Source organism: Anaeromonas frigoriresistens (assembly GCF_016820655.1).
GTDB lineage: Bacteria > Bacillota > Clostridia > Tissierellales > SIT17 > Anaeromonas > Anaeromonas frigoriresistens.
The window spans coordinates 1-55,353 of record NZ_WSFT01000029.1; the positions used below are offsets into that span (position 1 = coordinate 1).

The window sequence follows — 55,353 nt, forward strand, 5'->3', positions numbered from 1 at the left end:
TTATTAGAAGTACTTAATAATGAAAATCTACCAATCATTGCAGATTTTCATAGTTGTCATAATCGACCAATGGTAATGCCAATAGGATGTTATATTGAAATGGATAGCACTAGCAAGAAAATAACTTTATTAGAAGATTATTTTGGTTAATAAAGAAGTAATATTGAGTCGTGAGCGATTATAGTACATAATAATATGTTCTCGCAATGGGTGCCTAGAGTGAACGTCCAGAGTAGGAGAGTCAGCACCACATTCCCACAGCTAATCAAGTCGGCAGCTTTCTAACCTAATAAAAGAGCTATCTAAGGGTAGAAGGTGGCCTGTAACATTTGAAAACATCGGTAACAAAGGAAGGGTGTTGGTGCTACATTAAACTTTTAAGACCAAATATCAATAATGATCCTGAAAGTGCATTGCATACCGATTTGAAGTCTACGCAACTATAGCTTTTCTATAACATATAAGCAATAAAATAAAAGAATAGGGGATACATATGGAGAAACTAAAAATAAAAAGCTTTACAATTTCCAAACTTCAAGAGCAATTAGAACTGGGAAATGAAGAAGCATTAGAAAAGTTTTGGGAGGGTATATTAGAAAATGGATCACCATTAATAGAAGTGATCCCAAGAGATTCAATCCATCACTTGGTAACATTCGTTTATAAAGAGGACGAAAAGATAGAAAATGTTCTAGTAATACCAGAGATGGGAGACTGCAGGTTCCTGAATTATAGAATGGAAAGATTACTAGACACAAATCTATGGTATATATGTTGCAGTATCAGAAATGATATTCGCTTACAATACAGTTTTTCTGTAGATGATCCATTGGATAATGACTGGGATAGCCGGTTTGAAAACTTACAACATGATGAACTTAATAAGAATTTTTTATATGTGGAAGATGAAGAGGATGGTGAAGATGAAATACTGTCCTATGTTGTAATGCCAAAGGCGGATGAACATGTTTGGATCAAGGAAAATTTTGATATTCCCAAAGGCAAGCTAATGGAATATTGGCTTGAGAGCATAAAATTAGATGAAGCACGTAGGATAAGAGTTTATACACCCCATAGATACAAGGAAGAGGGACAACCATATAGGTTTTTAGTTCTAACTGATGGAGATGAATATCTCAAAATTCTATCTGCTAAAAATGTTCTTGACAATCTTATTGCAGACAATAAGATACCACCTATAGTTGTATTGTTTATCGACTCAACTGATACCAGAGAGGAGGAGTTGAGTTGTAGTGACGTATTTATAGATATTCTTATTAATGAGTTCATGCCTTGGTTTAAAGCAAATTATTATATATCTCATGAAGCTGAAGATGGAATAATAGGAGGTCTGAGTTTAGGTGGACTTACTGCTTCATATATTGGATTCAAGCATTCTGAAGCTTTTGGGAATATACTATCTCAATCTGGAGCGTACTGGTATAAACCTTCTGGTTGGGATGAAGCAGAAAGTGATTGTTGGATTAGCTCGAAATTTGAAAAGATAGAAAAACTACCCCTTAAGTTTTATTTAAATGTAGGAATTCTAGAGGAAAAGGAAAGTATGATTGGAGCAAATAAAAAACTAAGAGATGTGTTGATTACAAAAGGTTATAAAGTTGAGTATGAAGAATTCAAAGGTGGTCATGATTATTTATGTTGGGGAGAAAACTTAGGGAATGGACTCAGGTCGTTGATTGGATATAAACAGTAAACTACTAAAAAATAATTCAAAATACTCATTAGAATACATAAATCTTTTTACAGACTTCGGAACTAGTAATAGAAACAGAGTTTTTCTATTGGTCATGCTTGTATTAGTGGAAATAAACTAAATGAAAGACTTAAATGTAAATTATGGAATAGAGAGTATCAAGAGAAAATTAAATAGTAAGTTGAAATTTATATGTATCATAAATAATTTCTTACTGTACATTATAACAAAGCTCAAATCAGCAATAAAATAAAGTCAAATCAACACGAAAAAATAGCAGTATGAAGCTATGGGTTTTATGGAGTAAATATTGAGGGGCATACAGTAGTAATTATTACAATTATTAATTTACAGTAAAAATAATCTAAAATAAAATATTTCCTTTTCGCATATATTTTATATACGGGAGGGATTTTATTGTTTAAAGGTGGATATAACATTATATTAGCTATCTTTTGTCTACTTACTGTAATAATAGTAGGAAATAAAATAACATATATAATAGGACTTAAATTTATAGGGGACTATCAAGTATATCACCAATATGAAGAGTGGGAAAGAAAACAATTAAGGGATAATCCCGACTATGATAATTTATGGATACTTATCAATATTGATAGTAAACAACTTAAGGTAATAGATTTAGATACTAAAGAGATCATAAAAAAATATACAGTAGCCACTGGAAAAGATGATACACCGACTCCTATAGGGGATTTTAAAATAGTCCAAAAAGCTCAATGGGGTGGTAGCTTTGGATCAAGATGGATGAAGCTAAATGTACCCTGGGGTAATTATGGTATTCATGGTACAAATAAACCTAATTCTATTGGGAGAAGTGCATCCCATGGATGTGTTCGTATGAGAAATAAGGATATAGAAGATTTATATAGTATAGTAAAATACAATACTCCAGTCACTATAGAAGGAGGTCCACATGGAGCATTTAATTATGGATTTAGAGTATTAAATCCTGGTGATAAAGGAGCAGATGTACAGGAAGTTCAAAAGAGACTTAAAATTAAAGATTACTATAATGGTAATATTGACGGAGTATATGGTGAAGCTATGAAATCAGCTGTAATAAATTTCAAGAAGAAGAATGAACTTGCCTTAAACCATTCTATTGACTATGAAATGTACGAGAAGTTAGGGATAACCCTAATGGAATAAATTAACTTAAGGCTTTGTTAATTTTATGTTATACTATTTTAGAGAGTTATTTTATATATTTTTGGGTATATATATTAATAACGTCTTGATAAATTTAAAGGAGGTATATTATGGCATCAGAAAAACTAATAAAAGCATTAAACGATCAACTAAATTTTGAATATGAATCAGCAAATTACTACATAGCGATGGCTGCATATTGTGCAGACCAGGATCTAGAAGGAATTGAAAACTTCTTTATGGTTCAAGCAGAAGAGGAAAGATTTCATGCTAGAAAATTCTATGACTATATCAATGATGTAGATGGTAGAGTTACAATTCAAACAATGGAAGCACCTAAGAATGATTATACATCAATAAAGGATGCTTTTGAAACAGCTTTAGCTCATGAAAAGAAAGTAACTTCAAGAATAAATGATCTTATGAAGTTAGCTCATGAAGAGCATGATTATGCAACAGTAAGCTTCTTAAACTGGTTCGTAGATGAGCAAGTTGAAGAGGAAGCTTCTATGAAGACTATAATAGCTAAAATTGAAAAAATTGCTAATAGTCCTCAAGGATTATACATGTTGGATAATGAATTAGCTAGTAGAACATTCACTCCAGCTGAATAATTATATAATAGCTTAATATTTTTTAAAGAATAAGAATAGGAGTTAGCTCAGAGCAACGATATATACTTGCTTTGGGTTAGTTCTTTTTCATGTTTAAGATAATGAGTGAGTATAATAAATACTATAGTTATATTGTATAAAAATAATAAAACATAAAAAAAGATAGATGATTAATCATCTATCTTTTTTTATGTTTTGCTATTTAATTATCTTTGTCCACCCATGTTTCTTTGAGCTTGCTCAACTAATCTCTTAGTCATGTATCCACCAACATAACCATTATCTCTAGCTGTTAAGTTACCTTTATCCATAGATTCATAGTTAGTCATTCCTAATTCACTAGCTATTTCTGCCTTCATTTGATTAAGAGCTTGACGAGCTTCAGGTACTACTAATTTGTTTGTATTTCTAGCCACGTTGTTTCCCTCACCTTCATTTTAATTTTTTGTTGCAGTAATATTTTGTGTAATATAGCGGTTTTTAAACAAGGAAATTTTAACTAATATTTCATTTAAATTCTATGGGGATTTTTACCTTAAAACAAAATTATGATTTAAAAAAAAATCATTTTTATCCCGAATAATATAAGTATAATTCCACCTAAGAAGTCTGCATATTCTCTAACAAATTTTATTTTAGATATTTTTGTACTAATATTAAAGGATACACTAGTCATAAAAGCTGTAATTAAGCCAATAATTATTGAGTAATTGATTATAATAATTATTGAACTTATATAATTAAATGAAGAAAATCCAACTACAAATGCATCTATACTTACAGAAATACCAATAAAAATCTTTATGATAAATGTGAATTTATCTATTTTTGCTTCTTCAGTGAAACCTTCTTTTATCATAAATATTCCTACAATGGCAATAATTACACCGCCCATTACAGAGGGGAGTTTAAATACATAGAAATTAAATAAACATCCAAAATATCCTCCTAAGAATGCCAGTAGGAATTGAAAGAATCCAAAATTTATAATAAAAAATATTTTATCTCTATCTTTAATTCTTCTATCTATACCTATAGATAATGCTACTCCAGATGCATCAAGAGCTAGAGCTATAGAAATAATTATTATATTTAAAACTGTCAAAAGATTACCCCCTAAAATATGTTATATATTAATCATATTAATGGAGGAGTATTAAATATTAATGATATTAAAATAATATTAATGGGTATTTATTAATAAAATAAAAATAAAGGAATGATTTTATGTTATCACCTAGTTTAGAAGATTATCTAGAAGAAGTATATAGACTATCTTTAAATAAAAAAGAAATAAGAAATAAAGATATTGCTGATGTTTTAAATGTATCTATGCCTTCTGTAGTAAAAGGACTTAAAAAGTTAAAAAGTATGGGTTATATAAAATATGAACCTTATGAAGGAATTGAACTTTTAGAAAAAGGTAAGAGAAAAGGAAAATTTTTAGTAGAGAGAAATAGGATACTTAGACAATTTGTAGATGTTATTGGATCAAATTGTGATGAAAAGGCAGAAGCTGAAGCAATGGAACATTATCTTTGTATAAGTACTATTAAATCAATAGAGAAATTAGTTAGTTTCTTCACTGAGAATCCAGAGATAGATAAGAAATTTAGAGATTATAATATTGAGAGTATATTAGAAGATGATGATATTGAGTATAGATAAAAAGGACAATAGTCTTTTTTTATGTGAGGATTACAGTTATTTTATTTAGGTATATAGATAGAATCAATGGATCGTTATTTAATTATCATATTTTTATATATTTATTATATGAATTATCTAATTATTGTATAATTCAAGTAGATTAAATATATTAGGGGGTAATTAAATGGCTGATTATAGAGAATTGTGGGAATCATTAGATATGGATTTAGAAAAACATGATGAGTTATGTCAAGTATTACCAGAATTTTATGGGGATATATATATGACTCAGGAAAAAAGACCAGAAGGAATGAATTATTTTAATTTTGTTATATCAGAGATTCATGGACTAAGAATTAAAGAATTAAATGAACATAGAAAAAACGGAAAGAAAGTATTTGGTAGTTTTTGTGTTTTTGTTCCTGATGAAGTCATATTAGCAGCAGATGGAATAGGGGTTGGACTATGTGGAGGATCTGAATTTTGGGTACCTGATGGAGAAAAGGTTTTGCCTAGAAACATGTGTCCATTGATAAAGGCATCTGTGGGAGCAAAAATCAGTGGAACCTGTCCATATTTCCAATCTGCAGATATGTTAGTTGGAGAAACTACCTGTGATGGTAAGAAGAAAGCATGGGAGATACTAGAAGATTATATTCCGATGCATGTTATGGATTTACCTCAAATGAAGAGAGAAAAGGATAAAGAAAACTTTAAAGATGAAATAAAAATATTTAAAGAAAAGGTTGAAGAAGTTACGGGAAATAAAGTTAGTGCGGAGAGTTTAAAAGAAACAATAAAATTAGTTAATAATAAAAGGAAAACTCTTCAAAGATTATATAATACTAGAAAGGCAGAAAACCTACCTATAAGTGGTAAAGATGCACTTTTGATAACCCAGGTGGCTTTTTATGATGATACTAATAGATTCATAGATAAAGTTAATGAATTATGTGACGAGTTAGAAAATAGGATAGAAGAAAAAGTTTCTGTATTTAAAGAAGGAACCCCTAGAATTTTACTTACAGGAACACCTATGGCAATTCCTAATTGGAAGATGCATCATCTAATAGAAACTAGCGGAGGAGCAGTAGTATGTGAAGAAGCATGTACTGGAACTAAATATTTTGAAAGACTTGTAGATGAGGATAATGAAGATTTAGACAGTCAATTAAGAGCTCTTTCTGAGAGATATATGGGTATAAACTGTGCTTGTTTTAGTCCTAATGATGGTAGAATAGATGATATTATTAGATTGTATAAAGAGTATAATGCTGATGGTGTAATATATAATTCTCTTCCATTCTGTCATACATATGCAATTGAGTACAAGAAGGTGAAAGATGCCCTTGAAAAGGAAGGCATCCCTGTGATTATGATAGAGACTGATTATAGTCTACAAGATGCAGGTCAAATAAATACAAGATTAGAAGCTTTTTTTGAAATGATAAATATGAATAAAGAATTAGCTATATAGTAGTAGGTGATAGGATTTGAATTCTAATACCTATATTCTCTTTCCATCCCATAGTGACGGATTAGCTTTAGAGAAGAAATTAAAAGAAGAGTCTATAAAATATACTATATCACCCACTCCTAGAAGTTTAAGTGAATGTTGTGGTATATCTATTATGATTAGTCCTGAGATATGTCATACAGTTGAATCAATAATAAAAGAAAATAGGGATATAAGAATTAGTGGTATACACACCATAGAAAGAAAATCTAGAGATTGGTTTAAATAGGGGGGATAATTTGTACAGTATAGGAATAGATGCAGGATCTGTAGCTACAAAGGGAGTATTATTTAATGGAAATATAGTTGATAGTATTATTATCCCTACAGGATGGAGTCCCAAAGGAGCTTCCTTAAAAATCCTCGACAAACTAATAGAGAGAAATAAAATATCAAGAGATGATATTAAGCATATTATAGGAACAGGATATGGAAGAATATCAATGGGTTTTGTTGATAAGACAATAACTGAAATAAGCTGCCATGCTAAGGGAGCCTATCATTTAAATTCTAATATTAGGACAATACTTGATATTGGGGGACAAGATAGTAAGGTAATAAGTCTAGATGATAAGGGCAATGTTATTAATTTTGTTATGAATGATAAATGTGCAGCTGGTACAGGGAAATTTTTAGAAGTAACATTAAATAACCTTGGTATAGATGTAAGAGATATTGATAATTATGCTAAAGGTAGTAAACCAGCTGATATTAGTAGTATGTGTACAGTTTTTGCTGAGTCTGAAATAGTAAGTCTATTAGCAGTAGGTAAAAAAAAGGAAGAAATAGCTTCCGGGGTATTATATTCTATCGCTAATAAATCCTATTCTCTTCTGAATAGAATAAATATAAAAGATAATATTGCATTTACTGGAGGAGTTGCTTCTAGTAAAGAATTAAAAAATATTCTAGAAACTAAATTAAAGAAAAAGATATATACTTCAAGTAACACCCAAATAGTTGGTGCTTTAGGAGCTGCAGTTATAGGATTTAACTTGAAATAAAAAGCCTTGTCATATGACAAGGTTTTTTTATGCCTATAATACTGATTATCATTTATGCAATACTATATCTAAATTACGTGTTAAATAAAGTTATATTGGTAATATTACTAAGTGGATAAGATTTGGGAAAATTTTTAAAAAGAGAAGGTGAATATTTTGACAAAACCACAAACTATCAGTGTAACTAAACCAATAAGTAAAGACTTGCCTAGGGAAAAATTTGATGAACTTGAAGAGTTTATAGATAATATGGAGACAACAAAAGGTGCTTTAATTGGGATTTTACACAAAGCTCAGAATATATTCGGCTATTTACCAAGAGATGTACAGTTATATATAGCAAGAAAACTTGGAATACCAGGGGCAGAAGTGTTTGGAGTAGTAAGTTTTTATTCATATTTCACTACAAAACCTGGAGGCAAACATACAATTAGTGTTTGTATGGGAACAGCTTGTTTTGTTAGAGGAGCAGATAAAGTTATTGAGAGGCTTAAGGAAAAGCTAAATGTTGAATCTAATGAAATAACAGAAGATGGACTTTTCAACTTAAAAGATGTACGTTGTGTGGGAGCATGTGGTCTAGCTCCAGTAGTTATGGTTGATGATAAGGTCTTTGGTAGAGTAAAAGAAGAAGATCTAGATGATATTATCAATACTTATCGGAAATAGGAGGAATAGTAATGAAAGTTAAATCACTAGATGAATTAAAAAAAATAAGAGAAGAATCTTTAGGAAAAGTAAATTTAAGGGATGCAGGAGCGTTAAAGGGAGATAATATTGAAATTCTAGTGGGAATGGCTACATGTGGCATATCCTCTGGAGCAAGGGAAACACTTACTAGTTTTGTAGAAAAGTTAGCCAAAGCTGAAATAAATAATGCCAAGGTGGTACCGGTAGGGTGTATTGGATATTGTCACTCTGAGCCCACAGTACAGGTGAATATCCCTGGGCAAAAGCCTGTACTTTATGGAAAAGTAAAGAAAGACAAAGTGGAGGATATAATTCAAAGTCATATTAAAGATGGAAAAATAGTTGATAGCCTAGTACTGAACATAGATTTTGATAGAGCATAGAAAGGAGGATAAATATGGTAAGAACACGTACGAATATAATGGTCTGCGGAGGAACAGGATGTTTAGCAAGTGAAGGAGAAAAAGTTGCTAAGAATTTAGAATTGATTATTAAAGCAAGAGGTTATGCTGAGGAAGCAAAGGTTATTCAAACAGGATGCTTTGGATTTTGCGAACAAGGACCTATTGTAAAAATAGAACCAGACAATGTTTTTTATGTAAGGGTAGGACCTAAAGATGCCAAGGATATAGTGGATGAACATATTGTAAAGGGAAGAAAGGTAGAAAGACTTTTATTTAAGGACCCTAAAGAAGATAAAAAGGTTGATAAACAGGAAGATATGAGTTTCTATAAGAAGCAGCTTAGAGTTGCATTGAGAAATTGTGGACTCATAAATCCTGAAGATATTTATGAGTATATAGCTATGGGAGGATATGAAGCTTTAGGAAAGTCATTAACTGAAAGCTCTAGGGATGATATTATCAATGAAATTAAAGCTTCAGGTCTTAGAGGTAGAGGTGGTGGTGGTTTTCCTACTGGAGTAAAATGGGAAATCACTAAGCAACAGGAAAGTGATGTTAAATTCATAATTTGTAATGCTGATGAAGGGGATCCAGGAGCTTTTATGGATAGGAGTATTTTAGAGGGAGATCCCCATAGTGTAATAGAAGCAATGGCAATAGGTGGTTATGCAATAGGAGCAGATAAAGGTGTAGTATACATAAGAGCAGAATATCCCTTAGCAATCTCAAGACTTAAGATAGCTCTTAGTCAAGCAAGAGAATTAGGATTACTAGGTGAAAGGATATTTGATACTGACTTTAGTTTTGATATAGATATAAAATTTGGAGCTGGAGCCTTTGTATGTGGTGAAGAAACAGCTCTTATTAATTCCTGTGAAGGTAAACGAGGAGAACCCAATTATAAGCCACCTTATCCAGCTCAAGAGGGATATTGGGGTCATCCAACTAGCGTAAATAATGTTGAAACCTTTGCTAATATTCCTCCAATTATTATGAAAGGCGCTAAATGGTTTTCATCTATAGGAACAGAAAATAGTAAAGGAACTAAAGTTTTTGCTCTAGCAGGAAAGATAAATAATGTAGGGTTAGTAGAAGTTCCTATGGGGAGTACTTTAAGAGAGATTATTTATGATATAGGTGGTGGTATACAAGGAGGACGTAAATTCAAAGCGGTACAAACAGGAGGACCTTCAGGAGGAGTTATAACAGAAGAAGGATTAGATACTCCAATAGACTATGATAGCTTATTAGAAGTAGGCTCAATGATGGGGTCTGGTGGTATGATTGTAATGGATGAGACAGATAATATGGTTAATATTGCTAAATTCTATCTTGAATTTACCATGGATGAGGCCTGTGGAAAATGTGCAGCTGGAAGAATTGGAACTAAGAGACTTTATGAGATTTTAAATAAAATTACCAGTGGAAATGCTACTATGGCAGATATAGATGCATTAAAGCAGTTAGCATATATGGTAAAAGGGAGTTCTTTATGTGGTCTCTGTCAGACAGCCCCTAATCCAATAATTAGTACTTTGGAAAATTTTTGGGATGAATATTTAGCCTTTATTAAAGATATAGATCATCCTCAAGGGGAAGGTAAATACGTAGATAAAAATAAAGATGATTCAATGTTAAAATCCTAAAAGGGGTGAAATGAAATTATGTCTAAAGATACAGCAAATCATGAAAATAAAAGAAAGATTAATATAGAAATTAATGGTGAAAAAATAATTGTGCCTGAAGGTATTACAGTATTAGAAGCATCCCATGAACTAGGGGTAAAAATACCGACTCTTTGTCACTTAGACTTAAAAGATTTGCAATTATATAATAAAACAGCATCCTGTAGAGTTTGTATGGTAGAATCAATAGATCCAAGAAATGATAACAAAAGACTAGTTCCATCCTGTGTCACAAAGGTTTATGAAGGAATGGTTATTAAAACTGATTCAGTAAATGCTATAACAGCCCGTAGGATGGCGGTTGAACTCTTACTTTCAAATCATCCCAATGAGTGTTTTACCTGTCCTAAAAATTTAGAATGTGAGTTACAGGCTTTAGCTGAAGAACTAAATGTTAGGGAGATAAGATGGGAAGGGGAAAGGATGGATTATCCTAAAGATGTATCCAGTGATGCTATTGTTAAGGATGCTAATAAATGTATATATTGTAGACGTTGTGAAACAGGATGTAATGAAGTACAAACTTGTGGGATTCTTTCAGGAATTGGAAGAGGATTTGACGCATTTGTAGGACCTGCATTTAATATGCCTATGGTAGAGACTTCATGTACCTATTGTGGACAGTGTGTACAGGTATGTCCTACAGCTGCTCTTACAGAGATGTTCCATACTGATAAAGTATGGGAAGCACTAAACGATCCAGATAAACACGTTATAGTACAGACTGCACCAGCCATCCGAGTGGCATTAGGAGAATTATTTGGAATGGAAGCAGGAACTATAGTAACAGGGAAAATGGTTTCTGCTTTAAAACGAATGGGATTTGATGGTGTCTTTGATACGGATTTTGGAGCTGATTTAACTATAATGGAGGAAGCCTCTGAGTTAATTTATCGTTTAGAAAATAATAAGACATTACCAATACTTACAAATTGTTGTCCTGCATGGGTTAAGTTTATAGAGCATCAATTTCCAGAATTAATTCATGTTCCATCAACTTGTAAGTCACCTCATATAATGTTTGGAACAATAGCTAAAACTTATTATGCGGAGAAAAATAAGTTAGATCCAGATAATATTGTAGTTGTTTCTATAATGCCATGTATAGCCAAAAAGGCAGAAGCTAAAAGACCAGAATTGACAAAGGATGAGAAGAATAACGTAGATATAGTTGTTACTACTAGAGAACTTGGAGCTATGATTAAGGAAGCGGGTATAAAATTTGATGCTCTACCTGATAGTGAATTTGATAGTCCTTTAGGTGAAACAACAGGGGCTTCAGTAATATTTGGAACAGCAGGAGGAGTTATAGAAGCTGCAGTTCGAACCGCCTATGAGTGGATGACAGGAGAAGAATTGGAAGATGTAGAATTTGAACAACTTAGAGGTATGGATGGATTAAGAAAGGCTAGTGTTCTAATAGGAGATAAGGAGCTAAAGATTGGAATAGCCAGTGGATTAGGAAATGCTCGTATTATTCTAGAAGAGATAAGAGAAGGGATATCTGAATATGATGCTATAGAGATAATGGCTTGTCCAGGAGGATGTATAGGTGGTGGAGGTCAACCTTATCATCATGGAAATAGAGAAGTTATTAAGAAACGTAAGGATGCAATATATGATGAAGATAGAAGAAAGAAAATAAGAAAATCTCATGAGAATCCAGAAATAATTAAGCTCTATGAAGAATATTTAGGTAAGCCCTTTGGAGAAAAAGCTCATAAGTTATTACATACTCACTTTGAGGAACGAGAAAGAATTTAATATGAGTTTCAATTAAAATGACCTTAAGCTTCTGCTTAAGGTCATTTTAATTTAATAGTGCTTTTTCATGTTCATATATTCTTCGACTATTCTCAATGTCTCTCCAAATCTTTGATAGTGAACAACTTCTCTTTCTCTTAGGAATTTTAAAGCATCTATAACTCCAGGGTCATCACTTAACTTAATAAGATGTTCATAGGTAGCTCTAGCTTTTTGCTCTGCTGCCATATCCTCGTGTAAGTCTGCAATAGGATCATCTTTTGAGTTTATAAATGTAGCAGTCCATGGTACGCCTGCTGCATTATGAGGGAATGGACTTTTACCATGATTAGCATAATGAGCTGCAAAAGGAGTACCTTTTATTTTATCGATTGGAGCATCCTTTGTAAGCTTATATACTATTGTACCTATCATTTCCCAATGGGCAAGTTCTTCTGAACGTAAAGGTTATCAGTAACTATTTATTTAATTTTAAATATAATTTCAATTTAAACTCATCAGGGTTATTATGCCATCTTCCATTAACTATTTTAGTATATTCGACCTTCTCCAAAATTTCTTTTAATAGTCTATTTTTATCGGCAGGATCTTTAAGGGTATCATATACCTCTATTATATTTTCTATTTTAGGGATTAATATTTCCTTGTTATTTTCTCTTTTTTTCTCAATTTCTATTTTGCTTAGCAGACCTTGTTTATCATTTTTATAGTTTTTAATCTTGTCTTTAATTAATATACTTCTCTTTATAAAAACATCTTTAGAATAAACTCCTTGCTCTAATAGATCATGTAAATTATTAAGTTGTTTATTTAAGGTTTCTAATTCATTATCTATAATAGAAATAGATTTTTCTATAACTTCTAATTCTATATTCTCGCTTTTATTATTTTCTAATTGTAATTCTAGTTTATATTTTTCTAACCATGTAGAAAGTGCTTGGATTAATTTTTCTTCTACCAAGTATAAATGTGAGCTTATATTATTGCAGGTTGGTCCAATACACATTAATGTATCCGGATAATCTCCTTTATGGGGCCTTCTATTCATTTTTCTACCACATAAACCACAAACTATTATCCCTACTAAAGGGTTTTTTAATTTATGTCTTGTAGGTACTGGAGGGGTAGAATTTTCTTCTAAATATCTTTGGGCTAAATTAAATATTTCTTCATCTACTATACCTGGATGTAATCCATCTACAAGTATTATATTGTTATTTCTAGGTCTAGTTTTCTTTATTTCTCCATCTACTACTTGTTTTTTAATCGGCCTAGTATTCCATTTTATTTTACCGATATAAACTGGATTTCTGATTATTGTTTGTATGGTGGATGTAGTCCAATCTCCACCACGAGAAGTGGGTATATTCATTTCATTTAACCTATTGGCTATCATTTGTACTCCTATACGATTTGAACGAGTGTATAGGTCAAATATTAGCTTTACAATCTTAGCTTGTTCCGAATGGGGTTCTAGTGTATAGCCTTTTTGGCTTTCTAGTTTCTTTCTTTTATATCCATATGGAGCTATGCTGCCTAAATATTTTCCTTCTTTAACAGATTGGATTCTACCTTGCTGTAATCTTCTGTTTATAGTTTTATATTCTCTCCTAGACATGAATAAACCAAACTCAAAGTATTCTTCATCAAACTCATTATTTGGATCATAAGTTTTCATAGGAGTAATAATTTTAGTGTTTGTATATTTAAAAGCTTGAGCAACTAATCCTTGATCCATAGTATCACCACGTGCAAGTCTTTCTACTTCTACTACAAGTACTCCATCCCATTTTCCTTGTTCTACATCTGAAAGCAACTCTTGCATAATAGGTCTAGATCTTATTGTTTCCCCAGATACCACTTCTCTATATATTTTATCTACTACTATGTTCATTTTTTTAGCTAAGTCAAGCAAAATTCTCTCATGTCTTTTTAGAGTTTCACCTTCTCCTCTTGACTCTGCTTCTATATCTTTTCTACTTTTTCTTAGATACATGGCATACATTTTAATTTATCACTCCCAAATTTCTAGAATTGATAAAGGTTCAAAATAAACTATAAAATTATTGACTCTATGTGATAAGCCATACTTCTCCTTATAGTATTTTAAAGCTTCATCTATGTATTCTTCAGTTACATCTAAGTATTTTGATAATTCATATCTATTAGTTACATCATCTTTAAAAGCAGCTATTAATAACTCAATACTAACAAGTTTGGAATAGCCCCAGGCTCTTGCTCTTCGTTCTTGTTTTCTATTTTCCACTTTCGATTGATCTAAAATATCTCCAGAAGAAGTATAATGATGACCTAGTTCTTCAGCTAATATACACTTTTTTTCTTTATCAGTTTCTATATTTTTATTTATTGCAATTACATTATCTGAGTACAAACCTTTGATATTTCCTTTAAAAGGCATTTCAATAATCTCTACTCCCTCATCTTCACTTTCCTTAATTAAGATTTCATACATTTGTCATCCCCCTATTGATTTCGTCTAGACTTAATAAACTCCTTAAAATTTTTTATTTCCTCTAGTTCTTCTTCTGTAAAGTCATCACCATCATGATGAGCAGCTATAGTTGATATATCATCTTGTGTACTCATTCTTTCAAGCTCATCAATAGTAATATCTAATGCTTTACATAGCTTTATTACATTACCAACTGAAGAGTTATCTATTCCTCTTTTTAACATTGAACGCAATGTCGTATATGGTATATCTGCTTTTATAGCAGCAGATCTCACATTCAAATTTTTCTCTTCAATAAGCTTTTCAATAATTTCAGTCTTATCCATTTATAAAAACTCCTTTATATAAAAAATTTAAAAATTCTTTAACTAACTATATTATAACCAAAAAAATAAAAATATGCTATATTTCGTATATTTTTTTATAAAAATGCTTGACTATATATGAAATTTCGTATATAGTTAAATCAAGATATACGAAATTGAGTATAAAAGGTGGTGAGAGAATGTACAAAAATTTAGAAGCTGAACTTGCTCGTTTTAATCTTACTAAAGGTGATATAGCTAAAGATTTAGAGTTAAGCTATGGAACTATTATCAATAAATTCAAAGGTAAGCAAGACTTTACACTTGGAGAGGCTTTCATAATAAAAAATAAGCGATTTTCTAATTTAACAATAGAATATTTATTTGAAAGATCTGAGGAATAGGACAAATTTACTCCAGCATATGTAATACCAGGAGGGAGATAGCATGATAGTAGAAGAGTATAAGCTAGGAAATACTACAATTCAAATTGATGATGAGTTTATAGATGAGAGTAAAACAGAAGAAATCTTAGAAAGGATTAGGCAGATAGCTATTAATTCGGAGAGAAAGGTGAAAATTAATGAAAAACCTAACTACTAAAGTCAAAACAGAAAATTTCACATCAAAACAATTGGCTGATTTTGAAAAAAGAATAACAGGTGAGAAACAAAAGATATATTATCCCTGGGAAAGAAAATCTATCTATAGAGTAATTAAGCAAGACAAAGATGGTTACTTTATCAACTATAAAAATGAAAGATTAAAGGTTATTCCTGAGTTGAATTTTCTAGATGAAGTAAGAGGTATCATGGCCCTACATGGAAGGAGGTGAGTAAGAGAATGGATGAAAGAATAGGGAAACTTATTAGCAAATTGGATACTGCAATCGGAATATTGATAGTACCTGCAGTAAGTAATCAAATCATAAGAGAGGCAAAAACACTAGTTACTGAAATATCTCTAGAATTAGGAAATATCGTAAATGAAGAGGAGTTTCAGGAAACTATAAATGAGGACAAGCTAGAAGAGATGAAAGAATATTTAAAAAACACTCATTGTAGTTATGATAAGGATCAAGTAATTTCAGAGTACATTGCTGGAAATATATCTTATTTAAGTAATTACAGCTTAGATGAATTCTATGTAGAGTGGGATGGAGTTTATTGTACAGACTTAGAAACTTATACAAATGATGTATTCAATAATGTGATTCAACTTGTGTGTAATGTGATTGATAGTTATAAGGCTAATAATGAGGAGGTGAAATAGCAATGAATATAAGTTTTGGAGCTATAGCAGACCAAATGTCTTTAGATACAGCTGTTCAGTATCATGAAAAATTAAATATAGACACTATTATCACAGATGGAAAGGATGTTACTTTTGAAATTGAAGAAGAACCTACCAGCCTGCCAGCAAAATAGGTTCTAGAAAAAATAATACATTTAAATTATACCATAGGAGGAATAAGGATGGCGAATAGAGATGAAATAGAAGATAAAATGTCATTACTTTTAATGGATATAGGAGAGCTTAAGAGAGAAGTAAGGATTGGAGATAAAGCTAAAGTTCAATTAATCCTGAAGAGAAAAGAATTGAATAGCTTAGTAAAACAATTAGGAGGGGAAATTGATGGAGAATTGGAAAGTTCAAAATGATGATGATGCTGAATTTATCATAGAAAAATATAATGAAAAATTATCTGAAACAAATAGATATAAATTAGCTATAGAAACTAAAATCAAGAGTTTAAAAGACAAGCTTAGCAAAGTAAATGATGAGGAGAGAGAAATAATCGAAAGAAGAGATTCATACTTAGCAGAATACTTTGAAACTATAGATGAGAAGTTTAAGAAGAAGAGTAAGACTCAAGAAAAATATAGATTACCTAGTGGATCTATTGTAAAGAAATATCCTAATCCTCAATTTAAGAGAAGTGAGGACAAGCTATTAAATTGGATTAAATCGAATGAACTGAATAATTATGTAGAAATAAAAGAAGCTCCTAAATGGGGAGATCTCAAGAAACTAACTCAAGTAGTTAATGGACAAGTGATATATAAAGAAACCGGAGAAATTATTGAAGGTATAGAGTTAATAGAAAGATCTCCAGTATTAGAATTCAAGGAGGAATAGTATGAGTTTAGATATTAAAAATGCAACAGATATTAAAAAAACCAAAGGTACTTATCTCATATATGGACCTCCTGGTATGGGAAAAACTACAACTTTAAAATTCTTACCAGGTAAAACTTTAGTATTAGATGTAGATAGGACAACCAAGGTACTAAAAGGTGAAAAAAATATAGACATACTTAAGATAGACAATATTAATACTTGGGAAGATTGGCAAAATAAGATATTGGAGCTATATGAAAACTACAAAGGGAAATATGACAATATCTGTGTAGATAATGTATCAGAATTGGAGAGATGTATCTTATCAGATTTAGGTAGCAAAGGTAAAAATAAAGGGGTACCATCCCAAGGAGATTATCAATATATGCAATTTAGAATGGTTAATTCTCTAAGATATATGAAAAATTTAGGATCTAATATAATCTGGACTGCTTGGGAAAGTACTGATCTATATACTACATCTGAAGGACAACAATACAACAGAAGTTATCCTCAAATAAATCAAAAAATAATGAATAATGTTTTAGGTTTATGTGATGTAGTTGCTAAATTAGTAGTTAATTCAGAAGGAAAAAGAGGGTTTATAATGAGTGCTACTAATAGTGTTTATGCTAAGAATCAAATAGATGATAGAAAAGGATGTTTACAAGAGGAGTTATTTTTAGATGAAGCTAAGAGAGTATCAAGCCAATCTGATAAATAAAGTAAGAAAAGCTTATATCGAAGGATATAAAAGTCCTTGCATAGTAAGTCCCTGTGGTTCAGGTAAGTCGGTTATGATTGCAGAAATATCAAAGAAAACTACAGCTAAGAAGAATAGAGTCTTATTCTTAGTTCATAGAAAAGAACTTAAAGACCAAATAAGAGAAACTTTTGAGTGGTGGGGAGTAGATCTAGATTATGTAGAAATAGGTATGGTTCAAACAATAGTTAGAAGATTAGATAAAACTGAACAACCAAGTTTAATAATAACTGATGAAAACCATCACTCTTTAGCAAATAGTTATAAAAAAATATATAAATATTTTCCCAATGCTAGATTAGTAGGTTTTACTGCTACACCTATAAGACTTAATGGTGGAGGTTTAGGAGAAATAAATGACAAATTAATTATAGGTCCTACAGTTACTGAATTAATAGAGTGGGGAAATTTAGCACCATTTAAATATTATGCTCCTGAGGTAATAGATACTTCTAAATTAAAAGTTAGAAGAGGAGAATATGTATCTAAGGATATAGAGGATCTTTTTGAAAATAAAGCTATTTGGGGTGATGTAGTTAAGCATTATAAAAAACTGTCTGATGAAAAACAAGCTATATGTTATTGCTCTAGCATTAAACAGAGTAAAAAAATGGAGCAAGAATTCAATGAAAATGAAATAGTAGCTAAACATATAGATGGTAAAACACCAAAGGCTGAAAGGGATGCAGCTATTGAATATTTTAGACAAGGAAAGATAATGGTCCTTTGTAATGTTGATTTGATATCAGAAGGATTTGATGTTCCAGATTGTAATACTGCAATTCTACTAAGGCCTACACAATCATTAGCTTTATATATACAACAATCAATGAGAGCAATGAGATATAAAGAAGGAAAAACAGCAATAATTATTGACCATGTAGGTAACGTAGGAAGGTTTGGAACCCCTGATCTGGATAGAGAATGGAGTTTAAAACCTAAGAAGGGATCCAACTCAACTATAAAGGAAGAAAATCCAGTTAAGCAATGCCAAGAATGTTTCTACACTGTAGAGAGAAAAGTGAAAATATGTCCTGAATGTGGTTTTGAATTTGGACAAGAAGAGAAAGAAATTGAACAGGTTGAAAGCGAATTAGTTGAAATAGATTCTATTGCAGGGTTTACTACTGATTATAGAAAACCTGAGGACTGTAAAAATATGGCCGAGTTATATAAGTTAGCTAAACATAAAGGATATAAACCAGGGTGGGCCTGGTATCAAGGTAAACTATTAGGGTTTGTAAAGTAGAGGAGGAAGAAATATGGATTTAATACGTGAAAAAACTGATATTTCTAAGAAAGTATTAGAAATAGACATAGATAGTCCAATATTTGAAGACATGCTAGAAAATTTAAATAGAGAAATATTGAGAGTAGTAGAAAAAGTATATGAGGAAGAATTTGAAGCTGGAGAGATAACTGTGAAATTAGCTTTAACTATTCCAACTTCATATAAAGATTATCCAGCTAAGAATGAATTTGGTGAAATGGTTAATAAGACATTTAGTTTTAGAAAACCTCATTTTGAACATAAGATTACAACTAATTTAAAGAAGCAATTCAAGCAAGAGGGTTTATATACCGAGGAAAAGGAAGTTGTTTTTAAAGATGGCAAATTTGTAGCTATGCCAATACAAGAGCCACAAACATCACTATTCGATAATAAAAATCAAGGAGGAATGTAAAATGTCATTTAATTTTGAAGTAGATCATGATGATGTATTTGAGGGAGGATTAATAGAGGAAGGAACTTATGAAGTTGTAGTACACAAAGCTTTTGAAGATGCTGCAAGGAGTGGTACTATGTTTATCAACTTACATTTGATTGTAAGAAATGATATTGAGCAGAAATTTAAAAATAAGTATATATTTGCAAGTATATGGCAGTCAAAACAAACTGGAGAATATCATAAAGGAATGTTAAATGCAGTTGCTAAAGCTTTACAAGTTCCAAATGGTAAGAAATTTAATAGCCTAGAAGAACTTCTTAATGAGTTTAAAGGAAGGACTGCTAGAGTAACTGTAAAGCATGAAGAATATAACGGTAATACGAATGCTAGAGTAAAGTCTTGGGAAGTAAGTAGATTTAAAGATTGTAACCATACTTTTAAAACTAATGATAATGAGATACAAGGGTTTACACCAGTAGATGATGATGATATACCATTTTAGGAGTTGATTAAATGATACCCAACGAATTAAAGCAAGTAGATAATTGGTGTGTTTACAATATAGTTGAAGATAAAGATAGACCAGGAAAAACAAAAAAGATACCTATTAATGCTAAAACCGGTGGGTATGCTCAGAGCAATAATCCATCCACCTGGTGTGATTATGATACAGCTCTAAAAGCAATAGGGACATATGGAGAGGGGTTAGGTTTCTTCTTCTCTCCTCCTTATTTTGGAGTAGATATTGATGATGTAGGTAATGCAATAGATAAGTATAAAAATGGAGATACAGATAATATAATATCTGAATTCATATATAGTTTAGGAAGCTATACTGAGTACTCTGTAAGTGGTAATGGAATTCACATTATATGTAAAGGTAATCTTCCTGAAGGTGGAAGAAGAAAAGCTAATGTTGAGATGTATCAAGAAGGTAGATATTTTATTATGACTGGAAATATAGCCAGTGAATACACTGAGATAGTTGATTGTACTGAGAATATTAAATATCTACATGCTAAATATATTGGTGGAATAACTGATAAACAAACTGTAAGAGTTGAAAATCAAGTTCCTTTAGATATTGATGAACAAAAACTAATAGATATAGCTCTAAAATCAAAACAAGGACAAGCTTTCAATACTCTCTACAGAGGTTTTTGGGATGGTCTATATCCAAGTCAATCAGAAGCAGATTTAGCTTTTTGTAATATGTTAGCTTTTTGGACCGGAAGAGATAAGTTTAAAATGGATTCAATATTTAGGAAGAGTGGATTATATAGACCTAAATGGGATAGTAAAAGAGGTCAATCTACTTATGGAAATTATATGTTAGATAGAGCTATAGCTGATTGTAGAGAAGTATTTACTCCTGGAGATGGAGTAGAAGATTATGGGATTATTATACTTGATAAAAATATTAAAAGATATGCATATGATGATACAGGAAATGCAGATAGATTTGTAAGTAAATTTCATGATGTAGCTAGGTATAGTTATATTGATAGAGGTTGGTATTATTATAATGGTCGGAAATGGAAGTTTGATAACTCAGGATATATAAAGGGACTAACTGAAAAAGTTATTAAGGATATGAAAATGGAGTTAGCATATTGTGAAGATGAAGAACAGGAAAAACAGTTTTTAAAACATCTTAAGTACACAAGAAATAACAGAGGTAAGACAAACATGATCAAAGAGTCAGAACATAGATTATCAATTTTACCTAAAGAATTTGATAAAAAGAAAGATATATTTAATGTAATGAACGGAGTTATTTCATTGAGAGATGGAAGTATTTCAGAACATGATCACAGCCAGCATCTATCAAAAATTTCATATGTAGAATATACAGATACAATAGATGCTCCTATGTGGACTGAGTTTTTAAACCAGATATTCGATAATGATCAGGAGCTTATAGAGTATATTCAAAAAGCTATAGGTTATTCAATATCAGGAAGCACTAAAGAACAATGTGTATTCTTTTGTTATGGGAATGGTAGGAATGGAAAGTCTACCTTTTTAGATATAATTGCAGCAATAATGGGAGATTATGCAACTAATATTCAACCAGAAACAATAATGGTAAAAAATCAGCAAGGTAGTGCTAATAGTGATATTGCAAGACTAAAAGGAGCTAGATTTGTAACAACTGTAGAACCTAATGAAGGAGCTAGAATTAATGAGGGTTTATTAAAGCAGCTTACTGGTGGAGATACAGTTACAGCTAGACATCTATATGGTAAAGAGTTTGAATTTGAACCAGAGTTTAAATTATGGATGAGTACTAATCATAAACCTATAATTCGTGGTAGAGATTTAGGTATCTGGAGAAGAATGCACCTAATACCATTCACAGTACAGATCCCAGATGAGAAAGTAGATAAGAACTTAAAATATAAGCTTAAGAAAGAACTAACTGGAATATTAAACTGGGCAGTTGAAGGGTGTATGAAATGGCAGAGAGAGGGACTGAAGATGCCTGAAGCTGTTCAAGATGCAGTCAAAGAGTATAAGTCAGAAATGGATGTTATTTCTGCTTTCTTAGAGGATTGTACAGAGAGAGGTCCAGGAGCTGTAAAAGCAAGTGAATTATATAAATCTTATATTAATTGGGCTGATGAAAACAATGAATATAAGATGAGTAATACAAAGTTTGGTAAGGAAATATCATTGAGATTTAATAAAGTGAAAAAAAGACAAGGAATTTTTTATGAAGGAGTTAGATTACATGATGATAGTAAACCATACTCTATAAATTGGTAAAAGTGTGTAGGGTTGTGTAGGGTTTAAACCATTTTCATATAACTTTTTATATTTTAATTTCTCTATAGGGACTTTATAGAAAACCCCTTCAACTATACACAACTATACACAAGTAAGTTAAATACAATATTAGAGAGGTTTTTACATCTTTAGAAAATAGTATAAAAATTAAAATAATGTATTATTATGGAAGGTGAAATTGAAAAATGAGAGAAAAAGATATACAAAATGAGATTAGATTAGCTCTTAGAGATATAGCAGTAGTTTTTAGAATAAACGTTGGTACTTTTATGAGTGATACTGGAAAAATGGTATCAACTGGTGTACCTAAAGGTTTTTCAGATTTATTTGGTGTAAGAAAATTAGATGGTAAAGCATTTTTTATAGAAGTTAAGAATGAAAAAGGTAGGACAAGTAAATACCAAGATAATTTCCTTAAAAAAATGAAAGAATCTGGAGCTATAGTGGGGGTGGCCAGAAGTGGATCAGAAGCAATTAAAATTATTAAAGAAGAAATATAACGAAGCTTTAATTAGATTTAATAAGATGGAAGCTTGGTGCAAGACTGCTACTCCTGAAGAACAAAAAAAACATTATGGAAATGTTATTAAAGTTATTAATGATTGCAGCAACTTACTTAATGAAATTAAAAAATATGATAAGTTCGTATGTGCGAATGAAGTGATATACGGATTTAAGGAGGTTTAGATAGTGAAAGAATATGCATTGTATAAAGGTGAGGATTTATTAGCTATGGGAACTATACCAGAATTAGCTAAAAGAATGGGAGTTCAAAAAGATAGTATGGCATATTACAGAACGAAGGCCTATCAAAATAGACTTAAAAGAAGAAATGCAATGAATGGAAATGTAAGAATGTTGGTTGAGTTAGATGAGGAGGAATAATAGATGGTAGGTAGGCAATGTAACCAATGTTGTTTTTATAAGAAAAAAATATTCAGGTTTTTATTTAAAGGCTGGAATAAAGGTAAATGTACAAGGATAGGTATTAAAGGCAAAAAAGGTGTATGTTGGATGGAAAAATGCGAGGGTGAATATTAAGAGGAGGTCTATGAAGAATGAATATAAATAAGCTAAGTCTAGAAGCACATTTAAATGCAAAGAATAAAGGATTCCACGATATGGAGTTAAGAATACTTAGGAAAATGAAAGAAATTTTTGATGAAGAAGAAATAGCTGCAGTAAAGGATGCATTCAGAAGTCAAAGAATAGCATTAATAGCAAGTGAAGTATTAGAATCACTTCAAGAACTGAGAAAAGATAACTATGATAATCATTTAACTGAATTAGGAGATACAGTAATTAGAATTGGTGATTACTTTGGAAGAGAGGATATAAATTTAGAATCAGTTATAGAAGAAAAGATGGAATTTAATAAAACTAGGGACAAGCTTCATGGAAAGAGATTCTAATGATAGCTGAACTTATTCCTTATAAATCATTTAAGGAAAAGATTAAGATAGTAAGAGAAGAACAAAAGAAAAACAGGTACATTGAAATTTGGGAAAATAGTATATATTCAGCAACTAAATTTTCAGAAATGGGGGTAGAGGATGAAGAATATAAAGGACAAATATTATAAAGCAACTGAGAAAGCATTATATAATTATTCACATTTTAAAATAAATATTATCAATATGAAGGAAGAGTTAGAGAGTTTAAAAGATGATGATGGAGTAGGAGCAATAAGCTATGAAGGTGAAAAGACAAGTGAAACTTTTAAGATTAATCGTCAAGTAGAAGATCAATCGATAAGAAATATTAATAAAGAAAAATATCTTAGAATGAAGATCAAATTAACTGAAAATGAAATAAGAAAAATAGATAGAGCATTAGAAGGTCTGACGGAAAAAGAAAGAAAGATAATAGAATTAAGATATATGAAAGGCTATCAATGGTTTAATATAGCATATGAAGTTCAATATAATGAAAGATACTGCAGAACAATAAAAAGATGTGCTATTGAAAATGTAGCAAAATCATTATATGGAATGACAGCCGTTTTTGAGCCGGATTTTCCATAATAAATGTGTTATTGTATTAATAGAGATACCAAGACAAAATCTCTTCTTCAATACAGAGAAACCGATCCAGAAGTGGATCGGTTTTTTATTATACTGAGAAGGTGAAATTATGAAATATACAAATAAAAAATTTGATGAAAGTAAGTGTAACGGTTGCACTTGGTTAAAATATATTAATGAAACAACTTCTTATTGTTTATGGCCAAAGTGTATAAAACATAAATAATTTGGAGGAAAATTCCTTTCTATAGAGAATAAACAAAATAGGAGGAGAGAGTAATGAATAAAGAAAGGTTTAATAAATATTACAAGAATGAATCAGAATTCATATATACAGTATCAAAGGAACACCTTTATAACTTGAAAGAACTTATTTCTATACTCAATGATAATTATAAAAATAATAAGTGTTTGGGGATAGATAACTTATCAAATGATATCTTTCAATGGACATTATCTGAATCTTTAGTTTTAAAATCATATGCTTTATTAGAAAAAACTATGATAAAACTTTGTAGACTGTGTGAAACATTGCTTGAAATTGATTTAGGAGTGGAAGATTTATATGGTAAAGGTATAGTTAGATCTGCTACTTACTTAGAAAAAGTGATTGGTTTTGATAATGTGAAATCAAATAAATGGAATGAAATAAAACAGTGGGGAAGAATAAGAAATTTGATTATACATAATGGAGGAGAAGTTGATAATACTGAAGTTAATAAAATTAAAACTACTGTATATGTAGATGAAGATATATTTGGTAATTTTATAAGTATAGATTACAGGGATGTTTTGTCATTCATAGATGTTCTCGAAAGTTATTTAGAATATTTGTTTTCTCTAGAACCTAAATCAGACAAAAAATAAATAACATGGAGGATTATTCCTTTCTATGTAGAAGTTTGTAAGTAGAGGGGAGGTGATAGCATGAAACTTGGTTTAAGTGAAAATGAAATCAACCAAATATTAGAGAATAATGGAATTGCTAAAGGTGACATGGTCTCTGCTGAAAATTTAAGAAAAGCCATTTCCAAAGCAATAGAAGAAAACAACAAGAAAATTAGAGAAGATATAAGACAGGTAATAAATGAAGATACTAAAAAAGGTTTAAGAAAAAAAGGAATAGTTCCTCCTTTGTAGATTAGAACAATACATTTTAATTGTTAAATCCTTCCTAACTATATTATAATTAATATAAAAAGGAGGGATTTATTTTGGGTTTATTTAGTAAGAAAAATAAAGATGACAATGTGGTTAGTACACAAGTAAAGTTCTTTGATGGATTGGACTTATTCTTTAAAGGTGAATTAGTAGAATTAAGTTACAATAAAGAAGAAAAGAAAGTAATAATAGAGTCTAAGTTTAAGGATAAGAGGACAGGGGAAAAGAAGAAAGCTAACTTAAGTGTAGATAAGATTAAGAGAGCTGAGTTTTTAAATGAACAAGAAATAATAGAAAAACAAAAGAGTGTTGGAGGAAGAGCTGTAGTTGGAGCTTTAGCATTAGGTCCATTAGGAGCAGTAATAGGTGGAATGACTGGTATTGGTAAAAAAGAAAAGAAGGGTAAACTTAATCAATACATAATAATAAATTATGATGAAGATAAAGTTTTATCATTCGAATTACCACCTACTAATTTTAGTTTCATTAAAGTAATGAATGCAATAAATAATGATATAAAAGTTGAGAGTGAAATAGAACTATAAGACATCCAATAGGGTGTCTTTTTTATATGGAGAGATTATATGGCAAAGGAATGGGCTAAGTGGTTTTATAAGAGTAGAGCTTGGAAGAAGTGTAGAGCTGCATATATAAAGAAAGTAATTGGTATATGTGAACACTGTGGTAATCCAGGATATATTGTAGACCATATAGAGGAGATAACTCCAGATAATATTAATGATCCAGAGATAACATTGAATCATGATAACTTACAGTACTTATGTTTATCATGTCACAACAAGAAGACCTTTAAGAAGAAGGAAGCAACAAGAGAAGGATTGGTATTCAATGAGAGAGGAGAGCTGATCAAGGATGGATATTAGAGTAGTCTGTAATAAGTGTAGAAAAGAAGCTCCAATAGACAAAGAGAAGAGTAATCTAAATTGGAAGGTATATGATGAGAGTAAGTCTTGTAAGTGTGGAGGAGAATGGAAGATGATACTCCCCCCATAAAGAAGCAATATATTAATATTACAGGGACCGGTGGGGGTACAACCGTTTAACACACAGGTAATTTTCCATGAGGGGGGGCATAAAATAATGGCCAAACTTAGCAAGAAAAAACAAAACGAACTAATAGATGAAGAGATTAATAAAATGTTAGATTTATTTAAAGATATTTCTGAAGATAAAAAGGAACTTGCAATGAGATTAATTGAAAGAGTGGCTTTTATGACTATTACTCTTCAGATATTAGAAGATAATATTAAAACCAAAGGTCCAACATATAATTTTGTTCAAGGTTCTCAAAAAATGATTGTAGAAAATCCATCTCAGAAATCATATAACACAATGATTAATAGATATACTACTGCATACGATAAATTGATTAATCTACTACCTAAAGAACCAAAGGGGGATGTAGGAGATGGATTTGAAAAATTCGTTAATTCTAGAACCGACTAAATATCTGAGAAATGATCCTGATATTATTTTTGGAAAAATAAAACCTAGAATTAATGCTGATGGTCTTAAAGAATACCCTGAAAATTATAATCCCATATTAGAGTATTGGGAGCAAATACAAAGCAATAAAATAATAGTCTCAAAAAAAGTATATCAGCAGTATGAAGAAATAGTTAAATGGATAAATAATGATGGATATAAAGAATGGTTTTACTCTAGTAAGAGAGCTAATCATGTAATAGAATTTGCTGAAAATTTTTGTCGACACTCCAAAGGAAAATTAGCAGGTCAAAGAGTTGAACTGGAACTTTGGGAGAAAGCGTATATAGCAAGTGTTTATGGATTCATAGATATTGAAGGTAATAGAAAACATCAAAGAGTTATTCTTATTGTTGGAAAGAAAAATGGTAAATCTTTATTAGCTTCAATTATGGGTTTATATGGATTAATTGGAGATGGTGAAGGTGGTCCAGAAGTTTATGCAGTAGCTACCAAAAAGGATCAGTCAAAAATAATATGGCTTGAGTCTAAAAGGATGGTAAAAAAATCACCAGCTTTAAGAAAGAGATTAAAAACATTAGTATCAGAAATAAGTTTTGAACTCAATGACGGTGTATTTAAAGCCCTAGCATCTGACAGTGATAGTCTAGATGGATTAAATATTCATGTAGTACTTATGGATGAGTGGCATCAATGGAAAAATGGAAGAGCACTATACGATATAATGGCTGATGGTATAACTGCTAGGGAACAACCTTTAATAAGTATGACTTCAACAGCTGGGACTATAAGAGAAGATATATTTGATGAAATATATGAAGAAGCAGAAATCCAATTTAACAATATGAAATTAGGAAACGAGGTTGATGATAGGACCTTGTTTTTTATTTATGAATTAGATAAGAAAAGCGAATGGAGAAATGCAAATAATTGGATGAAAGCAAATCCTGGCTTAGGTACTATAAAGAAGTTAAGAGCATTACAAGATAAGTCTAAAAGAGTAGCGAATAATTTAAGATTAGAAAAAAACTTTGTCTGTAAAGAATTTAATATAAGAGAAACTTCAACAGAAACATGGTTAACATTTGAAGAATTAAATAATCCAGCAACCTATGATTTAAGCATATTAAAGCCTAGGTATGGAATTGGTGGTTCTGACCTTGCATCTACAACGGACCTTACTTGTGGAACAGTTATATTTATGGTTCCAAATGATTCTACAATTTATGTACTTCAGATGTATTGGTTACCTGAAGAATTACTTGATCAGAGAGTTAAAGAAGATAAGATCCCTTATGATATATGGCTAGAACAAGGATTATTGAGAACAACACCAGGTAATAAAGTTCATTATAAGTATGTAACAGAATGGTTCCAGGAAGTTCAAAATGAATATGATATCTACATTCCCTGGCATGGATATGATGGATGGTCTGCAGAGTATTATGTAGAGGAAATGAGGAATTACTTTGGAAAAGATGGTATGGAGCCAGTAATACAAGGGAAAAAAAGTTTAAGTGGACCTATGAAATCATTAGGAGCAGATTTAGCAAGTAAAAAGATAAATTACAATAATAATCCTATTTTAAAATGGTGTTTATCAAACACTTCTATAGATGTAGATAAAAATGGCAATATACAACCTGTTAAGACTAGTAATCGAAGAAGAAGGATAGATGGTACAGCTAGTCTTCTAGATGCTTGTGTAGCATTGGAGAGACATTATGAAGATTATATTAATTTAATCTAGAGGGAGGTGATCTATTGGGTATATTTAATAAGTTTTGGAATAAAGGAGTTACAGTATCGAGTTATAAAATGATAACAGATAGAGGTAATGGTTTTTATGCTTGGAATGGGAAATTATATCAATCTGATATTGTTAGGTCAGCTATAAGACCAAAGGCTCAAGCTATAGGTAAGATAATAGGAAAACATATAAGGAATGGTCCAGAAGGATTAAAAGTAAATCCAGAACCATATATGAAGTTTCTACTGGAAGAACCTAACCCCTATATGACAGGACAAATGTTACAAGAAAAACTTGCAATACAATTAGAATTAAACAATAATGCTTTTGCTTATATTGAAAGAGATGAAAATAATTATCCCATAGCTATATATCCTATTTCTGCTACAAGTAGTGAAGCTATACAAAGTGATCAAGGAATACTATATCTTAGATTCGTTTTGAATAATGGCAAAACAGTTACATTTAAGTATACAGATATCATTCACTTAAGAAAAGATTTTAATGATAATGAATTATTTGGAGACAATCCAGCTCAATCCTTAACACCTTTAATGGAAATTGTAAATACATCTGATCAAGGAATAGTTAAAGCTATTAAAAACTCTAATATCATTAAATGGTTACTTAAGTTTAATCAGACCTTAAGACCAGAGGATATAAAGAAACAAACTAAACAATTTATAGATGATTTTATGAATATTGAAAGTGAAACAGTAGGAGCTGCAGGTACGGATGCGAAAGTAGATGCTATACAAGTAGAGCCTAAAGACTATGTACCAAACTACAAGCAAACAGAGTCTACAGTAAATAGGATACATTCGTTCTTTAATACTAATCAAAAAATAATTCAAGGAAATTACAATGAAAATGAATGGATTTCATATTATGAAGCAAGTATAGAGCCTGTGGTAATGCAATTATCTGGTGAATATACTAGAAAGTTATTTTCAAGACGTGAAAGAGGTTTTGGAAATAAAATTATATTTGAGAGTTCTAATTTAACATTTGCTAGCATGAGTACTAAATTAGGATTATCTAAATTTGTGGAATTAGGAATATTTAATCCTAATGAATTAAGAGAAATTATGAACTATGCACCAAGAGAAGGTGGAGATGAGTATGTAAGAAGATTAGATACTAGACCTACAAGCGAGTAAAGGAGGTGAGTAGATGAGAAAAATCAATATTAAAGGTGCTATTGTAGATAATGATGAAAAATGGATTTATGATTGGTTTGAAATGGACTCCACATGTCCAAAAGAAGTGGAGGATGAACTTAATAAAGCTAATGGTGAAGAAGTTGAAGTCATAATAAATTCTCTTGGAGGAAGTGTATTTGCAGGATCAGAAATATATACCCTATTAAAATCTTATAATGGAAATACAATAGGAAAAATTGTTGGTGTAGCTGCAAGTGCTGCAAGTATAGCAGGAATGGGTGTAAATAAGTTGATGATTTCACCTACAGCGGAAATAATGATTCATAATGTTTCTGGAGGAATTAGAGGAGATTATAGAGATATGGAGCATGCAGCTATAATGCTAAAAGATTATAATAGTACAATAGCCAATGCTTATATGATTAAAAGTGGAATGGGTAAAGAAGAGTTACTTGATATGATGAACAAAGAAACCTGGCTTACTCCAGAAAAATCATTAGAATACAAATTAGTTGATGAAATCATGTTCATGGATAATAATTTAAAGCTATCAGCTAGTATTGGGGTCTCAAATATAATTCCTCATGATGTAATTAATAAAATGAGAAATATGAAAGATAAGTTTAATCCGACTATTGATAAGTCGGATATTTTTATGCAACAAAAAGCTCAAGCAAAACTGCAATTATTAAAATTAAAAGGAGAGATGTAAAGTGAATAAAGAAAAATACTTAAAACAGAGAAATGAGTTATTAACAGAGGTTGAGAATCTTATTAATGAAGGAAAGATTGATGAGTCTAATGCTAAGATGAAAGAAATAGAAGACTTAGACAATAAATATGAAGAAGCATCTAAAGCAAATGTTAATATGAATGCTTTAAAAGATAGAACTAAAGGGTTAAATTTAGAAAATAACTCTATAAAAGTGGAAGGGGGTCAAGTAGTGGACAATATTGATAATAAAGTACAACAAATCAATGATATAACTAATACATTTGAATATAGAAATGCTTTTATGAATTTCTGTAAAACTGGAGAAATGAATGAAACATTAAGGAATGTAAATGAAAGCACTTCTACAAGTGATGCAGGAGCAGTAATTCCTACTACCATAATGCAAGAAGTAATTAAAAAGATGGAGTCCTATGGCCAGATATTTAATAGAGTTAGAAAAACAAATATTAAAGGTGGAGTAGAAGTACCAATTTTATCATTAAAACCTACTGCTAAGTGGATTGGAGAAAACACTTCTTCTGATAGACAGAAAACACAGCTTAATACAAATGTTTCATTTAGCTACCATGGGTTGGAATGTAAGATAGCAATATCATTATTGACAGATGTTACTACTCTAGCAATATTTGAAAAGACTATTACAGATTTAATAGTTGAGGCTATGATTAAGGCTATGGATAAAGCTATAATCAAAGGAACTGGTGTAGGTCAGCCTAAAGGAATAACTGTAGATACTAGAATACCAGCAGAACAAAAAATAGAGTTATCACCAACTGAAATATCTAGTTGGAAGGGATGGAAAACAAAAGTATTTGCTAAGATACCTTTATCATATAGAGCTGGTGGATCATTCATTATGGCTGCAGGTACATTTGAAGGTCAAATAGATGGAATGGTAGATGATAATGGCCAACCAATAGGGAGAACAAACTATGGTATTACTAATGGACCACAAGAGAGATTTGGAGGAAGAGAAGTAATTTTAGTTGAGGATGATGTAATTGCTCCTTATGATTCTGCAGCTACTGGAGATATTGTAGCAGTATTCTGTAAGTTATCAGATTACTGTATTAACTCTAATATGCAAATAACAATGTTTAGATGGTTAGATCATGACACCAATCAGTATGTAGATAAAGCTATATTAGTAGCAGATGGTAAGATATTAGATCCTAATGGAGTAATTATAGTTAAGAAAGGTGCAGCAGTATAAGAGAGGGGTTAATCCCTTCTCTTTTTCTTATTGAGGGAGGTGTATCAAATGGCAAATGGAGATAAAGCTAAGAAATCAGATAAAGAGACAATTAAAGTAAAAGAAGAAGATAAGGTTATTGTTTTTAAGGCCAATAAACCTTTAAATAAGGAAGAATTTGAATTACTTTCAGATATAGTCAAATCTGAACATAAGAAATCAGGAGTAAAGATAGTTTTAATGCCTTATTCATGTGAAGTAGGTGAGTAGAAATGATTGAAGATGTAAAATTATCATTAAGAATAAAAAGCAATGCCTTTGATGCAGAAATTGAAGGATTAATAGATGCTGCTATATCAGATTTAAAACTATCAGGAGTTTTAGAGAATAAAATTAATACTACTGAAACAGATCCTTTGATTAAGAGAGCAGTAATTTTATATTGTAAAGCAAACTTTGGATATGATAATCCTCATGCAGAAAAATTTATGGATAGTTATGTAATGTTAAAGACTCATTTAACACTTTCCACAGATTATACGGAGGAAGTGGTATAGATGTGGGATGAAGTAATAGAACTGGGAAACTATATTGAAACTATAGTGCATGGAGAGGTTATACAAACTTTAGAATGGACCACTATATTTGCTAATAAAAAAAGTGTTAGACAATCAGAATTTTATGAAGCAAGAAATTTAGGATTAAAACCGGAGTTAGTATTTGAGGTCCATAGTTTCGAATTTAATAACAATGAAAAAATTAGATTTCCTATTGGAGTAAATGGGAAAGAATATGACATCATAAGAGCCTACGATAAGGGAGAAAAAACAGAACTAACAGTAACTAGTTTTACTGGGGGTGAAGTATAATGGCTAGAAAAGCCTATGAATTTGAGAGTAATTTAGACAAAATAATACCTAAAATAGAAGAAGCTCCTCATAGAGTATTTAATGAGATTGGTAAAGGAATTGCAAGGGAAGCAAGAACTAAAGTACCACGTAGAACTGGATATCTAAAAAAATCTCTTCAATATTGGGCTAGAAAAAAAGAAATGGACTTACAGATTGGATTTAAAATATTCTATGCTCCATTTGTTTATGACCATAATGATCCCATAAAGCCAGTGGTGATTAAATATAAAGACTTAATACAACAGTTATTAGCAAGAGCATTAAATGAAATAGGTAAGAGGTGACTATATGAATATAGATACTAATTTACTATCAGATACTGTATTAGAAGAATTGAAGAAATATCATCCTAGAGTATATAGAAATAGAGCACCTCAAAACCCTATTTTTCCTTATATTATTTATGTATTAGATAATCTAGTTGATAGTTTTCCTTCGGAAGATTATTACATCCATATTGATGTATATGATGATGGAAACAAATCAGTTAGAGCTATGGAGAATTTAGCTGATATTATTGATAACAATATAAATAATAAAGTATTAAACATCCCAGGATTAAATATTCATTTTAAAAGAGAAGGTAGACAGTTTGTAGGAAGTGAAGACTTAGGAGGAAAGAATTTAATAAATTTAAGATATAACACAAGAGTATATTTTAGATAGGAGGTAAGCATATGCCAAAAGTAACAGCTGAAAAGATATTATTAGGACATGGAGTAATAACTATAGGGGCAATACCAGTAGGACTTACTAGAGGTGGGAGTGCCTTTGTGGTAGAGAGAGAAATGAGACAAATTGAAGCAGATGGTGATAGAGGACCTGTTAAAGGGCGAATAGTAATTGACAGTGAAGTTGCAAAATTAACAGTAAAGGCTTTAGAATTATTTAATGCAGAAGATATGACGAAATATTATCCTGGTACATCATTAACAGAGTTGTCAACAGGAGATCCTCCTACTGTTACTGGTAATAAGTGGACTAGTACATTAAAAATATCAGAGGGAGATTATAATGACGTGACATGGACAGGCAAGACTAAGGATGGTAAATCAGTAGTCATAAAGTTAGAAAATGCTTTAAACATGGGGAATATAGAATGGACTCTAGAAGATAAAAATGAAGCAGTACCAGAATTAGAGTTTACAGCTACTTATGACGAGACAACACGAGATACTCCACCTTGGAACGTAGAATTTGCAGCATAGAGGGATTAAATCCCTCTTATTTTTTTATATATAGGAGGATGAAATAATATGATAATCAAAGAATTTGACTTAGAAGATGTATTCTTATTAAGTGAGATTATAGAAAAGATGAATTTAAATGTTGAGATAGAGAAGTATATGGATTCAAAGAAAATAATTGACTTCATTGAAAATAATGAAGAAAAAGAAAAACAAGAGGAACAATTGGGAAAAGAAATGTTCTTAAAAATGGGTTTAGATCTCGGAGTTAAATTTGTAAAGAGGATGCATAAAGCTAAAAAAGAAATCAAAAAGCTTATATCTGATCTTACTGGTAAACCTATGAAAGAAGTTTCTAAAATGAGTTTAAAAGAAATAAAAACATTCTTTATGGAGTTAGTTAAAACAGAAGGTTTTGAAGATTTTTTATCTCAAGCAGGGGAATAGACAAAGAGTTTATAGAGGATCTCCTGCTTAAGAGATATAGCAATATAGATTATGTATTTAAATTACCCCTTAGAAGGTCAATAAAGTTAATTAAAAAGGCACAAGAGGAAGAGCATAAAGAACATTATTATAGATTATATCTAGCAGTACTCCCTAATTATGATGAAAGCAATTTTGAAACTTTCGAGGATTTTTATGACAAAATTAAACCACAAAAAATTATAAAAGATAATAGAAGTAAAGATGAATTAATGAAAGAAATTTTAGAAATTACTCCTAAGAAAGGAGGTTAAGATATTGGAACTTTTTAGATTATATGGTTCAGTACTTGTTGATAATAAAGATTCTATTAAGAAGTTGAAGGAGTCTGATAAACAAGCAAGAGAAGTAAATAAGACTTTTAAAAACATGGGTAAAGCTATTAAAACTATGGGTAAAGTTGCAATAATGGGAGGAGCTGCAGCAGGAGGAGCTCTTTTAGGTATGGCCACAAAAGCATCAAAAACTGCAGATGCAATTCATAAAGGATCTCAACGAATGGGTATATCAATGAAAGCATACCAGGAACTAGAATATTGGGCATCTCAAAATGGTTTAGCACAAGAACAATTAGAAAAAGGTGTAGGTAGACTAAATCAACGAATGGGAGCAGCTGCAGATGGTAATAAAAAATACTCTGAAGCTTTAGAAAGACTAGGAATAAATATGGATGATGTTAAAAATGGTACTATTTCTACAGAAGATGCTTTTGCTACTGCAGTACAAACTTTATCTGGGATGAAAAATGAACAAGAGAAAGCAGCGCTTGCCACTGAAATGTTTGGAACTAAACTAGCAAGAGATATGTTGCCAGCTTTAAATGATGGAGCACTTAGCTTGGAAGATGCTAAAAAGAAAGCAGCTGAACTAGGTATTGTTATAGGTGATAAAGCTATAAATGATGGGGTAAAATTCACTGATACTATGGATAGTATGAAACGAAGTCTTGGAGGAATTGTATCAAAGATTGGACTTGCCGTACTACCAAAATTACAAGAGTTTTTGGATTGGATGGTAGTTAATGGTCCAGAAATTAAAGCAAAAATAAAAGATGCGATGGAAAAAGCAAGGGAAGTGACTGATAAGTTTAAGAATGCTTTAGGATTTTTAAAAAATAATGCAAATATACTAATACCTATTCTAAGTGGTTTATTAGGTGCATTGATAGCATTTAAAGTAATTACCACTATAAATGCAGCTATAGGCAAAATGAAAATTCTTATGGCAGCATGGAAAGCTAGTACTTTTGCTCAAACATTAGCACAACATGGTCTAAATGCAGCATTACTTGCCAATCCAATAGGAATAGTTATAACAATTATTGGAGCTCTTATAGCAATAGGTGTGGCTCTGTATATGAATTGGGATAAAGTGAAGTACTATGCTGGCCTTCTGTGGGATAAAATGAAAGCGGTAGGTAGAGGAATTAAAAATGTATTTATAGATATGAAGAATGGAATAGTCTCTGGTGTGTCTAGTGCGGTAGGTTATATTAGAGATAAATTTAATCAGGCTAAGGACTTTATAATGAGTCCAATTAGAACAGCAGTTAACTTTATTAGAGGTCAAATAGCAAAAATTAGAGGTTTCTTTAGTGGTCTTAAAATTAGTTTACCTAAGATAAAATTACCTCACTTTAGTCTTAAAGGGAAATTAGATCTTATTCCTCCGGGATTATCAGTTCCAAAGCTGGATGTTAAATGGTATGCAAAAGGTGGATATATGAATGAGCCTACTCCCTTTGGAATAGATGGTAATTCTATTCTTGGTGGTGGAGAAGCTGGTGGAGAAGGAATAGTGCCTCTTGAAGGTAAGCATATGTTCCCACTCGCTGAGGCAATAGCTAAGAGATTAAATAATAAAGCAAATGAAGTTATAAATAAAATAATATTAAATTTCTACCCTCAAAATATGAATGATGAAGAGCTAGAAAGAGCATTTAACTATGTAAATAAAAGATTTGGATTGGAGTTGTAATCTATGAAAAGTGCATATCTAATAAATGAATTAAACGAAAAATATAACCTTAGAAACTTTAAAGATACAACTCTAATTCAACGTTTAAATGGATTAGGATATGAGAATGAATTAAGTTATGTAAGGGTAGGGAATTATTATAAAAGGGACAATAAAGAGATAAAACAAGGTGAATTATCGGGGACGTTAGTATTTGACGATTACTTAAAATACCAGAATTTCATAGATTATATAGAAAGATCTCAAAACTTAAGGATTATATACAGACCTTTAGACACTGAATACTATAGAGATGTAGATTTTAAGGCTATAACAAATGTAATAAAGAATAGAGGTACAATAGAATGTGAGCTAGTATTATGTTGTAAAAGTTTATACTATACAGAGGATAATAAAAGGTTTGTAATTGAGGAAATGGAAGGAGAAAGTAGATACTCTATGCCATTTCCTTTTCAATTCAATGATTATTCATCTGTAGCAGTAGCCTATAACAATACAGGTCACATAGAAGGAGAGATTATAGCTGAGATATATGGATATACTCAAAAACCATCCATAGAGCTATATTTAAGAGATAAACTAAAATATAAAGTAGTTTTTGATATAACTATAGAAAAAGGTCAAAAGCTTATATATTCAGCTAGGAATGGTAACAATTATGTAGCTTTAGAAGATGAAGAAGGCAATCAAATAAATATTCCTAACTGTCTTAAATTAGAAAATGATAACTTTTTTAAGCTACCAACAGGATTTAGTAGACTTAAGATTACCAGTGATACCGGAAATATAAATAAAATAGTATTTAGAATAATTACTGCCTATAAGGGGGTGTAATATGCTATACATTTTATCTAAAGACAATTTAGAAATAAAAGATATAATTCAGGATAGTAGCTATGATATAAAGCAAGATATAAATTTGACTGGTAAAAGTGAGTTTAAAGTTGCAGAAAAGCTTTTAGCAAATGAAGGAGATTATATAATTCATAAAGATGAAGGATATAAAGGTATTATTGAAAACATAGAAACTGAGAAATATAGGATCACATATATAATACATGCAAATGAAATAGATAATATATTTGATAGAAAAGTAATACTAAGCAATGAAGAAATTATACTTAATACCGGAATAGAGGACTTTATTAAGAAAACAATAGAAGATAACTTTGTCATTTCTAATGATGATCTATTAAATAAAACTTATATTAATGTATCAGTATCTACTCATACTCCGATAAACGCAAGTATAGATACAAATGATGGAATATATAACCTTAGAACATATTTAGGTAATGTAAAAGAGAGATATGATATATATTTAGACTATAAGTTTAATAAAGATACACTTGATATTATAATATATAGATCTAATGCAGAAGTTTTAGAAGTAGATGCAACTATAGAGGATATAATAACATACCAAGAATTTTATAGTGTTGATGTGGTATCTAAAGTTACCGTATTATCAAAAGGAACTGGAAATACCTTTGATTATTTTCTACTAACTGATAGAACTACAACTACGGATAAGAATAATCCTAATCGTGCTAAAGGTAGTATTGAAGTAGAGACATGTGAAACTGATGATGAAGCATATCAAAAAGCTTTAGATACATTCAAAAGCAATTCATATCAACATAATATTGAGATTAACTTAACTAAAGATAGTATGATATATGATATTAATGACTTTTATATAGGGAGAAACTTAAAGATAAAAACTAATGATAACGGAATATACCATACTTTTGTTAGAGAAATAAATAAGAAATCAAACTCCAATATTTATATTGTAAAATGTGGCAATATGAAAGTGACATTAATTGAGAAGTTGAAAGGAGTGATTTAATGATAAGAGCAATAACATTTGATAAACAATTAATGAAAAGTGAAGATTTTGCCCATCAAATTCATCATATATATCAAGGAAAGATAGGAGTGAGTAAAGGGTGTGAAGTATCTACAGATATAGATGGAAATTTAGTTATATCTGATGGATACTTTTCTATTTATGGTAGATTACTTAGAAATGTAGGCGACACTATAATTGAAATTCCATCAGTTGCTAGTGGAATATTATACTCAGTTTTAGTATTTGAAATAGATTTAAATCAGGAAAATACATTGGATGTATTTAACCAAGGTACCTTTAAAATAATATCTGACCCATTTAACTATCCTAGTTTGACACAAGAAAATCTAGATGATAGTGGTAATCTATATCAAATGGAGTTTGCGAGATTTGAAAATAAAGTATCTGGTATTGAAAACATTCAAGATACTCGAACAATTTTAAAATTTCATTTGGCAGAAAGTATTTCAGGACTAAAAAATGTAATGATAGGATTCGGTGCTAAAAGAGATGGGGTTACAGATGATATAATTCCTATAAATAAAGCGTTAGCTGAAGGTGGAACTGTTTACATCCCAGGTCCTGGTACTTATTTGATTAGTGATAGTATGAAAATACCTTCCGATACGACTTTAATAATAGATCCTACAGCTACAATAAAATTAGCTAATGGTGCTAATTGCTATATAGTTAAAAATAGTGATTTGGTAAATGGAAATAGTAACATAACTATTATAGGTGGAAACTGGGATGGTAATGCTTTGAATCAAACTAGGGATTATTCTACTGGAAATATTTTAACCGGATATTATGGAATGGGTCTATTATTCTATAAAGTTAAGGGGTTAAAAGTTAAACATTTAAAAACCAAAGAAATTGAAGCATGGGGAATTGCATATCTTGATTGTGAAGATTGTATTTTTGACGATATAGAATTTGATCAACCTTTACCATCCCAAAATGGTGGTAAAGTGAACGGAGATGGTGTAACTGGAATAGGGAAAAATGTAATTATAAATAATATTAGAGGTTATTCAAATGATGATATTGTAGCTGTTTCTTCTGGAATTGCTACATTAGAAGGAATAGATACTGGACTAGTTTATGGGAACTCAGAAAATATTAAAATTACAAATATTTTCCCTAGAAAGAAAAATGGAACTAATGAATTAAGTATGAGAGGTATAGCTATATATTCAAAAGGAGGGGGAAAGGTCTCTAATGTAACTGTTCAAACGGTAAAAGGCTACTGTAAATGGGAAGTGATAAAAGTTCAAACTCCTATAGAATGGGAAACCACAGAAAAAAGTATTTTTGATAATTTAGTGTTTGAGGATATTGTTAAATTTGCTGATAATGGAGAAGAAAAAGTATCCGGATTTGGAGCTTTAATATTATTAGATAATGTTCATATTAAATCTATTACTTTGGATAAGATATTAAGACGTGAACTAGAAGCTGATTCAGATATAGAGAGAATATTCATTAAGAGTACCGAAACATCTATTGTTGATTCTATGAAGATATCAAATGTTGAATGGTATAATACCTATACTCCAGGAGACTCTATTATTTATGACTATGGTGAATTAAAAAGCTTGAAGTTTGACAACATTTATAATAATAACGGTGGATTGTACCATAAGATGAACAGTAACTCTATTATTACTGTAATAATGGGCAACGGTTATAAACATGAAAAGTCAGGGTATGGTGATATGAATGCAGTAGCAGGAGCTAAGGTTAGAGTTAGAAGTATGTTGGTAGTCGATAGATCTAAATTAACTCCAAGCAAGTTTGATTATATTATTGATGCTACTTTAGGATTACCTATTATTTATGATGGAGCTAATTGGCTTAGGATGGATGGAATAACAGTATAAAAACCTTCTTTGCAAATTTTTAGAATATATTAGTAAAAATAACTACAGTGTATTATAATATATTGTAGTTATTTTTACTTAGGGGGATAAATGGCATGGAGAATCAATTTACAAAAGAGGACACTAATTATCTAAAAGGCATAGCAATTTTCCTATTACTTTGGCATCACTTATTTTATAATGCAAATTATATAGAGTCATTTAGCTCTTTTAATATTGCAGAGATAATCTCATACTATAGCAAGGTATGTGTTGCAATATTTCTTATATTAAGTGGTTATGGTCTAAGTGAAAGCTATAGTAAGAAAAAATATACTCTTAGAACTTTTTACCTTAAATATTATAGAAAGCTTTATCAAAATTATTTATTAATGTGGATTCTTTTTGTACCTATGGGGATAGTCTTATTTAATAGAACTTTTGAAGTTGTATATGGAGACCATGTCATAACAAAATTATTTCTTAATATTTTAGGAGTACAAAGGCTTTTTAGCTTTAATGGTTATAATGCAACTTGGTGGTATATGAGTTTAGTTATAGGATTATATTTATTTTTTCCATTATTGAATAGATTAGTGAAAAAATATCCAATCTTATCTTTGTGTTTAAGTTATTACTTAATGTTTATTACAAGACATAAAGTTGGAAGTTTTGATCCTATCGGGTTATATGGATATTGGGTATTCCCTTTTATCATAGGAATATTTTGTTCTCAAAGAAAAGTTATTTCTAATATTACTAGTTTTAAAATAGGGAATAAATATATAAAGTTAATGATTTACTTAATTATATTGATACTCATAGTGTATTTTAGAAGATATGGAGTTAAGCTAATAAATGAAAAGATTGATGGTTTTTTTGGGTTGATTATAATACTCATAAGTTACGAATATATATCTAAAATAAAATGTTTTAAAAAAGTTCTAACCTTTGTAGGGATCCACTCTTTTAATATATTTTTATTTCATACATTTATATATGAGTATTATTTTAAAAGAATAATTTATTCATTTAAAAATCCACTTATAATTTTCAGTGTATTATTGGTAACTTGTATAATGATTTCTATAGGTATTGAAAGGTTGAAGAATATAAGATTTGAAAAGAGAAAGTATATTTTAATCTCAAAGAATAATTCATAATCAGTAAATTAATATTAAATAAATTAAGGACTAGGAATAGTCCTATTTTTATGTCCAAAAAAGGAGGAAGAAAATGAGTAATATATCGATTAAATTAATAGCTACAGGTATTATAGGTTTTATAGCAGGACTAATAGGAGGGTGGGATATGGTACTAGAAATACTTTGCATTTTAATTGTTGTTGATTATCTCACCGGGTTGGGAGTAGCTTTAAAGGAAAAGAAACTCAATTCAAGCATAGGCTTTTTAGGAATTCTTAAGAAAGCTATGATTTTCTTAGTTTTAATTTTAGCAGCTCAATTAGATAGGATAACAAATAATCAAGCTAATTTATTTAGAACTGCAACAGCTCTATTTTATATAAGCAATGAAGGTATAAGTATACTTGAGAATATAGGAAATATAGGAGTATCTTTACCGCCTTTCATTGTTAAAGTATTAGAGCAACTTAGAGAAAACTCTAGTAAAGGAATTATAGACGATATGAAAGAGAAGGTTAGAGAGGAAGGAGAGATATAATGTTTAGTGTAAACAATACTACATTCGACCCAGGACATTATGCAGGAGCTAATATTGCTCCTCGTTGCTCCAATAGATACTCAGAGGGGGATAATATGTTACTCTTAGGATTAGCGCTTAATAAAGAGTTTGGTAGTCCCCTTACCAGGTACAATGGTAAAGATGTAAGCTTTCCAAATAGAACAGCTATGGCCAAGAAAAATGGGAGCAAATATCTAGTATCTCTTCATACGAATTATCCAACTGATGGAGTAATATGTTTTATTTCTGTATCTAGGCCAGAAGATAAAATAGTAGCTGAGAAGATAGGCAAAACAGTAGCTAACAAACTAGGTATTCAATTTAGAGGGGTAAGAACTAGAAAAAACTCCTATGGCACTGACTACTATGGTATGATTAGAATTCCTCAGAGATATGGTATTCATGGAATTATAGTAGAACATGGTAGTCATAGAGAACACTGTTCTAATACAGACGAAAAAAGAAGATTAATTATTGAAGCATATCGAGAAGTATTTGAGGGGAAAACATCTACTAAAGATAATGGAATTAAAGAAAAATACAATAATGGTATTATAGATTTACCAGCTAAGGGATATTGGACCATTGCAGATAATGATAGAGAGATATCCTTTATGCAAGAAGAGTTGAATATCATAGGATATGAATTAGAGATAGATGGAAACTTTGGACCTAATACTTTAGAAGCAGTGAAAGAGTTCCAGGAATTTTATGATCTAGAAGTAGATGGTTATGTAGGTCCTAATACTGTAGAGAAAATTGGAGAAGTAGTTGAAGCGTTAGAAAAGAATGGAATAATAGATTTACCAGGTAAAGGTTACTTCACTACTAAAGATGAAGGATACGAAGTAAAGCTAATCCAGCAAACTTTAAAAGAGATAGGATTTAAGTTAGTTGTGGATGGTATTTATGGGAGTGAAACAAGAGGAGCTATAAAATTATTCCAAGCTAAGTATGGACTAAAAGTTGATGGGTATGCTGGAAAAGAAACTGTAAGAGCTTTAAATAATATTATCAAAGAAATCAATATTCCTACGAGAAGAGTAATTATTAATGGAGAGCAGATAGGGGCATTTAAGGTTACAGATAATATAGTAGAACAAGTAAAAGAGAATTTAGACAAAGCAGATAAAATAGAAATAGAGAAAGTAGAATAGATTCAATTGACCAGGGAGAAATCTCTGGTCTTCATTTAAAGAGATTTAAAAATAATGGAATAGAATTATTAACGTTGACAACAATCAATAAGAAAATAGGGGTTTAAAATAAAAAATTAATTACTAAAGTGAGGGGTATAAAATAAATACATAAATTATTAAATACACTTCATATTTATATTAATAAAGTTGAAATATTTTAGAAGAAGGTGTATAATATGACTAAGAAAATAGGAGGAATATGGAAAAAGAGGGAGAGAATTATAATGGGAGAGGTTTTAACATTACATACTTGGAATGAATCATACTTAAACAGCTTTAAAAATAAATGGGATTTATTTTTTATGAAATTAGTTACAAAGAGAGTATCTAGACTTCGAAGGATAAATAATGACTTACAAAATAATATTATGAGTTTCTGTGAAAAATCTAATAATATTCATGGCCCAAATTTAATTAAAGTGAATAATGGTCTAGGAGAAATTTTAGCTGAATTAGAAAAAGAAGGAATTAAAGATATATACTTAGAATCAATAACTAATTTAGAAAATGTATTAGATGAAGTTCAAATGAATTTGCTAAAAGTTAAGAAAATGATTCATAAACCAATTTATAAAGATATAAAAGAAAAGAGATTGTCTAGTCTTATTAATCAAACAAACAGAAATATAAATATAATTTTAGAAATTAGAGATAAAATAGATAAAATAGATAATATTACTCATGATAAACGCTTTCAGGTAGAAGTAAATAAGAAGTATAATAAAAATAAAAAAATACTATTAGCTCTAAGTTTTAGCTTTCTTATTATTAGTTTCTTTAACTTTGATTTCTTACCGGCAATTATATCTATTGGCACCTCTTTAATGTGTTTTATAGCTTATATAGGTATTTATGTTAATAGAAGTTATATATGTAAAGAGCTTATGAATACCTTTAACAATGATTTATGTCAGGATACTAGGGGTTGATTTTTGTGACTGAAGAATCTAAGGATAACTCTCAAACACAAGGTAAGATTAACGCTTTTTTTGGAGGAACAGGAGATTTAATAAATCATACAGGGGATTATGCACAAAAGACTAATGCTACCTCTATAATGAGCTTTAGTATGTATATATTTTTAATATATGCTGTTCTAATATGTGCACTTGCCCTTATACCAGGAGACAATCTACCTAAATATGTAGCTATGGGAATTGTATCGGTAGTATTGTTAATTATATTTATAATGAATTTGAGCCATCATAAACAAACTTATATACTTGAGCATAGACGGGAGAAGAAACTAAAAGAAAAAGAATCCTCTGTTTTAGTTAATAAGAATATTTTAGCGGAAATTGATTAATATGGTTATCAAAGTAAAGAAATGAACCAAGTTAAAACTTGGTCTTTTTTTATGTCTTTACACCGAACGTTTGTTCTGATATAATTTAATAAAAATATATGTTCGGGGTGATATTATGGTTGATCATGAATTAAAGTATTCTCTTCAAAATCATAAAATAATTTCTATTATGTATATGAAAGGATTAGAGATAACACAAAGAAGAATACAGGTATTAAAAATAGATAAAGGTATTATTAAAGCTTTAGATATAGATAAACAAGCTATAAGAACTTTCAAAAAAGAAAATATATTAGCAGCAATGAACATGACTATAATTAATGAAAGTAGAAGTGGAAAACATGAGAGTTATTAATAAATCAGTTGATATGATTGCTATATTTAATAAAGATGGAACTATCCGGCCATGGAAATTTAAGTTTGATAATGGAGATGAAGAGATCAAAATCAAAGTAGATACTCTTCAATTTTCAGATAAGATTAAACATTGTGGTCGGATTATACATACATATAGATGTCAGTCAAATATTAATAATACACTAAGAGTTTATGAATTACATTACATAGGAGATAAAATGGAATGGTATTTATACAAGATATAGAGGGGGATAAATTATGCTTACTAAAAAACAATTAGTAGTATTAAAAGGGATAGATGATCTAATAAAAGAAAATAAATATAGTCCTACTGTTAGGGAAATTGGAGAAAAGGTTGGATTAAAGTCTTCAAGTTCAGTTCATACTTATATTAAGAAATTAGAAGAAAAAGGGTGTCTTAGTAAGGTAGAAGCTTCAGGGAGATCACTTGTGATTACTGAAAGAGGACAAATGGCATTGAAGTTAATCAATAATTAAACCAGGATATTAATCCTGCTCTTTTATTAATAGAATTATATAATAAATTCTAGATAATTTAGAAAATTAAAAGGGAAAATCAAGTTTCAAATTGAAATTAATATGTAACTCTATAAAAGATATTAAGATACTAACTTTTTCAATAAGTAAAATATATAACTGACAAGTTAACTATATTTTTAGGAGGAGTCTGATTTGAAAGAAATAAAAAATTACATAGATAAAACTATAAGGTCAGGTAATAAGCCAAATCTAAAGATGTTTATTTATTTGATAAGTCTGACTGAGACTTTTGAAGAAGTATTAGATATTGCTGAATATTTACAGTCATTGGGTTTTACATTAGGAAAAAAAAAATATAACTGGATGTTGGCATTAGTAGAATCATACGATGATGCTAAAACAATAATCTCAGCCATGAAGAAAAAGAGGGTGAATATAGATATAGAAAACTACTTGAATTTTGTGAATACTGCTGAAAATAGTTTTCAGGTTAGACAAATTATTAATGATATGGAAATAAACAATATAGAAACCGTTCCGGCAATATACGCTAGATTACTATGGGTACAAGACTCATATGATAATGCAAGAAAGATTTTAGATGAAGTAAAACAAAGTGGATTAGAGCCCTTCATTATGTATTATATCTTATTAAGTACCGCACAGTGTGAAAATGAAGTGAGAGAAGTAATTGATGATCTGAAAATGATAGGAAGAGAATTTGATATTGAAGATTATTATAGATTTGCATATAAAAACAGACGAGACATTGTAAAGTTAACGAGAGAGAGTTTAAGGAGAAATTATAAACCAAGTAATTATGAAGATTTATATGAATATAAAAAACAGGACAAGTTATCAAAAAAAAGACAACAAATAATAAATGTTACAAGACGTGATTATGTTATCGTAAATTATTTAAAAGAGATATATAATAATTCGTGTCAAGTGTGTGGAATTAAACTTAGTCTAGGAAATGATATCTATTACTCAGAAGTGCATCATATTAAACCACTGTCATGTAATGGCCCTGATATTCTTGAAAATATGTTAGTTCTTTGCCCGAATCATCATAAGCTATTTGATAGAGGGGCAATAACTATTAATATAGAGAATAAAAAGGTTATTCATATTGATGCTAAAAACAACATAAATACATTAAGCTTGACTTTGAAACATAAGGTTGATAAAAGTTATGTTAATTATCATAATTATAATATACTAATAAAAGTGTGAATCATATAAAAATCAAAGGGAAAACCAACTATCTGTCTTATACATATAATAATACATAAAATGGAGGGATATTATGGGGGTAAAAAACAGATTAGAAGAGATAAGGTTACAAAAGGGATATAAGTTCCAGAAAGATTTTGCTGAGTTTTTGGAGTTAAGTCAATACCAATATAACCGATATGAAAGAAATGAAAGGCAACCTTCCTTAGAAATTTTATTAAAGATATCAGATAAATTAAATATGGATATAAAAGATATTGTATACCTAGATTAATCTAGGTATTTTTTTATTATTTTTTTTAGGACAGGCAATAAATAAACCACTTAGGCATATATATAAACTATACGTTAGGGTATTCGTTATATTATACGTTACTCTATTCGTACAGAACGTATGAAAATATAGCTATATAACTTATGTTAAGGTTGTACATTTGAATTATATAAGAGGGAGGATGTATATGAAGAAGGAGAAGGGTGGATTATTTGAAATAGGAATGAGTTCAGTGGTTATACATTAAATGGATTACAATTATTAGATCTAGTAAAAGGGGTACATTTATTAATTGCTGGTGAGACTGGATCAGGGAAGTCTACATTACTAAGAAGTATAATCACCAACCTAATACTAAATGGAAAGTACAATAGATATGAATTACATCTAATCGATTTAAAAAATGGAGCTGAATTTAATGTATTTAGGAAGAGTAAATATGTAAAATCTTTCTCTAGGACTATAGAGGATGCTGAAAAGATACTAAATAAATTAATTATAGAAGTTGATGATCGTTATGATAAGTTCTTTAAAAATGATTGTGTAGATATCCAGGAATATAATAAGAAATACAGATCTAAAATGAAATATAAGATTATAATTATTGATGAATTTGCAGATTTACAAAATGAAAAAGATAGTATACAGATATTAGAGACTCTTGCAGCTAAGGCTAGAGCATGTGGAATACATTTAATTATTTCCACTCAAAGACCAGATGCTAAAGTTCTAAATGGAAGAATAAAAGCTAATGTACCTTCAGTTATTGGATTAAAAACTATGAATGAAATAAACAGTAGAATAATAATAGATCATTCGGGACTGGAAGAATTAAAAGGTATGGGCCATGGGATATATAAATTTGATAAGGAGATAGAATTCCAAAGTATGAATATCTCCTCAGGAACTGCTAGAGATTTAATTAAGCATACATATATTAATAAAAAGGAAGAAAATAAACCTAAAAATACTGGGGAATTGCCTAAAGATTTCACTATAGGTGATTTCAATGGTAACTGATAGAGATAGAAAAGTTATAGAATTTATTGAAAAATTTAATGTAGCCACAACAAATATAGTAGCTGAATTATTTTACCCCTCTCTAAGAGTAGCTCAAAATAGATTAAAGAGGTTAACAGAAGATAAGGTTCTTAAAAGAGATAGAGATCACTTTACTAATCAATATCTCTATTATTTAAAGAAACCTAAACAACTGAATCACTGTCTATTATTAGTTGAGTTTTATCAAAAGGTTAGTAAATATGTAGATATAGAATATTATGATAAGGAAGTTACTATAGAAAATTTAAGAGCAGATGGATTGATGATCTATAGGTATAGGAGTAAAAAATATATAGCATTTATAGAAGTACAAATATCTAATATTCCAGTAGATATAGATAAGTATAGGAAATTATATCTATCTGAGAAATATAAAAAGTACTTCCCTGTATTTCCTAAATTAATAGTGATAAGTAATAAAAAGATGCCTGATAATCAGGATTTTAAAATAATAAAAATATCAGAGGATCTTAATAATATCCAGGATATAATTCCTTCATAGTCTCTATTGATAACCTATATGTACATATTCCTCTGTACCTATGTCAGTGAGGATACCCTTAGCTTGAACCATTGTCAGTAGTTTCTACTTATTATCCTAGATTCATTTAGTAATGATATGTAGAATAATTAGAAAAAAGTGAAAAAGTCAATTTAATTATTATAAAAGGGTATATTATAGATTAAGAAGATTGATAGTATTAATTAAATACAATTTTGAAAAAAGGAGTAGATAGAATGTTGAATTTTAATTATTCAATCCCTACAAAAGTATTTTTTGGGAAAAATAAAATAGAATTGTTAGCAGATAATATTAAACAGTATGGTAATAAGGTCTTATTAGTTTATGGTGGAGGTAGTATAAAAAAAAGTGGATTATATGAGGAAGTTATAGAGAGTTTGAATAAAAATAAAATAGAATCGTGGGAATTATCAGGTGTAAAGCCTAATCCAAGGATATCAAGTGTAAGAAAAGGAATTGAAATATGTCGTGAGAATAAAATAGATTTAGTTTTGGCTGTAGGTGGTGGAAGTGTAATTGATTGTTCGAAGATTATAGCAGCAGGATATTATTATGATAATGACCCATGGGATATTGTGGTTGATCCAAGGAAAATAGGTAAAGCTCTTCCAATTGCAACAATACTTACATTAGCCGCTACTGGTTCTGAGATGGATGCAGGGGCAGTAATTACAAATCCTGAAACTAGTGAAAAATTAGGCACTGGTCACCCAAATATAGCTCCTAAGTTTTCTATATTAGATCCTACCTATACATTTACTGTTCCTAAAGAACAAACAGCAGCAGGAACAGTAGATATAATGAGTCATGTGTTCGAAGTATATTTTAGTAATACAAAGGAAGCTTATCTACAAAATAGAATGGCAGAGGCAGTTCTTAAAACTTGTATAAATTATGGTAAAAGAGCCATGGATGAACCTAATGATTATGAAGCAAGAGCTAATTTGATGTGGGCTGGAAGTCTTGCTATAAATGGTCTTTTAGGTTATGGTAAGGAAACTGAGTGGAGTGCCCATGAGATAGAACATGAGCTAAGTGCTTATTATGATATTACCCATGGAGTTGGACTGGCGATTTTATTCCCTTATTGGATGGAATATGCTTTAAACGATGATACGGTAGATAAATTTGTAGAGTATGGAGTGAATGTATGGGATATAGATTCAGATAATGATAAATATGAAATTGCTAAAAGTTCTATTAATAAAACAAGAGAATATTTCAATTCTCTGGGTATGCCTTCTAGATTAGAAGAAGTTGGAATTGGAGAAGAAAAGTTAGAACAGATGGCTAAAGGAGCTACTTCAAGAGGAACCCTTGGAAGATTTAAACCTTTAGAAGCAGAAGATGTGCTAAGTATATATAAATCAGCACTTTAATTTTATAATATATTCACTGAAGCTAGGAAATGATCCTAGCTTTTTTAAAAATTAACTTTTAATGAGATATGATATATAATATAAATATAATAGATTAATTTTTATATATTAAAATAAAGGAGATACTCCAAATGAAAAAATGGATAATTTATCTTATACTCATACTATTATATATTTTAATAACATTTTTCGGATTAGGACCTGTACTTTTAGCTGATGGATCAATGAATGAAAGAATTATTACTTTATTAATAGTTATTGGTCTGTATGCAGTAGTAACAGTTGTATTTCGTAAGATAATAGATAAATAAGATATTAATACTTGATATAATAGTACTATAGATTATATTTAAGGAGGTATATTAAGTGGAAAATAACTTGAAGGTAAAGGTTGATGTATTTATTGAGACTTTTGCCACATTGAAAAAACACTATAAATGGTCAGTTGGGGATTTATCACTACGCTTTATAGCTTTAGTATATGTTATTAGTAATAAATCATTTAAGAAAGATGAATTTGATGATATGGTAAAGTATATTAAGAAAAATTCTGGATTATTTTCTTACTATAGAGGACATAACATGTACTCTATAGCTTCATTATTAATCACTAAATTTGATGAGCCTAAAGAGGCTTTTATTAAACTGAAAGAATATGATGAGAAAATGAAAGAAAGAGGGTTTAAGAAATCTTCTTACCTATCTATTGCATCCTATGCTCTATTACTTACTAGTGAGGGTGATTATATAGATGAGAGAATTGAAAGATCAATGGAATTATATAAAGGAATGAAAAAAAATCACTTTTGGCTAACTGGTACTGATGATTATCCTATTGCAATATTATTGTCAGAGAAGAAAGAGAATAATGATGCACTTATATCTGAAATAGAGCATAATTATGATACTTTACATAGAGAAGGATTTAGTAGAAGCAATGGTTTGCAATTTCTATCTCATTTATTAACTTTTGCGCCTACTAAATCTGTACAAATGAAAGCTCAGAAAACAAGAAGTATTTATGACCGACTAAAACAAGATAAATTTCATGTATCATCTACCTACTATGGTATATTAGGATTTTTATCTATATTAGGAGAGCATAGTGAAGAAGCAGTTGAGGAAGTTGTAGAAGTTGTTAGATATCTAAAATCTAATAAAAACTTTAAATGGACTTATAAAGACATGAATGTATTAGCAGCCACTGCTATTGTTTCAAATAAATATATTGAGAAGCTAAGTCAAAGTAATGAATTGCTTCAAACAGGAATTGGAATTTCTATTGAAACAATGATAGCAGCGCAAACAGCTGCTCTTATTGCAGCAACTTCAGCTGCCGCATCGGCTAATGCTGCTACAGCATCTGCAGGAAGTTAATTAGATAACTAAATAAGTTAATTATACAATAGACCTCTTTTTAAGAGGTCTATTATATATGCTTGATAAAAGAAGGGATTCATAAAAATAAATAGAATAATATATTAGTTATAAGGGGGAAGAAAGGATATGGAGTATAGAGAACTTAAAAGAGAAGAACTTACTTTACTAAGAGAGATTGAAAGATCAGAAGTGGTTAAAGAGGTTTATTATTGTAAAAATAATAGACTTAGTCTCGTAGATGAATTTTATGATATTCAAGGATGGGACTTAGATGAACTTAATAGTTTCATTAGTAGATTATATGATATCTATGATAGAAATGGAACAGTTCTAGGAGCATTTGATAATGATAAAATTGTAGGATTAGTAGCTTTAGATAGTAAGGCTATTGGTAAGAATAATGACCAACTTAAGCTTGATATGCTCTATGTAAGTAGTACTTATAGAAATAAAGGGATAGGTAAATGCCTCATGAATAAAATATCTAGAAAAGCAAAAGACTTAGGAGCAAAAAGCTTGTATATTTCTGCAACACCCTTTAGAAATACAGTGGATTTCTACTCTAGAGTAGGAGCAAAGTTAACAGATGAAATTATTAAAGAATTATATGACTTGGAACCAGAGGATATTCATATGGTATTAGACTTAAATTAATTCTATGATATTAACTATATTATAAAAATAGGGGGCAAATATATGTCAGATATTATCTATAGAAACTTAGAGTTAACCGAGTGTGAGAAGATTAATGAAATGAATCCATATCAGTATATTGGAAAGGCATGGAGAGAGGTAGATGGGAAAAGACAATTAGTGGAAATTGATTATCATGAAACTGATTGGCCTAATGGATACGAAGAACATTTTACTAATTTAAAGGACACTATAATAAATGGTGGAATTGCAATTGGCGCGTTTGAAAATGATAAATTAATAGGGTTTGTAACAGTAAAATCTGAGATCTTTGGAGAAAAGTATAAACATGTTTTATTAGATCAACTTTTTATTACACTGGAGTATAGAGGAAAAGGAATAGGTAAAGAATTATTCTTTAAATCAGCAAATAGAGTAAAAGAATGGAATGTAGACAAACTATATATTTGTGCTGGTTCAGCTGAAGAAACAATTGCATTTTACTTTGCAATAGGATGTCAAGAAGCTGAAGAGGTTAATAGAGAATTCTATGAAAGCGATCCAAGGGATTTTCAATTAGAGTTTGAACTATAATTCAATTAGGAATTATTTTAACCTTGGAGTGCTTTATAGACTGAAATTTAACATAATACAATAATTTTGTAGGGTGTAGTCTGTGCAGGGATACTTCTAGTGGTAGGTCCATACACAACTACTAGGTTTCTATTTCTAGGAATGGTAATAAAAGGCTGGCCATTTTCCAATAGAACAGGAGTTAAGGGTGATAAATTTAATTTTAGAGTTCCATCGCTACTAATTAATTGGGTATCAAAATAGTCTACCTTCACATTTTGATACTCAGAAACTTTTGTCATAACAATTGCTCGTAATTGAGGTGGAAAAATAAGAGGAGTAGGTGCCAATGCATCGTAAAATCCAGTCACAAAATCTCCTTCTTTTATCATTACTCCATCTACAAAGTAAGTATCCGGTGTAACTACAAAATTTACTATTCCTTCATCTCTATTTTCTACAGAAACTAATTTTGTACATCCAATTCTATCTGTACTACCTCTCCATAAATGATCAATATTGGTAATTATCCCAGAGAAAGATTTAAATAATGCCATAGTTTATACCTCCATATATATTTATTTATCTACTATAAAGTATGCATCTCTATATAATTAGGTAACTTAAGAAAAAAAATTAATAAATACTTGACAAGTGTCATAATTTTTATTATGATTAGATTGTAATCATTACAAACTTAAAATCATTACATATTACAATTATAAAATATTAAAGGAGATGAAGGAGAACTTATCCAGTTAATTATGAAAAATAACGTAAGTGAATATTTAAAAGAACATGGAATAAAGCCTTCATTGCAAAGAATTAAAATATATGAATATTTAGTAGAGAATAAAAATCACCCTACAGTAGAGAAAATATATAATGATTTAATTGATGAAATACCTACACTATCTAAAACAACAGTATATAATACATTTAATTTGTTTATGGAAAAAAACATTCTTACTATGATAACAATAGAGGAGAATGAAACAAGATATGATGCAGATACTACTTTTCATGGCCATTTTAAATGCAACAAATGTGGAGAAGTATATGACTTTCAGGTTGAGAAGGTACAATTAAAAGAAGATATTTTAGAAGGATTTGAAATTAATCAAAGACATTTATACTTTAAAGGTAAGTGTAAAAGATGCCTTAAAAGTATTTAAATAATATAATAATAAAGGGGAGAAGTATTAATATGGCAAGTTTAAAAGGAACTAAGACAGAACAAAATTTACTTAAAGCATTTGCTGGGGAATCTCAAGCAAGAAATCGTTACACAATGTTTGCAAAGCAAGCAAAGAAAGAGGGATATGAGCAAATAGCAGATTTCTTTTTACAAACAGCAGAAAATGAATATCAACATGCAAAAATATTCTTTAGCTTCTTAGAAGGTGGAGATGTTGAAATAACAGCTACATATCCAGCAGGAAAAGTAGGAACGACTGCTGAAAACTTAAAAGCTGCAGCTGATGGAGAAAATGAAGAATTTGTTTCTATATATCCTGAGTTTGCAAAAATAGCAGAAGAAGAAGGATTTAAGAAAGTAGCATTTGCATTTAAAACAATAGCAGAAATAGAAAAAGATCATGAAGAGCGTTACTTGCAATTACTCGATAATGTTAAAAATGAGTTAGTATTTAAGAAAGAAAATGAGCAAAGCTGGTATTGCCGTAAATGCGGTCATGTGCATACCGGTGAAAAAGCTCCTGGAGTATGTCCAGTGTGTAAACATCCAGAAGCGTACTTCGAAATTAAACAGTCAAACTATTAATGATAATTATTTAAAAATCCACTCTCTAGTACTAGAGAGTGGATTTTTAAATATATTTATTAGAATAGATATTTAATGTATCAAACTTGGGTAAGTTATAAGTAATGGCATATTAAATTATGAAAGGAGATATATTATGAAAATGATATATGAAGTAGAGACAAAAAAGTTATTTAGTGAAGCAGTAGAAAGCTTAAAAGAAAGTTTAAGTAATAATAACTTTGGAGTGCTTTGGGAATTAAACTTTAAAGATAAGTTAGAGGAAAAAGGACTTGAGTTTGATAATAACTTTAAAATATTTGAGGTATGTAATCCAAAGCAGGCTAAGGAAGTACTTGAAAGACATTTAGAAGTTGGATACTTTTTACCTTGTAAAATAGTTATTTATGAAAAAGATGATTCTGTAAAAATAGGTATGTTAAAACCATCAGAGTTAATTGATATTATGGATGATCAAGAATTATCTAAGATAGGAGCAGAAGTAGAAAAAGAGTTGAAGACTGCCATAGATAGGGCTGCAAATTAAAATATACAAAAAGACAAGGCATTCTATTATAGAATGCCTTGTCTTTTTGTATATAAGAAATATTTATTTATATAAGTATATTTGATATGCATATAAATTTACTGTTAGTTAGACTATAATATATAATATGAATGAATTATATATTGAGGAGGCAATTATGAAATCTTTTATACGTAATACACTTGTAGTAGCTATTGTTGCATTCTTATTTCAGCTTGTATGGGAATATGTTCAATGCGGCTACTTTTATACTATGGGTGAAGTGACTGGTCATACTAGATTGATGATGAGTGCTACCATTGGTGATATGAATATGAGCATAATATTATATTGGATATTATCCTATATCAATAATGATATTAATTGGATTATAGGTAAGTGGAAGAAGCATGATTATGCTATAACAACATTATATGCATTGTTTTTAAGTTTCTATTTTGAGATTCACGCTTTACATACTAACAGATGGGGATATAATCCTGATACGATGCCTTTATTTCCAAATACGCCTGTCGCCTTAATACCAGTGATCCAACTTGTTATACTTTTTCCTGTGATTTTCTTTGTAAGTAAATTAATAATTAAGAGATTTAAGCTAAAAAGATAGTTAGTCGAGATTATTCGATTAGCTATCTTTTTAAATTTAACTAAGCTATAATTCAATTATATGTTTAACCCTAGTTACTTTACTGGTTTGTTCATTTAGGGAGTACATGTGATTTTTATTTAATTTATGTATATCATCAATGCACTACTTATAAAAGTTATATGGAATAGTATGATAAACTCAATTGAAAAATATGTACAAAG

General features: G+C 30.0%; 77 protein-coding genes and 2 pseudogenes. 72 read left to right on the plus strand and 7 right to left on the minus strand.

What is annotated here, in order from left to right; translation table 11 throughout:
- Positions 1 to 493: 493 nt before the first annotated feature.
- The 3 genes from GOQ27_RS06820 to GOQ27_RS06830 all read left to right on the plus strand — a co-directional run bounded on the left by GOQ27_RS06820 (position 494) and on the right by GOQ27_RS06830 (position 3,501).
- Positions 494 to 1,714 carry an alpha/beta hydrolase-fold protein gene (locus GOQ27_RS06820; protein WP_203366094.1) on the plus strand — a complete coding sequence of 407 codons (1,221 nt, stop codon included), beginning with the start codon at positions 494 to 496 and terminating at the stop codon, positions 1,712 to 1,714.
- A gap of 417 nt (positions 1,715 to 2,131) precedes the next feature.
- Complete coding sequence (locus GOQ27_RS06825; RefSeq protein WP_203366095.1) at positions 2,132 to 2,887, plus strand: L,D-transpeptidase family protein; 756 nt, start codon at positions 2,132 to 2,134, stop codon at positions 2,885 to 2,887.
- 110 nt (positions 2,888 to 2,997) lie between these two features.
- Positions 2,998 to 3,501 carry a ferritin gene (locus GOQ27_RS06830; protein ID WP_203366096.1) on the plus strand — a complete coding sequence of 168 codons (504 nt, stop codon included), beginning with the start codon at positions 2,998 to 3,000 and terminating at the stop codon, positions 3,499 to 3,501.
- Positions 3,502 to 3,707: 206 nt separating this feature from the next.
- Here GOQ27_RS06830 and GOQ27_RS06835 read toward each other — a convergent pair whose 3' ends face one another.
- Both GOQ27_RS06835 and GOQ27_RS06840 read right to left on the minus strand, forming a co-directional pair.
- A complete protein-coding gene (locus GOQ27_RS06835; RefSeq protein ID WP_203366097.1) occupies positions 3,708 to 3,917 on the minus strand; it encodes an alpha/beta-type small acid-soluble spore protein in 210 nt (69 codons plus the stop codon).
- A 137-nt stretch (positions 3,918 to 4,054) separates the two neighbouring features.
- Positions 4,055 to 4,606: a manganese efflux pump MntP gene (locus GOQ27_RS06840; protein ID WP_203366098.1), complete on the minus strand. Its 552-nt coding sequence runs from the start codon at positions 4,604 to 4,606 to the stop codon at positions 4,055 to 4,057.
- Between the two features lie 122 nt (positions 4,607 to 4,728).
- On the opposite strand from GOQ27_RS06840, the gene GOQ27_RS06845 reads away from it, so the two are divergent.
- The 8 genes from GOQ27_RS06845 (at position 4,729) to GOQ27_RS06880 (ending at position 12,214) form a co-directional block, all read left to right on the plus strand.
- Positions 4,729 to 5,169 carry a metal-dependent transcriptional regulator gene (locus GOQ27_RS06845; RefSeq protein WP_203366099.1) on the plus strand — a complete coding sequence of 147 codons (441 nt, stop codon included), beginning with the start codon at positions 4,729 to 4,731 and terminating at the stop codon, positions 5,167 to 5,169.
- 166 nt (positions 5,170 to 5,335) lie between these two features.
- Positions 5,336 to 6,628, plus strand: a complete 1,293-nt coding sequence (locus tag GOQ27_RS06850) for a double-cubane-cluster-containing anaerobic reductase (protein ID WP_203366100.1) — start codon at positions 5,336 to 5,338, stop codon at positions 6,626 to 6,628.
- Positions 6,629 to 6,644: 16 nt separating this feature from the next.
- On the plus strand, positions 6,645 to 6,896 hold the full coding sequence (locus GOQ27_RS06855; RefSeq protein WP_203366101.1) for a putative Se/S carrier protein: 252 nt from the start codon (positions 6,645 to 6,647) through the stop codon (positions 6,894 to 6,896).
- 10 nt (positions 6,897 to 6,906) lie between these two features.
- A complete protein-coding gene (locus GOQ27_RS06860; protein ID WP_203366102.1) occupies positions 6,907 to 7,671 on the plus strand; it encodes an acyl-CoA dehydratase activase in 765 nt (254 codons plus the stop codon).
- 156 nt (positions 7,672 to 7,827) lie between these two features.
- Entirely contained in the window at positions 7,828 to 8,340 is a 513-nt protein-coding gene (locus GOQ27_RS06865) for an NADH-quinone oxidoreductase subunit NuoE family protein (protein WP_203366103.1), read from the plus strand.
- A gap of 11 nt (positions 8,341 to 8,351) precedes the next feature.
- The gene (locus GOQ27_RS06870) at positions 8,352 to 8,744 is read left to right on the plus strand and encodes a (2Fe-2S) ferredoxin domain-containing protein (protein WP_203366104.1); all 393 of its coding nucleotides are present in this window, start codon (positions 8,352 to 8,354) and stop codon (positions 8,742 to 8,744) included.
- A 14-nt stretch (positions 8,745 to 8,758) separates the two neighbouring features.
- Positions 8,759 to 10,411 carry a NuoF family protein gene (locus GOQ27_RS06875; protein ID WP_203366105.1) on the plus strand — a complete coding sequence of 551 codons (1,653 nt, stop codon included), beginning with the start codon at positions 8,759 to 8,761 and terminating at the stop codon, positions 10,409 to 10,411.
- Between the two features lie 18 nt (positions 10,412 to 10,429).
- Positions 10,430 to 12,214, plus strand: coding sequence for an NADH-dependent [FeFe] hydrogenase, group A6 (locus tag GOQ27_RS06880; RefSeq protein WP_203366106.1), 1,785 nt, complete (start codon positions 10,430 to 10,432; stop codon positions 12,212 to 12,214).
- Between the two features lie 51 nt (positions 12,215 to 12,265).
- Here GOQ27_RS06880 and GOQ27_RS06885 read toward each other — a convergent pair.
- The 4 genes and pseudogenes from GOQ27_RS06885 to GOQ27_RS06900 all read right to left on the minus strand — a co-directional run.
- Positions 12,266 to 12,640, minus strand: a pseudogene (locus GOQ27_RS06885) (manganese catalase family protein); the annotation flags it as partial.
- 31 nt (positions 12,641 to 12,671) lie between these two features.
- Positions 12,672 to 14,219 (minus strand): recombinase family protein, encoded by a 1,548-nt coding sequence (locus GOQ27_RS06890; protein ID WP_203366108.1) that lies wholly within the window; start codon positions 14,217 to 14,219, stop codon positions 12,672 to 12,674.
- 9 nt (positions 14,220 to 14,228) lie between these two features.
- Positions 14,229 to 14,687, minus strand: a complete 459-nt coding sequence (locus tag GOQ27_RS06895; RefSeq protein ID WP_203366109.1) for an ImmA/IrrE family metallo-endopeptidase — start codon at positions 14,685 to 14,687, stop codon at positions 14,229 to 14,231.
- A gap of 11 nt (positions 14,688 to 14,698) precedes the next feature.
- Positions 14,699 to 15,013 (minus strand): helix-turn-helix domain-containing protein, encoded by a 315-nt coding sequence (locus GOQ27_RS06900; RefSeq protein ID WP_203366110.1) that lies wholly within the window; start codon positions 15,011 to 15,013, stop codon positions 14,699 to 14,701.
- Positions 15,014 to 15,192: 179 nt separating this feature from the next.
- Here GOQ27_RS06900 and GOQ27_RS06905 point away from each other — a divergent pair, with 179 nt between their 5' ends.
- The 57 genes and pseudogenes from GOQ27_RS06905 to GOQ27_RS07185 all read left to right on the plus strand — a co-directional run bounded on the left by GOQ27_RS06905 (position 15,193) and on the right by GOQ27_RS07185 (position 52,255).
- Positions 15,193 to 15,396 carry an XRE family transcriptional regulator gene (locus tag GOQ27_RS06905; protein WP_203366111.1) on the plus strand — a complete coding sequence of 68 codons (204 nt, stop codon included), beginning with the start codon at positions 15,193 to 15,195 and terminating at the stop codon, positions 15,394 to 15,396.
- A gap of 43 nt (positions 15,397 to 15,439) precedes the next feature.
- Positions 15,440 to 15,595, plus strand: coding sequence for a hypothetical protein (locus tag GOQ27_RS06910; protein WP_203366112.1), 156 nt, complete (start codon positions 15,440 to 15,442; stop codon positions 15,593 to 15,595).
- Positions 15,576 to 15,827: a hypothetical protein gene (locus GOQ27_RS06915; protein WP_203366113.1), complete on the plus strand. Its 252-nt coding sequence runs from the start codon at positions 15,576 to 15,578 to the stop codon at positions 15,825 to 15,827. The genes GOQ27_RS06910 and GOQ27_RS06915 overlap by 20 nt, the downstream gene beginning before the upstream one ends.
- A gap of 8 nt (positions 15,828 to 15,835) precedes the next feature.
- Complete coding sequence (locus GOQ27_RS06920; protein WP_203366114.1) at positions 15,836 to 16,264, plus strand: hypothetical protein; 429 nt, start codon at positions 15,836 to 15,838, stop codon at positions 16,262 to 16,264.
- A gap of 2 nt (positions 16,265 to 16,266) precedes the next feature.
- Positions 16,267 to 16,419, plus strand: coding sequence for a hypothetical protein (locus GOQ27_RS06925; protein WP_203366115.1), 153 nt, complete (start codon positions 16,267 to 16,269; stop codon positions 16,417 to 16,419).
- Positions 16,420 to 16,467: 48 nt separating this feature from the next.
- Positions 16,468 to 16,653 (plus strand): hypothetical protein, encoded by a 186-nt coding sequence (locus GOQ27_RS06930; RefSeq protein WP_203366116.1) that lies wholly within the window; start codon positions 16,468 to 16,470, stop codon positions 16,651 to 16,653.
- Entirely contained in the window at positions 16,628 to 17,131 is a 504-nt protein-coding gene (locus GOQ27_RS06935) for a host-nuclease inhibitor Gam family protein (protein ID WP_203366117.1), read from the plus strand. The genes GOQ27_RS06930 and GOQ27_RS06935 overlap by 26 nt, the downstream gene beginning before the upstream one ends.
- A gap of 1 nt (position 17,132) precedes the next feature.
- Positions 17,133 to 17,837 (plus strand): AAA family ATPase, encoded by a 705-nt coding sequence (locus tag GOQ27_RS06940; RefSeq protein WP_203366118.1) that lies wholly within the window; start codon positions 17,133 to 17,135, stop codon positions 17,835 to 17,837.
- Entirely contained in the window at positions 17,800 to 19,125 is a 1,326-nt protein-coding gene (locus GOQ27_RS06945) for a DEAD/DEAH box helicase (RefSeq protein WP_203366119.1), read from the plus strand. The genes GOQ27_RS06940 and GOQ27_RS06945 overlap by 38 nt, the downstream gene beginning before the upstream one ends.
- A 13-nt stretch (positions 19,126 to 19,138) precedes the next feature.
- On the plus strand, positions 19,139 to 19,561 hold the full coding sequence (locus tag GOQ27_RS06950; RefSeq protein WP_203366120.1) for a hypothetical protein: 423 nt from the start codon (positions 19,139 to 19,141) through the stop codon (positions 19,559 to 19,561).
- Between the two features lies 1 nt (position 19,562).
- Entirely contained in the window at positions 19,563 to 20,048 is a 486-nt protein-coding gene (locus GOQ27_RS06955) for a DUF669 domain-containing protein (RefSeq protein WP_203366121.1), read from the plus strand.
- An 11-nt stretch (positions 20,049 to 20,059) separates the two neighbouring features.
- A complete protein-coding gene (locus GOQ27_RS06960) occupies positions 20,060 to 22,315 on the plus strand; it encodes a phage/plasmid primase, P4 family (protein ID WP_203366122.1) in 2,256 nt (751 codons plus the stop codon).
- A 206-nt stretch (positions 22,316 to 22,521) separates the two neighbouring features.
- Positions 22,522 to 22,836, plus strand: coding sequence for a VRR-NUC domain-containing protein (locus GOQ27_RS06965; RefSeq protein ID WP_203366123.1), 315 nt, complete (start codon positions 22,522 to 22,524; stop codon positions 22,834 to 22,836).
- Entirely contained in the window at positions 22,796 to 23,023 is a 228-nt protein-coding gene (locus GOQ27_RS06970) for a hypothetical protein (RefSeq protein WP_203366124.1), read from the plus strand. Before GOQ27_RS06965 ends, GOQ27_RS06970 begins: the two co-directional genes overlap by 41 nt.
- A gap of 3 nt (positions 23,024 to 23,026) precedes the next feature.
- Complete coding sequence (locus tag GOQ27_RS06975) at positions 23,027 to 23,221, plus strand: hypothetical protein (protein ID WP_203366125.1); 195 nt, start codon at positions 23,027 to 23,029, stop codon at positions 23,219 to 23,221.
- A gap of 3 nt (positions 23,222 to 23,224) precedes the next feature.
- The gene (locus tag GOQ27_RS06980) at positions 23,225 to 23,377 is read left to right on the plus strand and encodes a hypothetical protein (RefSeq protein WP_203366126.1); all 153 of its coding nucleotides are present in this window, start codon (positions 23,225 to 23,227) and stop codon (positions 23,375 to 23,377) included.
- Positions 23,378 to 23,394: 17 nt separating this feature from the next.
- Positions 23,395 to 23,748: a nucleoside triphosphate pyrophosphohydrolase family protein gene (locus GOQ27_RS06985; protein WP_203366127.1), complete on the plus strand. Its 354-nt coding sequence runs from the start codon at positions 23,395 to 23,397 to the stop codon at positions 23,746 to 23,748.
- Positions 23,748 to 23,918, plus strand: a complete 171-nt coding sequence (locus tag GOQ27_RS06990; protein WP_203366128.1) for a hypothetical protein — start codon at positions 23,748 to 23,750, stop codon at positions 23,916 to 23,918. The genes GOQ27_RS06985 and GOQ27_RS06990 overlap by 1 nt, the downstream gene beginning before the upstream one ends.
- Positions 23,890 to 24,360, plus strand: a complete 471-nt coding sequence (locus GOQ27_RS06995; protein ID WP_203366129.1) for a hypothetical protein — start codon at positions 23,890 to 23,892, stop codon at positions 24,358 to 24,360. The genes GOQ27_RS06990 and GOQ27_RS06995 overlap by 29 nt, the downstream gene beginning before the upstream one ends.
- A 279-nt stretch (positions 24,361 to 24,639) precedes the next feature.
- Positions 24,640 to 25,227, plus strand: coding sequence for a hypothetical protein (locus tag GOQ27_RS07000; protein ID WP_203366130.1), 588 nt, complete (start codon positions 24,640 to 24,642; stop codon positions 25,225 to 25,227).
- A 60-nt stretch (positions 25,228 to 25,287) separates the two neighbouring features.
- Positions 25,288 to 25,500: a hypothetical protein gene (locus GOQ27_RS07005; RefSeq protein ID WP_203366131.1), complete on the plus strand. Its 213-nt coding sequence runs from the start codon at positions 25,288 to 25,290 to the stop codon at positions 25,498 to 25,500.
- Positions 25,501 to 25,574: 74 nt separating this feature from the next.
- The gene (locus GOQ27_RS07010; RefSeq protein WP_203366132.1) at positions 25,575 to 26,066 is read left to right on the plus strand and encodes a hypothetical protein; all 492 of its coding nucleotides are present in this window, start codon (positions 25,575 to 25,577) and stop codon (positions 26,064 to 26,066) included.
- A 39-nt stretch (positions 26,067 to 26,105) separates the two neighbouring features.
- Positions 26,106 to 26,405 carry an HNH endonuclease gene (locus GOQ27_RS07015; RefSeq protein WP_203366133.1) on the plus strand — a complete coding sequence of 100 codons (300 nt, stop codon included), beginning with the start codon at positions 26,106 to 26,108 and terminating at the stop codon, positions 26,403 to 26,405.
- Positions 26,395 to 26,535, plus strand: a complete 141-nt coding sequence (locus GOQ27_RS07020; RefSeq protein ID WP_203366134.1) for a hypothetical protein — start codon at positions 26,395 to 26,397, stop codon at positions 26,533 to 26,535. The genes GOQ27_RS07015 and GOQ27_RS07020 overlap by 11 nt, the downstream gene beginning before the upstream one ends.
- 87 nt (positions 26,536 to 26,622) lie before the next feature.
- Entirely contained in the window at positions 26,623 to 26,988 is a 366-nt protein-coding gene (locus GOQ27_RS07025; protein ID WP_203366135.1) for a hypothetical protein, read from the plus strand.
- Positions 26,951 to 28,738, plus strand: a complete 1,788-nt coding sequence (locus GOQ27_RS07030; RefSeq protein ID WP_203366136.1) for a terminase large subunit — start codon at positions 26,951 to 26,953, stop codon at positions 28,736 to 28,738. The genes GOQ27_RS07025 and GOQ27_RS07030 overlap by 38 nt, the downstream gene beginning before the upstream one ends.
- 14 nt (positions 28,739 to 28,752) lie before the next feature.
- Positions 28,753 to 29,898, plus strand: coding sequence for a phage portal protein (locus GOQ27_RS07035; protein ID WP_252187770.1), 1,146 nt, complete (start codon positions 28,753 to 28,755; stop codon positions 29,896 to 29,898).
- Between the two features lie 13 nt (positions 29,899 to 29,911).
- Positions 29,912 to 30,613: a head maturation protease, ClpP-related gene (locus GOQ27_RS07040; protein WP_203366137.1), complete on the plus strand. Its 702-nt coding sequence runs from the start codon at positions 29,912 to 29,914 to the stop codon at positions 30,611 to 30,613.
- 1 nt (position 30,614) lies between these two features.
- The gene (locus tag GOQ27_RS07045) at positions 30,615 to 31,850 is read left to right on the plus strand and encodes a phage major capsid protein (protein ID WP_203366138.1); all 1,236 of its coding nucleotides are present in this window, start codon (positions 30,615 to 30,617) and stop codon (positions 31,848 to 31,850) included.
- A 48-nt stretch (positions 31,851 to 31,898) separates the two neighbouring features.
- Positions 31,899 to 32,099 (plus strand): hypothetical protein, encoded by a 201-nt coding sequence (locus GOQ27_RS07050; protein WP_203366139.1) that lies wholly within the window; start codon positions 31,899 to 31,901, stop codon positions 32,097 to 32,099.
- Positions 32,100 to 32,101: 2 nt separating this feature from the next.
- Complete coding sequence (locus tag GOQ27_RS07055; RefSeq protein WP_203366140.1) at positions 32,102 to 32,386, plus strand: head-tail connector protein; 285 nt, start codon at positions 32,102 to 32,104, stop codon at positions 32,384 to 32,386.
- Positions 32,387 to 32,698: a phage head closure protein gene (locus GOQ27_RS07060; protein WP_203366141.1), complete on the plus strand. Its 312-nt coding sequence runs from the start codon at positions 32,387 to 32,389 to the stop codon at positions 32,696 to 32,698.
- Positions 32,698 to 33,024 (plus strand): HK97 gp10 family phage protein, encoded by a 327-nt coding sequence (locus tag GOQ27_RS07065; RefSeq protein ID WP_203366142.1) that lies wholly within the window; start codon positions 32,698 to 32,700, stop codon positions 33,022 to 33,024. Before GOQ27_RS07060 ends, GOQ27_RS07065 begins: the two co-directional genes overlap by 1 nt.
- Before the next feature lie 4 nt (positions 33,025 to 33,028).
- The gene (locus tag GOQ27_RS07070) at positions 33,029 to 33,406 is read left to right on the plus strand and encodes a hypothetical protein (RefSeq protein WP_203366143.1); all 378 of its coding nucleotides are present in this window, start codon (positions 33,029 to 33,031) and stop codon (positions 33,404 to 33,406) included.
- 11 nt (positions 33,407 to 33,417) lie between these two features.
- Positions 33,418 to 33,948: a hypothetical protein gene (locus GOQ27_RS07075; RefSeq protein ID WP_203366144.1), complete on the plus strand. Its 531-nt coding sequence runs from the start codon at positions 33,418 to 33,420 to the stop codon at positions 33,946 to 33,948.
- A gap of 48 nt (positions 33,949 to 33,996) precedes the next feature.
- Entirely contained in the window at positions 33,997 to 34,374 is a 378-nt protein-coding gene (locus GOQ27_RS07080) for a hypothetical protein (RefSeq protein ID WP_203366145.1), read from the plus strand.
- A gap of 297 nt (positions 34,375 to 34,671) precedes the next feature.
- A complete protein-coding gene (locus tag GOQ27_RS07085; RefSeq protein ID WP_203366146.1) occupies positions 34,672 to 36,390 on the plus strand; it encodes a phage tail tape measure protein in 1,719 nt (572 codons plus the stop codon).
- 3 nt (positions 36,391 to 36,393) lie between these two features.
- Positions 36,394 to 37,224 carry a phage distal tail protein domain-containing protein gene (locus tag GOQ27_RS07090; RefSeq protein WP_203366147.1) on the plus strand — a complete coding sequence of 277 codons (831 nt, stop codon included), beginning with the start codon at positions 36,394 to 36,396 and terminating at the stop codon, positions 37,222 to 37,224.
- A gap of 1 nt (position 37,225) precedes the next feature.
- Complete coding sequence (locus GOQ27_RS07095) at positions 37,226 to 38,242, plus strand: hypothetical protein (protein ID WP_203366148.1); 1,017 nt, start codon at positions 37,226 to 37,228, stop codon at positions 38,240 to 38,242.
- The gene (locus GOQ27_RS07100) at positions 38,242 to 40,128 is read left to right on the plus strand and encodes a glycosyl hydrolase family 28-related protein (RefSeq protein WP_203366149.1); all 1,887 of its coding nucleotides are present in this window, start codon (positions 38,242 to 38,244) and stop codon (positions 40,126 to 40,128) included. Before GOQ27_RS07095 ends, GOQ27_RS07100 begins: the two co-directional genes overlap by 1 nt.
- A 95-nt stretch (positions 40,129 to 40,223) precedes the next feature.
- Positions 40,224 to 41,270: an acyltransferase family protein gene (locus tag GOQ27_RS07105; RefSeq protein ID WP_203366150.1), complete on the plus strand. Its 1,047-nt coding sequence runs from the start codon at positions 40,224 to 40,226 to the stop codon at positions 41,268 to 41,270.
- Positions 41,271 to 41,343: 73 nt separating this feature from the next.
- Positions 41,344 to 41,790, plus strand: a complete 447-nt coding sequence (locus tag GOQ27_RS07110) for a phage holin family protein (protein ID WP_203366151.1) — start codon at positions 41,344 to 41,346, stop codon at positions 41,788 to 41,790.
- Entirely contained in the window at positions 41,790 to 42,968 is a 1,179-nt protein-coding gene (locus tag GOQ27_RS07115) for an N-acetylmuramoyl-L-alanine amidase (RefSeq protein ID WP_203366152.1), read from the plus strand. Before GOQ27_RS07110 ends, GOQ27_RS07115 begins: the two co-directional genes overlap by 1 nt.
- Positions 42,969 to 43,186: 218 nt before the next feature.
- Positions 43,187 to 43,939, plus strand: coding sequence for a hypothetical protein (locus GOQ27_RS07120; RefSeq protein ID WP_203366153.1), 753 nt, complete (start codon positions 43,187 to 43,189; stop codon positions 43,937 to 43,939).
- Between the two features lie 5 nt (positions 43,940 to 43,944).
- Positions 43,945 to 44,316 carry a hypothetical protein gene (locus GOQ27_RS07125; protein ID WP_203366154.1) on the plus strand — a complete coding sequence of 124 codons (372 nt, stop codon included), beginning with the start codon at positions 43,945 to 43,947 and terminating at the stop codon, positions 44,314 to 44,316.
- A gap of 115 nt (positions 44,317 to 44,431) precedes the next feature.
- Positions 44,432 to 44,671: a hypothetical protein gene (locus GOQ27_RS07130; protein ID WP_203366155.1), complete on the plus strand. Its 240-nt coding sequence runs from the start codon at positions 44,432 to 44,434 to the stop codon at positions 44,669 to 44,671.
- Entirely contained in the window at positions 44,637 to 44,918 is a 282-nt protein-coding gene (locus tag GOQ27_RS07135) for a hypothetical protein (RefSeq protein WP_203366156.1), read from the plus strand. Before GOQ27_RS07130 ends, GOQ27_RS07135 begins: the two co-directional genes overlap by 35 nt.
- A 13-nt stretch (positions 44,919 to 44,931) precedes the next feature.
- Positions 44,932 to 45,171 carry a LexA family protein gene (locus GOQ27_RS07140; RefSeq protein ID WP_203366157.1) on the plus strand — a complete coding sequence of 80 codons (240 nt, stop codon included), beginning with the start codon at positions 44,932 to 44,934 and terminating at the stop codon, positions 45,169 to 45,171.
- A gap of 195 nt (positions 45,172 to 45,366) precedes the next feature.
- Complete coding sequence (locus GOQ27_RS07145; protein ID WP_203366158.1) at positions 45,367 to 46,410, plus strand: HNH endonuclease; 1,044 nt, start codon at positions 45,367 to 45,369, stop codon at positions 46,408 to 46,410.
- Positions 46,411 to 46,483: 73 nt separating this feature from the next.
- Positions 46,484 to 46,684, plus strand: coding sequence for a helix-turn-helix transcriptional regulator (locus GOQ27_RS07150; RefSeq protein ID WP_203366159.1), 201 nt, complete (start codon positions 46,484 to 46,486; stop codon positions 46,682 to 46,684).
- 273 nt (positions 46,685 to 46,957) lie between these two features.
- A pseudogene (locus tag GOQ27_RS07155) lies at positions 46,958 to 47,704 on the plus strand (FtsK/SpoIIIE domain-containing protein); the annotation flags it as partial.
- On the plus strand, positions 47,694 to 48,248 hold the full coding sequence (locus tag GOQ27_RS07160) for a replication-relaxation family protein (protein ID WP_203366160.1): 555 nt from the start codon (positions 47,694 to 47,696) through the stop codon (positions 48,246 to 48,248). The pseudogene GOQ27_RS07155 and the gene GOQ27_RS07160, both read left to right, overlap by 11 nt.
- Positions 48,249 to 48,484: 236 nt before the next feature.
- Entirely contained in the window at positions 48,485 to 49,648 is a 1,164-nt protein-coding gene (locus GOQ27_RS07165; RefSeq protein WP_203366161.1) for an iron-containing alcohol dehydrogenase, read from the plus strand.
- 131 nt (positions 49,649 to 49,779) lie between these two features.
- Entirely contained in the window at positions 49,780 to 49,959 is a 180-nt protein-coding gene (locus tag GOQ27_RS07170; protein ID WP_203366162.1) for a DUF6954 family protein, read from the plus strand.
- 55 nt (positions 49,960 to 50,014) lie between these two features.
- Complete coding sequence (locus GOQ27_RS07175; protein ID WP_203366163.1) at positions 50,015 to 51,025, plus strand: DUF4003 family protein; 1,011 nt, start codon at positions 50,015 to 50,017, stop codon at positions 51,023 to 51,025.
- 129 nt (positions 51,026 to 51,154) lie between these two features.
- A complete protein-coding gene (locus GOQ27_RS07180; protein ID WP_203366164.1) occupies positions 51,155 to 51,682 on the plus strand; it encodes a GNAT family N-acetyltransferase in 528 nt (175 codons plus the stop codon).
- 42 nt (positions 51,683 to 51,724) lie between these two features.
- Complete coding sequence (locus GOQ27_RS07185) at positions 51,725 to 52,255, plus strand: GNAT family N-acetyltransferase (RefSeq protein WP_203366165.1); 531 nt, start codon at positions 51,725 to 51,727, stop codon at positions 52,253 to 52,255.
- A gap of 47 nt (positions 52,256 to 52,302) precedes the next feature.
- Here GOQ27_RS07185 and GOQ27_RS07190 read toward each other — a convergent pair whose 3' ends face one another.
- Positions 52,303 to 52,791 carry a hypothetical protein gene (locus GOQ27_RS07190; RefSeq protein WP_203366166.1) on the minus strand — a complete coding sequence of 163 codons (489 nt, stop codon included), beginning with the start codon at positions 52,789 to 52,791 and terminating at the stop codon, positions 52,303 to 52,305.
- A gap of 207 nt (positions 52,792 to 52,998) precedes the next feature.
- Between GOQ27_RS07190 and GOQ27_RS07195 the strand changes: the two genes are divergently transcribed.
- The 4 genes from GOQ27_RS07195 (at position 52,999) to GOQ27_RS07210 (ending at position 55,150) form a co-directional block, all read left to right on the plus strand.
- Positions 52,999 to 53,409 carry a Fur family transcriptional regulator gene (locus tag GOQ27_RS07195; protein WP_203366167.1) on the plus strand — a complete coding sequence of 137 codons (411 nt, stop codon included), beginning with the start codon at positions 52,999 to 53,001 and terminating at the stop codon, positions 53,407 to 53,409.
- Between the two features lie 32 nt (positions 53,410 to 53,441).
- Entirely contained in the window at positions 53,442 to 54,017 is a 576-nt protein-coding gene (gene rbr, locus GOQ27_RS07200) for a rubrerythrin (RefSeq protein WP_203366168.1), read from the plus strand.
- A 136-nt stretch (positions 54,018 to 54,153) separates the two neighbouring features.
- Positions 54,154 to 54,543, plus strand: a complete 390-nt coding sequence (locus GOQ27_RS07205) for a DUF302 domain-containing protein (RefSeq protein WP_203366169.1) — start codon at positions 54,154 to 54,156, stop codon at positions 54,541 to 54,543.
- A gap of 157 nt (positions 54,544 to 54,700) precedes the next feature.
- Positions 54,701 to 55,150, plus strand: a complete 450-nt coding sequence (locus tag GOQ27_RS07210; protein WP_203366170.1) for a hypothetical protein — start codon at positions 54,701 to 54,703, stop codon at positions 55,148 to 55,150.
- Positions 55,151 to 55,353 lie beyond the last annotated feature (203 nt).

What these genes read in the sequence shown, in the direction of transcription:
- GOQ27_RS06820 (WP_203366094.1), top strand. Translation starts at nt 494, where the DNA reads ATGGAGAAACTAAAAATAAAAAGCTTTACAATTTCCAAACTTCAAGAG.
- GOQ27_RS06830 (WP_203366096.1), top strand. Translation starts at nt 2,998, where the DNA reads ATGGCATCAGAAAAACTAATAAAAGCATTAAACGATCAACTAAATTTT.
- GOQ27_RS06845 (WP_203366099.1), top strand. Translation starts at nt 4,729, where the DNA reads ATGTTATCACCTAGTTTAGAAGATTATCTAGAAGAAGTATATAGACTA.
- GOQ27_RS06850 (WP_203366100.1), top strand. Translation starts at nt 5,336, where the DNA reads ATGGCTGATTATAGAGAATTGTGGGAATCATTAGATATGGATTTAGAA.
- GOQ27_RS06870 (WP_203366104.1), top strand. Translation starts at nt 8,352, where the DNA reads ATGAAAGTTAAATCACTAGATGAATTAAAAAAAATAAGAGAAGAATCT.
- GOQ27_RS06875 (WP_203366105.1), top strand. Translation starts at nt 8,759, where the DNA reads ATGGTAAGAACACGTACGAATATAATGGTCTGCGGAGGAACAGGATGT.
- GOQ27_RS06880 (WP_203366106.1), top strand. Translation starts at nt 10,430, where the DNA reads ATGTCTAAAGATACAGCAAATCATGAAAATAAAAGAAAGATTAATATA.
- GOQ27_RS06890 (WP_203366108.1), bottom strand. Translation starts at nt 14,219, where the DNA reads ATGTATGCCATGTATCTAAGAAAAAGTAGAAAAGATATAGAAGCAGAG.
- GOQ27_RS06895 (WP_203366109.1), bottom strand. Translation starts at nt 14,687, where the DNA reads ATGTATGAAATCTTAATTAAGGAAAGTGAAGATGAGGGAGTAGAGATT.
- GOQ27_RS06900 (WP_203366110.1), bottom strand. Translation starts at nt 15,013, where the DNA reads ATGGATAAGACTGAAATTATTGAAAAGCTTATTGAAGAGAAAAATTTG.
- GOQ27_RS06905 (WP_203366111.1), top strand. Translation starts at nt 15,193, where the DNA reads ATGTACAAAAATTTAGAAGCTGAACTTGCTCGTTTTAATCTTACTAAA.
- GOQ27_RS06910 (WP_203366112.1), top strand. Translation starts at nt 15,440, where the DNA reads ATGATAGTAGAAGAGTATAAGCTAGGAAATACTACAATTCAAATTGAT.
- GOQ27_RS06915 (WP_203366113.1), top strand. Translation starts at nt 15,576, where the DNA reads ATGAAAAACCTAACTACTAAAGTCAAAACAGAAAATTTCACATCAAAA.
- GOQ27_RS06920 (WP_203366114.1), top strand. Translation starts at nt 15,836, where the DNA reads ATGGATGAAAGAATAGGGAAACTTATTAGCAAATTGGATACTGCAATC.
- GOQ27_RS06925 (WP_203366115.1), top strand. Translation starts at nt 16,267, where the DNA reads ATGAATATAAGTTTTGGAGCTATAGCAGACCAAATGTCTTTAGATACA.
- GOQ27_RS06930 (WP_203366116.1), top strand. Translation starts at nt 16,468, where the DNA reads ATGGCGAATAGAGATGAAATAGAAGATAAAATGTCATTACTTTTAATG.
- GOQ27_RS06935 (WP_203366117.1), top strand. Translation starts at nt 16,628, where the DNA reads ATGGAGAATTGGAAAGTTCAAAATGATGATGATGCTGAATTTATCATA.
- GOQ27_RS06940 (WP_203366118.1), top strand. Translation starts at nt 17,133, where the DNA reads ATGAGTTTAGATATTAAAAATGCAACAGATATTAAAAAAACCAAAGGT.
- GOQ27_RS06945 (WP_203366119.1), top strand. Translation starts at nt 17,800, where the DNA reads ATGAAGCTAAGAGAGTATCAAGCCAATCTGATAAATAAAGTAAGAAAA.
- GOQ27_RS06950 (WP_203366120.1), top strand. Translation starts at nt 19,139, where the DNA reads ATGGATTTAATACGTGAAAAAACTGATATTTCTAAGAAAGTATTAGAA.
- GOQ27_RS06955 (WP_203366121.1), top strand. Translation starts at nt 19,563, where the DNA reads ATGTCATTTAATTTTGAAGTAGATCATGATGATGTATTTGAGGGAGGA.
- GOQ27_RS06960 (WP_203366122.1), top strand. Translation starts at nt 20,060, where the DNA reads ATGATACCCAACGAATTAAAGCAAGTAGATAATTGGTGTGTTTACAAT.
- GOQ27_RS06965 (WP_203366123.1), top strand. Translation starts at nt 22,522, where the DNA reads ATGAGAGAAAAAGATATACAAAATGAGATTAGATTAGCTCTTAGAGAT.
- GOQ27_RS06980 (WP_203366126.1), top strand. Translation starts at nt 23,225, where the DNA reads ATGGTAGGTAGGCAATGTAACCAATGTTGTTTTTATAAGAAAAAAATA.
- GOQ27_RS06985 (WP_203366127.1), top strand. Translation starts at nt 23,395, where the DNA reads ATGAATATAAATAAGCTAAGTCTAGAAGCACATTTAAATGCAAAGAAT.
- GOQ27_RS06990 (WP_203366128.1), top strand. Translation starts at nt 23,748, where the DNA reads ATGATAGCTGAACTTATTCCTTATAAATCATTTAAGGAAAAGATTAAG.
- GOQ27_RS06995 (WP_203366129.1), top strand. Translation starts at nt 23,890, where the DNA reads ATGAAGAATATAAAGGACAAATATTATAAAGCAACTGAGAAAGCATTA.
- GOQ27_RS07000 (WP_203366130.1), top strand. Translation starts at nt 24,640, where the DNA reads ATGAATAAAGAAAGGTTTAATAAATATTACAAGAATGAATCAGAATTC.
- GOQ27_RS07005 (WP_203366131.1), top strand. Translation starts at nt 25,288, where the DNA reads ATGAAACTTGGTTTAAGTGAAAATGAAATCAACCAAATATTAGAGAAT.
- GOQ27_RS07015 (WP_203366133.1), top strand. Translation starts at nt 26,106, where the DNA reads ATGGCAAAGGAATGGGCTAAGTGGTTTTATAAGAGTAGAGCTTGGAAG.
- GOQ27_RS07020 (WP_203366134.1), top strand. Translation starts at nt 26,395, where the DNA reads ATGGATATTAGAGTAGTCTGTAATAAGTGTAGAAAAGAAGCTCCAATA.
- GOQ27_RS07025 (WP_203366135.1), top strand. Translation starts at nt 26,623, where the DNA reads ATGGCCAAACTTAGCAAGAAAAAACAAAACGAACTAATAGATGAAGAG.
- GOQ27_RS07030 (WP_203366136.1), top strand. Translation starts at nt 26,951, where the DNA reads ATGGATTTGAAAAATTCGTTAATTCTAGAACCGACTAAATATCTGAGA.
- GOQ27_RS07040 (WP_203366137.1), top strand. Translation starts at nt 29,912, where the DNA reads ATGAGAAAAATCAATATTAAAGGTGCTATTGTAGATAATGATGAAAAA.
- GOQ27_RS07050 (WP_203366139.1), top strand. Translation starts at nt 31,899, where the DNA reads ATGGCAAATGGAGATAAAGCTAAGAAATCAGATAAAGAGACAATTAAA.
- GOQ27_RS07055 (WP_203366140.1), top strand. Translation starts at nt 32,102, where the DNA reads ATGATTGAAGATGTAAAATTATCATTAAGAATAAAAAGCAATGCCTTT.
- GOQ27_RS07060 (WP_203366141.1), top strand. Translation starts at nt 32,387, where the DNA reads ATGTGGGATGAAGTAATAGAACTGGGAAACTATATTGAAACTATAGTG.
- GOQ27_RS07065 (WP_203366142.1), top strand. Translation starts at nt 32,698, where the DNA reads ATGGCTAGAAAAGCCTATGAATTTGAGAGTAATTTAGACAAAATAATA.
- GOQ27_RS07070 (WP_203366143.1), top strand. Translation starts at nt 33,029, where the DNA reads ATGAATATAGATACTAATTTACTATCAGATACTGTATTAGAAGAATTG.
- GOQ27_RS07075 (WP_203366144.1), top strand. Translation starts at nt 33,418, where the DNA reads ATGCCAAAAGTAACAGCTGAAAAGATATTATTAGGACATGGAGTAATA.
- GOQ27_RS07080 (WP_203366145.1), top strand. Translation starts at nt 33,997, where the DNA reads ATGATAATCAAAGAATTTGACTTAGAAGATGTATTCTTATTAAGTGAG.
- GOQ27_RS07090 (WP_203366147.1), top strand. Translation starts at nt 36,394, where the DNA reads ATGAAAAGTGCATATCTAATAAATGAATTAAACGAAAAATATAACCTT.
- GOQ27_RS07095 (WP_203366148.1), top strand. Translation starts at nt 37,226, where the DNA reads ATGCTATACATTTTATCTAAAGACAATTTAGAAATAAAAGATATAATT.
- GOQ27_RS07100 (WP_203366149.1), top strand. Translation starts at nt 38,242, where the DNA reads ATGATAAGAGCAATAACATTTGATAAACAATTAATGAAAAGTGAAGAT.
- GOQ27_RS07105 (WP_203366150.1), top strand. Translation starts at nt 40,224, where the DNA reads ATGGAGAATCAATTTACAAAAGAGGACACTAATTATCTAAAAGGCATA.
- GOQ27_RS07110 (WP_203366151.1), top strand. Translation starts at nt 41,344, where the DNA reads ATGAGTAATATATCGATTAAATTAATAGCTACAGGTATTATAGGTTTT.
- GOQ27_RS07115 (WP_203366152.1), top strand. Translation starts at nt 41,790, where the DNA reads ATGTTTAGTGTAAACAATACTACATTCGACCCAGGACATTATGCAGGA.
- GOQ27_RS07120 (WP_203366153.1), top strand. Translation starts at nt 43,187, where the DNA reads ATGACTAAGAAAATAGGAGGAATATGGAAAAAGAGGGAGAGAATTATA.
- GOQ27_RS07130 (WP_203366155.1), top strand. Translation starts at nt 44,432, where the DNA reads ATGGTTGATCATGAATTAAAGTATTCTCTTCAAAATCATAAAATAATT.
- GOQ27_RS07135 (WP_203366156.1), top strand. Translation starts at nt 44,637, where the DNA reads ATGAAAGTAGAAGTGGAAAACATGAGAGTTATTAATAAATCAGTTGAT.
- GOQ27_RS07140 (WP_203366157.1), top strand. Translation starts at nt 44,932, where the DNA reads ATGCTTACTAAAAAACAATTAGTAGTATTAAAAGGGATAGATGATCTA.
- GOQ27_RS07150 (WP_203366159.1), top strand. Translation starts at nt 46,484, where the DNA reads ATGGGGGTAAAAAACAGATTAGAAGAGATAAGGTTACAAAAGGGATAT.
- GOQ27_RS07160 (WP_203366160.1), top strand. Translation starts at nt 47,694, where the DNA reads ATGGTAACTGATAGAGATAGAAAAGTTATAGAATTTATTGAAAAATTT.
- GOQ27_RS07165 (WP_203366161.1), top strand. Translation starts at nt 48,485, where the DNA reads ATGTTGAATTTTAATTATTCAATCCCTACAAAAGTATTTTTTGGGAAA.
- GOQ27_RS07170 (WP_203366162.1), top strand. Translation starts at nt 49,780, where the DNA reads ATGAAAAAATGGATAATTTATCTTATACTCATACTATTATATATTTTA.
- GOQ27_RS07180 (WP_203366164.1), top strand. Translation starts at nt 51,155, where the DNA reads ATGGAGTATAGAGAACTTAAAAGAGAAGAACTTACTTTACTAAGAGAG.
- GOQ27_RS07185 (WP_203366165.1), top strand. Translation starts at nt 51,725, where the DNA reads ATGTCAGATATTATCTATAGAAACTTAGAGTTAACCGAGTGTGAGAAG.
- GOQ27_RS07190 (WP_203366166.1), bottom strand. Translation starts at nt 52,791, where the DNA reads ATGGCATTATTTAAATCTTTCTCTGGGATAATTACCAATATTGATCAT.
- GOQ27_RS07195 (WP_203366167.1), top strand. Translation starts at nt 52,999, where the DNA reads ATGAAAAATAACGTAAGTGAATATTTAAAAGAACATGGAATAAAGCCT.
- rbr (WP_203366168.1), top strand. Translation starts at nt 53,442, where the DNA reads ATGGCAAGTTTAAAAGGAACTAAGACAGAACAAAATTTACTTAAAGCA.
- GOQ27_RS07205 (WP_203366169.1), top strand. Translation starts at nt 54,154, where the DNA reads ATGAAAATGATATATGAAGTAGAGACAAAAAAGTTATTTAGTGAAGCA.
- GOQ27_RS07210 (WP_203366170.1), top strand. Translation starts at nt 54,701, where the DNA reads ATGAAATCTTTTATACGTAATACACTTGTAGTAGCTATTGTTGCATTC.